The sequence below is a fragment of the Stieleria varia genome (assembly GCF_038443385.1).
Taxonomy (GTDB): Bacteria; Planctomycetota; Planctomycetia; order Pirellulales; family Pirellulaceae; genus Stieleria; species Stieleria varia.
The window spans coordinates 4,382,725-4,440,395 of sequence record NZ_CP151726.1; the positions used below are offsets into that span (position 1 = coordinate 4,382,725).

Annotated in this window: 36 protein-coding genes (2 of these 36 only partly in view); 31 read left to right on the forward strand and 5 right to left on the reverse strand. The window is 54.3% G+C overall.

All coding sequences use genetic code 11. The features are described 5' to 3' along the window. Nucleotides 1-444, reverse strand: partial view of a hypothetical protein gene (locus Pla52nx_RS14755; RefSeq protein WP_146520936.1) — the 5' portion only. 192 nt of this gene lie to the left of the window's left edge; only the first 444 of its 636 coding nucleotides appear in the window; its start codon is at nt 442-444; the stop codon falls past the left edge of the window. A gap of 409 nt (nt 445-853) precedes the next feature. Between Pla52nx_RS14755 and Pla52nx_RS14760 the strand changes: the two genes are divergently transcribed. Next, on the forward strand, nt 854-1,501 hold the full coding sequence (locus tag Pla52nx_RS14760) for a hypothetical protein (RefSeq protein WP_146520935.1): 648 nt from the start codon (nt 854-856) through the stop codon (nt 1,499-1,501). A gap of 792 nt (nt 1,502-2,293) precedes the next feature. On the opposite strand, the gene Pla52nx_RS14765 is transcribed toward Pla52nx_RS14760, so the two are convergent. From Pla52nx_RS14765 to Pla52nx_RS14775, 3 genes are all read right to left on the reverse strand, one after another. Continuing rightward, the gene (locus tag Pla52nx_RS14765; protein WP_231742081.1) at nt 2,294-3,430 is read right to left on the reverse strand and encodes a hypothetical protein; all 1,137 of its coding nucleotides are present in this window, start codon (nt 3,428-3,430) and stop codon (nt 2,294-2,296) included. Nucleotides 3,431-3,809: 379 nt separating this feature from the next. Continuing rightward, complete coding sequence (locus tag Pla52nx_RS14770) at nt 3,810-5,423, reverse strand: hypothetical protein (protein ID WP_146520934.1); 1,614 nt, start codon at nt 5,421-5,423, stop codon at nt 3,810-3,812. A gap of 630 nt (nt 5,424-6,053) precedes the next feature. Continuing rightward, on the reverse strand, nt 6,054-8,447 hold the full coding sequence (locus tag Pla52nx_RS14775; protein WP_146520933.1) for an O-antigen ligase family protein: 2,394 nt from the start codon (nt 8,445-8,447) through the stop codon (nt 6,054-6,056). Nucleotides 8,448-8,663: 216 nt separating this feature from the next. Here Pla52nx_RS14775 and Pla52nx_RS14780 point away from each other — a divergent pair, with 216 nt between their 5' ends. The 12 genes from Pla52nx_RS14780 (at nt 8,664) to Pla52nx_RS14835 (ending at nt 32,082) form a co-directional block, all read left to right on the forward strand. Beyond that, entirely contained in the window at nt 8,664-10,115 is a 1,452-nt protein-coding gene (locus tag Pla52nx_RS14780; protein ID WP_342190172.1) for an IS1380 family transposase, read from the forward strand. 1,888 nt (nt 10,116-12,003) lie between these two features. Beyond that, nucleotides 12,004-13,086, forward strand: coding sequence for an exosortase/archaeosortase family protein (locus tag Pla52nx_RS14785; RefSeq protein WP_231742192.1), 1,083 nt, complete (start codon nt 12,004-12,006; stop codon nt 13,084-13,086). Nucleotides 13,087-13,195: 109 nt separating this feature from the next. Next, a complete protein-coding gene (locus tag Pla52nx_RS14790; protein ID WP_146521702.1) occupies nt 13,196-15,493 on the forward strand; it encodes a polysaccharide biosynthesis tyrosine autokinase in 2,298 nt (765 codons plus the stop codon). A gap of 990 nt (nt 15,494-16,483) precedes the next feature. After that, nucleotides 16,484-21,259 carry a tetratricopeptide repeat protein gene (locus Pla52nx_RS14795; protein ID WP_146521705.1) on the forward strand — a complete coding sequence of 1,592 codons (4,776 nt, stop codon included), beginning with the start codon at nt 16,484-16,486 and terminating at the stop codon, nt 21,257-21,259. Between the two features lie 1,194 nt (nt 21,260-22,453). Further along, nucleotides 22,454-23,131, forward strand: a complete 678-nt coding sequence (locus tag Pla52nx_RS14800) for an exosortase-associated EpsI family protein (protein WP_146521706.1) — start codon at nt 22,454-22,456, stop codon at nt 23,129-23,131. Between the two features lie 753 nt (nt 23,132-23,884). Further along, nucleotides 23,885-24,808, forward strand: coding sequence for a sugar transferase (locus Pla52nx_RS14805; protein WP_146521707.1), 924 nt, complete (start codon nt 23,885-23,887; stop codon nt 24,806-24,808). A gap of 677 nt (nt 24,809-25,485) precedes the next feature. Then, on the forward strand, nt 25,486-26,385 hold the full coding sequence (locus Pla52nx_RS14810; RefSeq protein ID WP_231742198.1) for an XrtA system polysaccharide deacetylase: 900 nt from the start codon (nt 25,486-25,488) through the stop codon (nt 26,383-26,385). Beyond that, nucleotides 26,382-27,719, forward strand: a complete 1,338-nt coding sequence (locus Pla52nx_RS14815) for an O-antigen ligase family protein (RefSeq protein WP_146521709.1) — start codon at nt 26,382-26,384, stop codon at nt 27,717-27,719. Before Pla52nx_RS14810 ends, Pla52nx_RS14815 begins: the two co-directional genes overlap by 4 nt. Before the next feature lie 370 nt (nt 27,720-28,089). Next, on the forward strand, nt 28,090-28,974 hold the full coding sequence (locus Pla52nx_RS14820; RefSeq protein ID WP_146521710.1) for an ABC transporter permease: 885 nt from the start codon (nt 28,090-28,092) through the stop codon (nt 28,972-28,974). Nucleotides 28,975-29,053: 79 nt separating this feature from the next. Then, nucleotides 29,054-30,421, forward strand: coding sequence for an ABC transporter ATP-binding protein (locus Pla52nx_RS14825; RefSeq protein ID WP_146521711.1), 1,368 nt, complete (start codon nt 29,054-29,056; stop codon nt 30,419-30,421). Nucleotides 30,422-30,433: 12 nt separating this feature from the next. Next, nucleotides 30,434-31,162 (forward strand): FkbM family methyltransferase, encoded by a 729-nt coding sequence (locus Pla52nx_RS14830; protein WP_146521712.1) that lies wholly within the window; start codon nt 30,434-30,436, stop codon nt 31,160-31,162. Next, on the forward strand, nt 31,159-32,082 hold the full coding sequence (locus tag Pla52nx_RS14835) for a hypothetical protein (protein WP_146521713.1): 924 nt from the start codon (nt 31,159-31,161) through the stop codon (nt 32,080-32,082). The genes Pla52nx_RS14830 and Pla52nx_RS14835 overlap by 4 nt, the downstream gene beginning before the upstream one ends. 14 nt (nt 32,083-32,096) lie before the next feature. On the opposite strand, the gene Pla52nx_RS14840 is transcribed toward Pla52nx_RS14835, so the two are convergent. Continuing rightward, nucleotides 32,097-32,921 (reverse strand): IS5 family transposase, encoded by an 825-nt coding sequence (locus tag Pla52nx_RS14840; RefSeq protein WP_146521714.1) that lies wholly within the window; start codon nt 32,919-32,921, stop codon nt 32,097-32,099. A 173-nt stretch (nt 32,922-33,094) separates the two neighbouring features. Here Pla52nx_RS14840 and Pla52nx_RS14845 point away from each other — a divergent pair, with 173 nt between their 5' ends. The 18 genes from Pla52nx_RS14845 to Pla52nx_RS14930 form a co-directional block, all read left to right on the forward strand. Next, nucleotides 33,095-33,946, forward strand: coding sequence for a class I SAM-dependent methyltransferase (locus Pla52nx_RS14845; RefSeq protein WP_146521715.1), 852 nt, complete (start codon nt 33,095-33,097; stop codon nt 33,944-33,946). Continuing rightward, complete coding sequence (locus tag Pla52nx_RS14850; RefSeq protein ID WP_197454840.1) at nt 33,930-35,012, forward strand: glycosyltransferase family 4 protein; 1,083 nt, start codon at nt 33,930-33,932, stop codon at nt 35,010-35,012. The genes Pla52nx_RS14845 and Pla52nx_RS14850 overlap by 17 nt, the downstream gene beginning before the upstream one ends. A gap of 179 nt (nt 35,013-35,191) precedes the next feature. Beyond that, the gene (locus Pla52nx_RS14855; RefSeq protein ID WP_146521717.1) at nt 35,192-36,265 is read left to right on the forward strand and encodes a glycosyltransferase family 2 protein; all 1,074 of its coding nucleotides are present in this window, start codon (nt 35,192-35,194) and stop codon (nt 36,263-36,265) included. Further along, nucleotides 36,262-37,497, forward strand: a complete 1,236-nt coding sequence (locus Pla52nx_RS14860; protein WP_146521718.1) for a glycosyltransferase family 4 protein — start codon at nt 36,262-36,264, stop codon at nt 37,495-37,497. Before Pla52nx_RS14855 ends, Pla52nx_RS14860 begins: the two co-directional genes overlap by 4 nt. Nucleotides 37,498-37,590: 93 nt before the next feature. Continuing rightward, the gene (locus tag Pla52nx_RS14865) at nt 37,591-38,538 is read left to right on the forward strand and encodes a glycosyltransferase family 2 protein (protein ID WP_146521719.1); all 948 of its coding nucleotides are present in this window, start codon (nt 37,591-37,593) and stop codon (nt 38,536-38,538) included. Nucleotides 38,539-38,792: 254 nt separating this feature from the next. Next, on the forward strand, nt 38,793-39,590 hold the full coding sequence (locus Pla52nx_RS14870) for a sulfotransferase (protein ID WP_342190408.1): 798 nt from the start codon (nt 38,793-38,795) through the stop codon (nt 39,588-39,590). Then, nucleotides 39,574-40,860 (forward strand): glycosyltransferase family 4 protein, encoded by a 1,287-nt coding sequence (locus tag Pla52nx_RS14875; protein ID WP_390620400.1) that lies wholly within the window; start codon nt 39,574-39,576, stop codon nt 40,858-40,860. Before Pla52nx_RS14870 ends, Pla52nx_RS14875 begins: the two co-directional genes overlap by 17 nt. Further along, nucleotides 40,857-41,807, forward strand: coding sequence for a sulfotransferase family protein (locus Pla52nx_RS14880; RefSeq protein WP_197454842.1), 951 nt, complete (start codon nt 40,857-40,859; stop codon nt 41,805-41,807). Before Pla52nx_RS14875 ends, Pla52nx_RS14880 begins: the two co-directional genes overlap by 4 nt. 50 nt (nt 41,808-41,857) lie before the next feature. Further along, nucleotides 41,858-44,260 (forward strand): glycosyltransferase, encoded by a 2,403-nt coding sequence (locus Pla52nx_RS14885; protein WP_146521723.1) that lies wholly within the window; start codon nt 41,858-41,860, stop codon nt 44,258-44,260. Between the two features lie 10 nt (nt 44,261-44,270). Further along, entirely contained in the window at nt 44,271-45,257 is a 987-nt protein-coding gene (locus Pla52nx_RS14890) for a glycosyltransferase (RefSeq protein WP_146521724.1), read from the forward strand. A 128-nt stretch (nt 45,258-45,385) separates the two neighbouring features. Beyond that, nucleotides 45,386-46,366 carry a hypothetical protein gene (locus tag Pla52nx_RS14895; protein ID WP_146521725.1) on the forward strand — a complete coding sequence of 327 codons (981 nt, stop codon included), beginning with the start codon at nt 45,386-45,388 and terminating at the stop codon, nt 46,364-46,366. Further along, nucleotides 46,363-48,246: a carbamoyltransferase family protein gene (locus Pla52nx_RS14900; protein WP_146521726.1), complete on the forward strand. Its 1,884-nt coding sequence runs from the start codon at nt 46,363-46,365 to the stop codon at nt 48,244-48,246. The genes Pla52nx_RS14895 and Pla52nx_RS14900 overlap by 4 nt, the downstream gene beginning before the upstream one ends. A gap of 228 nt (nt 48,247-48,474) precedes the next feature. After that, the gene (locus Pla52nx_RS14905; RefSeq protein ID WP_146521727.1) at nt 48,475-51,150 is read left to right on the forward strand and encodes a hypothetical protein; all 2,676 of its coding nucleotides are present in this window, start codon (nt 48,475-48,477) and stop codon (nt 51,148-51,150) included. A gap of 6 nt (nt 51,151-51,156) precedes the next feature. Then, a complete protein-coding gene (locus Pla52nx_RS14910) occupies nt 51,157-52,299 on the forward strand; it encodes a glycosyltransferase (RefSeq protein WP_146521728.1) in 1,143 nt (380 codons plus the stop codon). Then, nucleotides 52,296-53,471 (forward strand): glycosyltransferase family 4 protein, encoded by a 1,176-nt coding sequence (locus Pla52nx_RS14915; protein ID WP_146521729.1) that lies wholly within the window; start codon nt 52,296-52,298, stop codon nt 53,469-53,471. The genes Pla52nx_RS14910 and Pla52nx_RS14915 overlap by 4 nt, the downstream gene beginning before the upstream one ends. Beyond that, nucleotides 53,468-54,169, forward strand: coding sequence for an acyltransferase (locus Pla52nx_RS14920; protein WP_146521730.1), 702 nt, complete (start codon nt 53,468-53,470; stop codon nt 54,167-54,169). The genes Pla52nx_RS14915 and Pla52nx_RS14920 overlap by 4 nt, the downstream gene beginning before the upstream one ends. A 6-nt stretch (nt 54,170-54,175) precedes the next feature. Then, nucleotides 54,176-56,068, forward strand: coding sequence for an asparagine synthase (glutamine-hydrolyzing) (gene asnB / locus Pla52nx_RS14925; protein ID WP_146521731.1), 1,893 nt, complete (start codon nt 54,176-54,178; stop codon nt 56,066-56,068). A gap of 994 nt (nt 56,069-57,062) precedes the next feature. Then, nucleotides 57,063-57,671, forward strand: the 5' portion of a protein-coding gene (locus Pla52nx_RS14930; protein WP_197454844.1) for a YdcF family protein. 234 nt of this gene lie beyond the right edge of the window; 609 of the gene's 843 nt are visible here — the first part of the coding sequence; the start codon lies at nt 57,063-57,065; the stop codon falls past the right edge of the window.

Below are 57,671 nucleotides of genomic sequence, written 5' to 3' on the forward strand. Positions count from 1 at the left end.
CATCTCGGCGGGGATGCCGACGAACTTGCGAAAAAGCCAACCGCACACGAATCCCGCAACCGGAACACTGATCGCCATCGGAGAAAACGACTGGCCTCCGAACCAAATCATCAACGCGGCAATCGCTCCGCCTACACCTCCAAGCCAATCGGCTCGGATCGTCTCCACCCATGACGGAGGAGCCTGTATCGGTGCAGACGATAAGTTCTCGCCCTTTCGAGGTAGCGGTCGACCACGGGCCGCAACCTCAACAGCATCCGGCTCGACAGGTCGAACAAGGACTTGTTCCATGTTTCCGCCAATGATCTCCACTTCCGAGTTGCTGTCGATCCACTCACCTTGCGACCTTGCTGCGAAGCATAATTCGCCCACGCGAATCTGCCCGCCCGGCTTCAATGGGCCGCGGGTCATCGCTCGATCGCCAATCATCAAATCTATGGACATCTTCGCTTTCTCTCACTCTGCGAGGCAGCATCCGACTTCGTACAGACTCCCCTCCAACAGAAGCGTAACGGAGACGGATGCATGACGCCAAATGCCGTCGGGACGCGTCAGATCCTGATTTCGTCAACGGCTAACCTTTTTCGCGAAATGATATCCCGCTTTAGGGATCTAGTGGTCTGGGACAATTTGTCTTTAGGGTAGTGGATCTTGTTAAAGATCCCACCGCTACTGGATCTTTAACAAGATCCACTACGGCAGACCCTCACTTCTAGCTGTCCCAGACCACGAGTGAACACGCTGCGTACGACCACTTAGCGGTAACAAACCTTGGCCAGCGGTAGAACGCAGCGATCACCGCCGGTCAATTCTCAAAATACAGTCGATTCTCAAAATACACTGGACAAATCGCTTGACGCCATCTCAGCCGATTCCTCTTTGGATCAAGATCGCTTACACAGCATTCGTCGCGATCCTGACCCCGTACTACTGGCGAGAATACGGGCCGACCAATTTTCTCTATTTTTGCGATGTCGCGTTGTTTCTGGCTCTGATTGCGATCTGGACTCAACGCCCGATCTTCGCATCAATGGCTGCGGTCGGAATCACCATCCCGCAGATTCTTTGGCAAGTCGACTTCCTCGGTCAACTTGTCGGCCTGCCGGTTACGGGGATGACCAACTACATGTTTGATCCCGCGATCTCCCTGTTCGCTCGAGGATTGTCCTTCTTTCACTTCTGGCTACCGCTGCTGCTGATCTACATCGTGGTGAGACTCGGCTACGATCGCCGTGCATTCGCCGCATGGACTCTCGTGGCATGGGCTTTGATCTTGATCTGTTTCTTCGTCCTGCCCCCGGCAGGCGCCGCCGTCGAATTCACGAACCAGCCACGAAATGTCAACTATGTGTTCGGCATGGATGACACGCAGCCTCAAGACTGGATGCCTCAGTGGGCATGGTTGTCGACGCTGCTCGTTGGCCTGCCAGCTCTCGTCTACTACCCGACCCATCTGTGCCTGAAAACATTTGTCCCTTCGCGTGAACCCAGAACCGTTTGATCCGTAGCCGAAGGCGTAGGCAGATGCGGCGTTTGACTCTGCGGGGTAATCCGGTTGGTGGTGGCGATAGTCGTTCGACTCTCCGAGTCGAAAACGAACGCCACCGTACGGCCAAACACAAACCATACGCCCTCCAGAACCGTTTGACCCGTAGCCGAAGGCGGAGGCGGAAGCGGCGATTGGCTCTGCGGGGTAATCCGGTCGGTGGCGGCGATAGTCGTTCGACTCTCCGAGTCGAAAACGAACGCCACCGTACGGCCAAACACAAACCATACGCCCTCCAGAACCGTTTGACCCGTAGCCGAAGGCGAAGGCGGATGCGGCGTTTGACTCTGCGGTGCAATCCGGTCGGTGGCGGCGATAGTCGTTCGACTCTCCGAGTCGAAAACGAACGCCACCGTACGGCCAAACACAAACCATACGCCCTCCAGAACCGTTTGACCCGTAGCCGAAGGCGGAAGCGGCGATTGGCTCTGCGGTGCAATCCGGTTGGTGGTGGCGATGACGCCTGCGGCTAGTCGTTAAACGCGCACTGTCACCTCCCTCAAGGAACTTGGGGGAGGTCGAGCAGAGCCCTTTAGGCGAACGCGAGGGAGGGGGCGTCTGCGCACGAAAACGTTCGAGCATGGTAAAACGTTTTCCGGGGCACGCTATCGACTTGGAAAGTCGAGCGACGATGTCAGCCTTTCTAGGCTGACATACCCTGCGTTTGGGTCAGTCTGGAAAGACTGACGTACTCGAGAAACGGAATTCTGGCGAATCCCATTACGGGGTTGCTGGGTGATTGGGTTGTCAATTCGACAAACCAGCTTCAACGGTATTGGGGGTTGCCATTGCAGGAGGAACGATTGGAGTTCCCCCGTCATCGCTGTCATTCGCAGCGGCTGCTAACGCGGCAGTTCCCGCGATCGCCGCCAGGCCAGCAGCACCACCACCGCCGCCGCCTGAACCGCTGCCGCTGCCTCCTCCCCCAGTTCCGCCTCCGCCTGTTCCACCTCCGCCAGTCATCCCGCCGGTTTCGGCGATGGGTGTTCCATCGTCCACCGGTGTTTCGTCGCTACGCTCATTCAAGTCTGCTTCAACTTCTTGTTGAACAGATGAAAGGATTTGGCGTGGCATCAACAAGATTTCCAGAGGAGCTTCTGTCGCTTGAGCCGACGTCGTCAGCGTGGTCGAAACCAAACTCTCACCGGGGCCACTGTTCGCTGACACTTCAAAGGAGAACGCCGAATAGCCAAGCCAACTGGTTGCAGTGACGTAGTAAACCCCCGGCTTCAGGCTCGGTACTTTGAACCAACCGTTGGCCTCTGGTGATACACGCTGAATCTGCTTCCCTGCCTGATAGATCACGACATCCGTCCGATTGCGATCCAAGTTCTGTTTTTGACCGGCTATCGCGTAGACCCGACCTCTCAGCACGCCGTCTTGACTGAGTTGAGTTCGGTAAAAGTGTTTGGGGCGAGTCGTCGTGTTTTCAAAGTCCACGTAATCGTGGTAGTCGTAATGCGGCTGCTCATAGGGCATGTAACTTGTGTACGCGCGAATCTGGGTATCATTGCTGACCGGGATCACCGGCAACTGATAGGGCGTCACTGCTTCTTCATTGGCAGCTTTCTCGGAAACGTACACTCCAACGGCGGCGTAGATCCCCGGTCCAGTGACCACAATCCCATGAGGCCCCGATTCGACGTGTCCAAGACGCACGAGCCCGTCGCGAGCGACCGATGCAACTTTGTTCGTGCCATCCTTTGAAAACAAACGGACACGGACTCGATCGAGTTGCTGCTGTGGCAGCCCTTCCAAATAGACGATTTGAATCCGCAACTGACCTTCGTCTGTCAGCGCATAAAAGTCTTGAGGAACCGTGTTGTCCATCGCTACGAGATTCGCATCAATGTTTGCGAATTCTTCACGCGGTTGTTGCGCCATCGCGGGGACACAGCACGAAACTGCGACAACGGCAGACACAACCATCAAACATTTCGACAACCGGTACATAAGCACCTCTCAAGGTTAGACGCACTACTGAGCGTCGGTGAATTCGTTGGGTCCAGCATCTCCCCTCGGCGCGGGGAGTAGAGGAACACACCTCCTAGAGTACCCAGACCGTACGCCGGGAGCAATCCCCTCGCATTTGACGAGGTTCGCAGCCACCCTAGTGCATCATCCGGTCTTGATTTTGGGGTTAGCCGTTCTGGCGTTAGCCACGGTTGTGTCACGAAAACCGTGGCTAACGCCAAAACGGCTCATCTACCGAACCCACGTTCTAAGACTGGACGATGCACTAGCCTCCGCTGGTGTTCCGGCTTCACTCGGAATCCCCAGGCTCCGCTCTCGCGACCGACGTCACCACCAGCAGGCACCCCAGGATCAGCCCCGAGACCGCCCCCATTGCTCCTCCGATGGCCAAGTGAGGTGACAGGGCGGGGTCAGACTGCTCGCCGGGCATCGCATCTTGCAAGATTTCGACGCGAGTCTCGGCAACCGGGGCAACCACCGGGATACTTTCCAGCCTCGCCAAGATTTGATCGCGGAGAGCCTCTTCTGTCGCGATCTCCTTGCGAATCCGCTGAGCTTCCTCCAAGACCCGCTGTTGCACTGCCACCGTCGCAGCGGCTTGTTCCGCCGCCAAGCGGACTGCTTTGAGCTCGTCGTCGACCTGTCGTTGCTCAGACCGCAAGGCACTCAGAACGACAGAGACATCTTGATCGGGTCCTTTTGACTCGCCCTCCCCCGGATCGGATTGGCGAAATGGAGAGGCAGCCGCGGGCTCAGCGACCCCGGGCTCTGGACCCAACGGCGGCAACAGGTCCAATTTCATCCGCACGTCGCTCATCCGCAAATCGACCGCCTTGACCTGCGGATGCTGTGCACCGAACTGCTTCAACAAACGATCCTTTTCCACCTGCAGCGGGACCAGGTTTCTGCGCACCTCGTCGGCGACCTTTTGTCGCTCGGCAACTTTTTCCTGATACGCTTTTTTCGCCTTCGCTAATTCAGCATCGCGTGTCCCCTGCTGTGGATCTCTCGCGTCTCTCCGATGTGAAACTTGCCCCAGTGCCGTCAAGACGATTTCGGCACTCGCACCTTGATTGATCAGCGACTCCACCCCACGCGACTTCGAACGCATGTCACCTTGTTCGGACACCAAGCTCTCAACGCGTGGCCTCAATTGACGCAGTTGTTCCGCAGCAACGGACATAACCTCACCGTCCACAAGACTTGCGTCAGTGGGCACATCGAGCTCCGCCAACTGCTCTCTCAAGTCGACCAATCGTTCACTCGGATACTGCAGCAGCTCACGCATGACATCAATGGATTGCTGCCAATCGGTCTGCGTCCCCTCTGTTGTAACGAACTTCTGAAATCCAACCGCGATCGCATTGGCCATCTGCTGACTGGAGGACGGCGTGTCGGCAAAACAATGCACGACGTAAACATTGCCCATCGAATTGGCGACGGGCGCGTCGATCCGCACCCGACCACTCTGGGATAAGACCGCTGCCAAGCTAGCCGACGTTTTCTGGGAGACTTGCTGCGCCTCCCGAATTTCGGAAAGCTTGCTTAACTCGCCGGCACTCACCGCCAAATCCACTACCCCTTGGCTCAAAAACAGCAACCGATCATCGCCAACTCCTTCTTCGCCAGCCCCTTCCGCTGAACCCTCCAGCCCCACCACAGTCGCTGCCGCTTCGGTCGACGCTTGCTGCTGGCTGGATCCCGCAGCCACAGAGTCGTCGGTCGGTCGCGTCACATCGGATGAGCCACCAGGCCGAGAAACCTGAATGGTCGTCGAAGCATGAAAGCGAGGCTTCTTTTTGACGAACGCAAAGTAGCCGCCGCCGAGACCAACAACGCCGCCCAATACGCCCCACGCAACAATGGAAAGCAGGCTGGATAGGAAAGTCTTGGGCGCGCTCACACGATTACCAAAATAAAGGAAAAACAGATTCAATCGTTTAACGCCAAGCCGCAGGCGACATCGCCCCGTCATCCGTGCGCCGATGGGCTAGCCACGGGCATTGCAAGGGATGTCTGCCGATCGATGTACGTGGAAGTAGCAACTTGATTTACGTTGGAAATGAGGACGCTGCCGTTTGGTACATCAGCCGCGACGCGATCGAGAATGTCCGGCCTAGAACGACGTCACAGAACATGGCTCCCCTCTCCCCGCAAAGTAAGGCAAGTGCTGCTTGCCTTACTTTGTGGGGAGAGGGGCTGGGGGTGAGGGGCTGAAACCGATCGAAACTGATGATCTGATTCACTATGAAATTGTCTGCGTGGTATCTCAAACCTACTCTTCGGCAAGCATACTTGCCAGTACACGTTGCCCCCTCACCCCCAGCCCCTCTCCCCCAAATCCTGGCTCGCTTAGGCTCGCCAGCATTTGAGGGAGAGGGGAGCCATCATTTTTTTTGAACGCACCTCTAGTCGCTCACTTGCGCGACGAGCTGGTAGTTTGTCGACGATTCGTCGACCTAAGCCGGAGGGGCTCGATAGCGTCCGGTTCACCCGGCGAAATCTCAGGCCCGCGGCTGCCGTCCGATCACTCTCATTTCTCCGACTCCAGCCGACGGCGAACGTCTTGAATCCATTGTATCGTGTCTCCGCCGGGATAGACAGCGGCGAGCCGTTCCAGCTGACGCAGTGTCTCGGCATTGCGGCACCGTAGCGTTGCTGCTTGCTCCAGCAACACTTGACTGGACGCACTGGCTTGCGGATGCACCATGTCCAACTCCAGCAACATGATTCGCGCTCGATCGTCCAGCGGACACAGCATCAACGCCGCCATCGCATGCTCCCTCGCCTGCAACCAAACGTTCACATCCTGCGTCGGCAAGATCAAGCTTTCGATGGCAACTCCTGTCGGTTGACCGAACCGGTGGTACGCGCGTCGGACATTCCTGGGAGAAACCCACCGCGTCGCGTCCTTTGCCGCAACCTGCTCGGTTTCGATCAAATAAATCGCGCCCAGACGACGCTGCTGTGCAATCATCAACTGCGCCAACACCAAGTGAGCTTCCGAGTGACGCGGAGACCGCCTCAAAACCGTCTGCACATCCTCGATCGCTACCTCAAAATCCGGTAAATCGCTCGCGTTGTACTTCAAGTATCGATCGTGCATCAAACTCGCTCGCTGAACGACCGCGCTGTCACGCAAGTCCAACGCAGCCCAGTAGAGACCGACCGACAGCACCACCAACGCTGCGGCGCCAACCAACCAAGAAGCACCCCGTAATGGGATTCGCCAGAATTCCCGCCCCTCCCGTAGCCGGATTCGCCTGAATCCCCCTCGCACCGACTCAGCTGCATCATTCCCCGTCCCCATTTCCAACGCGTCATCATCTCCAGCTTCGCTCCTCGCTTCACTGATTCTTCCTCCAACCTCACCGTCGATTCCCACCAGCGCACCGCACAACACTGCAACGGTCAACAGCAGCGGCGGCTGCAGGATCCCAAAGTCAAAACTTTGGGTCACCAAAGTCGCAGGCAAAATGAATGTCATCGTCGTCGTCAGTGCGGCGACATCGGTCGCGCGCGAAGGCGACACAAACGCGTTTGGCAACATCTGTCGGCGAAGTACTCGGATGAATGAGACGAGGCCGGTCACCAGCAAAGCCCAAAGCCAAACGCCGCCTTCGACCAACCATTCGACGTGCATCCCATCGGCATTGACAAACCAAGGATGACCGCTGCTTTGCTGATACGGCAGATAAGCAAATCGGTAGCTCCCCAGCCCCGATCCCATCCAAAGGTAATGCCATGCCGCACGCAATCCGTCCTGCCAGTGACGCAGTCGTGGATCGTTCAGTGCGTTGCCATCGGTCAACGTTTGCAGACGCTGCTCCGTACGGTCTTGGATCCCCAGCCCGCTGAGTAAAAACCAAGCAACGGCGACGACGACGGTCCCCAGCAGGATTTGATTGACAATGGCCCCCCGCTTCAACTTGGTCAGCCCCAGCACCCCAAATCCGGCCAACATCCCCAACGCACCGCCTCGCGACTGACTGCCCAGCACCCCAGCAGCCAGCAAAGTGACCAATAGCACGACCGCGACCGCTCGCCAATCATTGATCCACTGAATCAAGTGCCGTCGTTTTCTGCCAGCGCTCGACCAACCGGTGCGACCAGCGATCATGGCCAACCCACCCAAGGCACATCCCAGGGAGAGGTTGAGGTAACCCGCGCCGGTGTTGTTGTTGACGAAGGGACCGAACGGATCGTGCGCACCGACCGGAGAAATGATCAACCTTTGCCGCAACTCGACCTCGGAGTCCCTCGCCAGCCTCAAGGAATCGGCTAGTCCAAAGAACGAAAAAACTCCTCCCGCCAGAGCAGTCCCCAAGATCACCAGCCTCACGCACCGCGGTCGCGACACACACATCGCCCCCAACCAACATGCGATTCCAAAGAATGCGGGAACGGACAGGGCGTTGCGAGTGAATGTCGGCGCAACACTGATCGATGCCCCGCTGCGTTGAGCCAAGTTGCCAGCGACATCCAACTTCGCCGCTCCTGCTTCCATGACCAACGTCTCAGGTATGCCCCTCCACGCCTCTGCGGAGCCCGCCGACATCAGATCCAACGCCCACCAAGGCAGCGAACAGCACTGAAAAAGTGCAAACAGCCAAACCAGCATCGCCAACGTGACCGGCAATGGAATGCGCAAGCCGCGTCGGGAACGCTGCCCTGACTTAGAAAAACTGCCTGCCCCCGAGAAATCGTCGGTTGCCGCTTGTTCGTTTCGACGCCCCCACCACGACAATAACCCGACAGGCACTAGTCCCAACAGCGCAAACGCGACAACGGCCTGTGTGATCAAGTACCCGCCGCCGTCATCCCACGCAGACCAAATCGCTATCGAAGTCAGCCCCAATGCCACCAGCCAACAAAACGCATTCGCCACACGGCCCCAGACGCTCGCCGATCCAGCGAGTCGCGACACGTCAGCGGGCCTTTGACCGGACTGCTCAAAGATTAGTGTTGACACTGCTATTTTTATCAATGTTTTTGTTCCACCTATCGCAATCAAAGTGAGCCTCAGGCACTAGCCCGGATATTGCATCCGAAAATTTGTTTCCCCCTATAGCGCAAGAGCCTTAGTCCTGGTATGCATTGGAGTTACAACACTTCACACATCCCAAGCCCAAGGCTCTCGGCAATGACAAAGCGTAATCGAAAACGAGCTGCACTGAAACGCCTCCGTCGCCAAGCTGTCGAGTTTGATTTTGATGGCGGAACGCTCACGTCCGACGCCGGATTGCTACTGCTTCGCGAAGTCGATCAACGACTCGGCCTGATCCGCCGAGTCGACGCTTGTATTGCCGATCCACGCGATCCTATCTACACCGCACATCCGCAGGCCGAGATCCTGACCAGTCGTATCTTTGGAATTGCGGCAGGCTACGAGGACGGCAACGATCACGCCCACTTGCGGCATGATGCAGCCTTTCAAGTCGCTGCCGGACGCACGCCTGCACAGAATGACTATGACAGCGACGAACACGTTCCTTTGGCCAGTCCGTCAACGCATTCACGTTTCGAAAATCGTGTCGATCGCAAAGCGATGCTGGCTATCCACGAAGAAATCGTAAACACCTTTCTGGACAGCTACGAGAAACCGCCCGAAGAAATCACCTTGGACTATGATGCCACAGATGATCCGACGCACGGCAATCAAGACAAAAACTACTTCAATGGATTCTACGACGGCCACTGTTTTCTGCCGCTGTACGTGTTCTGTGGCTATCAGTTGCTCGTCGCCTACCTACGTCCCAGCAGTTTTGGCGCAGCCCATCACGCTCGCGCGGTGACCAAACTGCTGGTTCAAAAGATTCGTTCGCGATGGCCGGAGACGAAAATCATTTTACGTGGCGATGGCGGATATTCTGATGAAAGACTCATGCGTTGGTGCGATAAAAACGACGTCTACTATGTCTTCGGATTGCCCAAGAACAACGTCTTGATCCGCAATATTGCCTGCGAAATGACCCGTGCTCGACTTGAGCATTTGAAATTTAAATCCACGCGAACGCTTTTCAAATGGTTCCGTTATCGCACTCAGGAAACATGGGACCGTCATCGCTGGGTTCTCGGCAAGGCGGAGCACGGCGACAAGGGAGCCAACCCGCGTTTCGTCGTGACAAACCTGCCCAGTGCCCAAGGGATCGTCGAGCCGACTTATCATCGCCCTCGCGTGGACGGCAAACAGGTTCGACAAATCCTCGATCCTGGAACGATCTGCAGTGTTGCTTGGAACCCGAAGGATTTCTATCGAGAACGTTATTGTCAGCGTTGTGAAATGGAGAATCGGATCAAGGAACAACAGATGTGTTTGTTTGCCGATCGAACCAGCTGCACAGACTTCATGGCCAATCAGTTTCGTTTGATTCTGTCGTCGTTGGCGTATGTGTTGGTCGACGGAATCCGCCGGTTGGCACTTCAGGGCACTACACATGCTCGGATGCGTGTGGATACGATCCGCTTGCGTCTGTTCAAGATTGCCGCGCGAGTGCGCGTGACTTGTCGGCGAGTGATTTTTCACCTTCCGACTCACTGCCCTAGCGCGAGTCTCTTTAACGAAGTCATGGCGCGTCTTTGCCGAAGCGACTAAGGGCGGCAACCCTCGAGGAAAACGCAACCACGAAGCGAATCATTCGCTTGGGGGAGGGGGGGCCTTCTGCGCGGCGCTGCGAAAGCCCCCATCAAAATCAAATCATTTCCCAAAAGCGGACGTATCGAACTCGCAACCCCGCGTCAATAACCGATGGATGCAATATCCGGGCTAGCCGTGGGCCGGCACCACTGTCGCAATTAAAGTGAGCCTCAGGCGCTAGCCGTGGGCCGGCACCACTGTCGCAATTAAAGTGAGCCTCAGGCGCTAGCCGTGGGCCGGCACTGTCGCAATCAAAGTGAGCCTCAGGCGCTAGCCGTGGGCCGGCACCACAATACGCCTCAAGCACTAGTGCATCGTCCAGTCTTAGAACGTGGGTTCGGTAGATGAGCCGTTTTGGCGTTAGCCACGGTTTTCGTGACACAACCGTGGCTAACGCCAAAACGGCTAACCCCAAAATCAAGACCGGATGATGCACTAGCCCGAATTATTTATGCGGATGTTTGATTTTAGCGCAAGCAGATTCTCGACAATGAGTTACGTCACCGCCAGGAAATGCAGTGTTTTTCACAACCCGACGCGTAAGCGAGGGATTCACCGAGTATAGGCAGAAATCCCATGTGAAAGGAATTCTGGCGAATCCCACTACCAAGCAGCAGACAAATCCGTACCTGTCGTAGTGGACGAGGTCACGAGTCCCCGCAACTGACATCGTCAGAAATCCCATACGAAGGGAATTCTGGCAAATTTCACTACGGCGATTTTCCAAACAACCCAATGTCCAGGCATCCAGAAAAAACAAAGACGCGGGCTTCATCGCCTCCTCAGACCACCCCGACACCCCCTACCCTGCTTCAGGGCTGTGTACTCACCGCATCAAAAATAAAGCAGGGTGCGCCTGTGCACTAGGCTTCTGTGCCCCACCGCTCACTGCCGGACCTTGCGGGGGGTATAGGGTTGTGAATTTGCCCCTTCAACGCCTTTTAGGTGCCGGCGAGATGGTTCAAGAGCAGCCTCGTGACGGCCAGGTCTTGTCATCGTTAGCTATCAGATGCTGCACACCCCAAGAGCTTATCTTTCGCTTTTTCCCCTCAAATCATTGACGATTCCATTGCCTCTGCATAGATTAGCTCGACCTCGTGCGTTTTACAGACTCGATCAGAATGTGTTCGTGTCACCCTGCCGAGTTCGATAATAGAAGCACCCCCCGATTGTTCACGATTCTAAGAATTTGAACATTTTTTTGGGTACAGGCAAGGTGTTTGCGGAATAACCGTTCTGATCCCTAAATGTGGTTGCCGTCTCAATATGAGACGTCACCCAGATGGACGAAGTCTGCGCAAACCGAGGGCCAGTGAAGATAGATAGGTCAGGTAGGTTGGCTTTCCATTCCCGCGCCTGACGGATGAGCAGCGATGAACGACGCTAGTGCATCGTCCAGTCTTAGAACGTGGGTTCGGTAGATGAGCCGTTTTGGCGTTAGCCACGGTTTTCGTGACACAACCGTGGCTAACGCCAAACGGCTAACCCCAAAATCAAGTAGATGAGCCGTTTTGGCGTTAGCCACGGTTTTCGTGACACAACCGTGGCTAACGCCAAACGGCTAACCCCAAAATCAAGACCGGATGATGCACTAGAAATACTCTTGCACAGGCTCATGATCATCCACGTCAGAAAACGCCCGCATGAGGCGAAACCCTCCAAGTACGTCAGTCTTTCCAGACTGACCCGCCCCCCAAGTACGTCAGTCTTTCCAGGCTGACCCGCCCCTCAAGTACGTCAGTCTTTCCAGACTGACTCACCCCCCTGAAATGTCAGCCAAGAAGGGCTGACGTACAAAGCACTCCCCGCTCGGCAAAAACACAAGACTCACTGGTGATCCGTCACATTGGCTAATCGAAAGAAACGCAAGAAACCGCCGGCGGTAGGTCGGGAGGCTCTGGAGTCCGCGAAAGCAAGAAGCGGTTCCGGCGCGACTTCAGGTCACTCCAGTAGCAACGCGGCTGTCAAATCGGCGGCGAAACGCGTCGGTCGACCTGACACGGCTCGCCCGAAATCTGGACCCGCGAGATTGATGCCCATCAGCGAGCTCAATCTCGGGACGTCATTCTGGGTCGCCGTTGCGGCGATTGTGATTGCAACACTGTTTTCCTTTTGGCCGACATTGCGTTGGCTGGAGCAACAGTGGCGAACGGAGCCGGATTACTCGCACGGCTACCTGATGATCCCGTTGGCATTGATCGTTCTCAAGATGCGGTGGGAATGGTTTCCTGGGGTACGATCCAAAGTCGACTGGCGAGGACTGTCGTTGATCGGATTGGCGATCCTGATGCGAGTGGTTGGTCGATTGGCTTACATGGATTTCATGGACGGCTGGGCATTGGTCCCAATGATCGCCGGGATCGTTTGGCTTCTGTTCGGTTGGCCAGCATTGCGATGGGCGGCGCCGGCGATCGCCCTGCTGATCATGTTGGTCCCGCTGCCCTATCGAGCCGAAAGCCTGCTGAGTTGGAAATTGCAGGGCGTCGCAACCTCACTCAGCACCATCATGCTGCGGATTCTTGGGCAGCCGGCGATCGCGGAAGGACACACGATCTGGATCGGCGAGACCCGCATGATGGTCGAGGACGCGTGCTCGGGGATGCGGATCTTTGTGGGCATGTTCGCCCTGGCATTCTTTTGGTGTGCCACGGTGCGACGCAGTTGGATGGATCGTGTCGTCATCCTGATCGCAGCTCTACCGGCTGCCGTGTTGGTCAACTCGCTCCGAATCACTGCCACAAGTATTTTGTACGGATACTTTCCATCGTCCAGTGCTCGTCACATGATTCACGACATCAGTGGTTATCTGATGATCGTCGTCGGTGCCGTGTTATTATGGGGCGTCAAGGCCTACTGGGAAAACCTGTACCGACCGTTGGTTGTCGTCAACCCGGCGGAACGCTTGAGTCAGCCGACGGCGGCAAACTGAATTTGGGAAATGGGAATCGGATGCTGAGGTTTTCACTCAACAGCCGATTCGGCCGGGATGGCCAACGAGATCGATATCATCTGGTATGAGTATTACTTAGGAATCAAACGTGGAATCAAATACTTCTACGATGCACCCCAACTCGACAATGAATCCGGGCAGCGGGCCGCGTTCCAATGGAGTCAGGACCTATGAAGGTTTGCGACGTCCTGACGAGAAGCCCAACAGCGGATACGAGTTTGACCCGAGACTGATCTGGGTCACGATTCGCCGCTGCTGGTTGTGGGCGACGCCCATCGGCCTGGCTCTCGCCGCGCTCGCCGCCTACGGGGTGTATGCCACCTTTGTACCGATCTATCAAGCAACCCACTTGATGGAAGCCAACCAAGACTTCGTGGTCTTCCGTGGCGTCATGCCCACGTCATCAAACCTTGCCGCGACGGAAAAGCAACTCATCACGACCGACTTGGTTTTGGACAATGTGCTGACCGACCCAGAAATCCAGGCAACCGGTCACTTCGTGAACATGGATGACGCCAAGCATTCGCTGAGAAAGAACCTCGGCATAGGAAACGCGGGTACCAATTCGCTTCTGTCCATCAGCTTCAAACACCCCGATCCCCAGACGGCGGCTCTGGTCTGCAACAAGGTCACCGAGGCCTACCTGACGCAACGTGATCGGCTGGACAGCGAACGTGTGTCGAATCTCGAAAGTTGGCTTGCACCATCCATCGACCTCTGGAAAAGCGAAGTCCAATCGCATGAAAAGCGTGTTCGAGAACTGAGCAAAACGGCACTCGGATTCGATCCGACGCAGCGTGTAGAAGGCCTCGAGAACGACCTTTCGATCCTTGGAAGTCTTCGCCGCGACCTGGCAAATTTTATCGTGGAAGAATCCGTTCTTGAAGCCAAAGTTGCGATGCACAACGCCGGCATTCCCGACAAGACTGATATCGATGTCAAACTGCCAGAGTTGATTATCCCTGAACCGACGTCGGCCGAAATCGAAAGATTTGTTTCAAACGACTCCACTGTGAAACGGCATGCAGCTCGTATCGCACAACAGGAAGCAATCGTCCGCTCCATCGAAGATCGCGACATGGTTCGCATCAGCCGTGACTATTACAACGATTTGAAATCAAAGATCGCTGACACGCAGAAGGAACTTGACAAGGCCAAGGAAGTCGCCCGAGCAAAGGCAGCAGACGAAATCAAATCGCTTGCTACTGAAGTGGCACAGCGTGAACGCGCTGCCCAAATCGCACAGATGCAGTTTTCGACGAAGGCCAACATGGAGTCCAACCGCAAATCAGAACAAGAACAACTGGCGGCCCTGAAAGCCAAACGTGCGATTATCCAGCAAGAGTATGACGAGGAAAAGGCTCGCCTTGAGCAACATGGTGGTGACGCTGCCGATTTGCACTTTGCCCAAGAAGACCGTGAAATCGCCGTGGGCATTTTGGGGCAACTCAATCAACGCTTGGCCGCGATTCGCACCGAGCGTCGGCGTGGCAGCGGGGTTCACACACTGGCGGCAGCAACCGTTCCGACTCGCCCTATCGAGCCCATGCCGACCAAGAACATGGCGGTGGCCGGTGCCGGCGCATTCGCAATCCCGTTCCTGCTGGGACTGCTCTGGGAATTCCGATCTCAGCGAATCTGTGATGCCGCAGCCCTGGGCTCCAAAGACCTGGCGCCGGTGATCGGAGAAGTCGCTCGAATCCCCACCAAAGTCGGCGTCGGCAAACGACAACGAGTCTTTGAGGAAAGCATCGATACGCTACGTGCGAACCTGATGCTCTCCAAAGACACCCAAGGTGTCCGCACGATCGCGATCGCCAGCAGCATGTCCGGTGAAGGAAAAAGCAGTGTGGCGTCGCAACTCGCGATCTCGCTCGCCAAAGCCTGTGGCAAGACCGTCCTGTTGATCGATGCTGACCTGCGCAGCCCCGACCAACACGATATCTTTGGTTTGGAGATGGGCCCCGGATTGGCCAAGGTCCTGTCGGGTGAAGCCACATTCGATGAGGCGGTGGACCGCACACTGGGTGACCTGGTCCACGTGATGCCGGCCGGACACATGAACATGAGTCCCCACCGATTGCTCAACGCATCCGCATTGCGAGAATTGCTCGATGACGCGTTGGCACAATACAGCTACGTGGTCGTTGACACCGCTCCCGTTCTGGCGGCCGGAGAAACACTGGCGGTGGCTGCCGAAACAGACGCCACTCTGGTTTGCGTGATGCGAGATGTTAGTCGAACCGACACCGTGGTCCGCAGCAGCCGACGGTTGGAAGCAGCCGGTGCCAACGTCGTCGGCACAGTCTTCAGCGGTGTGCCATACAGCAACTATGCGTATCGCTACGGCGACTACCGCTACCTCTCCCCCAAGCCCCGCGCCTAGCCCGGAATATTCATCAGTCGGCACGCGATAGCGTCCGGCTCCCCACCTCAGAAGTACGTCAGGCTTTCCAGCCTGACACACACTGGACTGCTCAAAGTTTGGTGTTGACATTGTTTTTCCAGTCCCTGTTTTTGTTCCATGCATCGCAATCAAAGTGAGCCTCAGGCGTTAGCCGTGGGCCGGCACCACAATCCGCCTCAGGCCCACGGCTAGCGCCTGAGGCTCACTGGGGGCCACCAGCTGCGTTGGCAGTAGGGACTTAAACTTGCGCAAACCCCAAAAAAAAACTACACCAAACTTTGAGCAGTCCAGCGATAGCCCCCGGTTCCCAACGAGCCTCAATCTAACAAGCCACGTAGCCGCGTCTCTCCGAGACGCGAATCGCGAGTCTGAGACAGACTCGCCTACGTGCCCCCCAAGTACGTCAGGCACTGTACGTCAGGCACTGTACGTCAGGCACTGTACGTCAGGCACTGTACGTCAGGCCCCCCCAAGTACGTCAGGCACTGTACGTCAGGCTTTCTAGCCTGACACCCACCCCCACATTCGACTTCCTAAGTCGAAAGCGCCCCAACCAAAATGGCTCCCCTCTCCCCCGGTTCCTAAGGAGCCTCAAGCGAGTTAGGAACCGGGGGAGAGGGGCTGGGGGTGAGGGGGCAAACTCGCTGCAAAGCAAATCGCAAATCGCACGCACAACGCAAACAGACACCCACCACAATCCGCAGTGAGCCGCGACGCGTAAGCGGCCGGGCCTACCGCATTGCCACTTGCCCTACGGCCCACGGCTCACCCTTGAGCTCCCAACACGGACTGAACCGGCAGCCCGTGGCAAACGCCGAAATTCACTCGCTCGCGCATCGTGCTGGTATCAAAGGGCAGGATTTCATCCTGCCAACCACCACCTAACCAAGACAAGTTAAAAACCTATCCCACATCGCTTCCCCCACCACTCATCTCTCTCTACACGACTTCGACTTGAACTCCATTCAAATGACTGACCAACAACGCGTCATGGGCGAGAAACGCGCCCAGCGTAGCGTTCGTTGGGAACTGAATCTTCCATGGCTGTTCTGGTCGCTGGCCATTGCCCTGCTGGTTTTTTTGGTCGCGATTGGATTGTACTGGTTCCAATCTCAACAGATCACCAGTTCGATCTTGGCCAAAGCGGACCAAGCACGCGAGAACGAAGACTGGGAAAAACAACTCCTGTGGCTGAGTCGCTATCGATTGCTGGATCCGACAAACACGGACGCCTTGGTTGCCTACGCAAAGGCGGCCAATCTGGCTGCGGATGCCCCACCGGCCAATCGGCTCGATCAAGTGGAACGGTCGCGAAAGTCGCTTCGCGACGCACTCGCGAGCTTGGCCGACCAAGACTCCACGCCAGAAATCGTAGCTCAGCAAGCCGAATTGCGGCGACTGCTGATCAAGCGGTTGATGCAGTACGGTCCACGTTACGCCGACGAAGCCGAACGACAGATCGTCCTGTTGGCCGCACCCAACGACGACGTGCAGATGCTGCGTGCAATGGCGTTCGCCCGCATCGGACAATCGGCGTCGGAACAAGCCGATAAGCGTGAGCCGGACAAGTTCTTTCAGGACAGCGATTTTTGGCTTTGGCTTTCTCAACAACCTCTGGGTGTTGTGACGTCCATGGCTTGGCAAGCCAACCCAACCGACATCGGCTTGGCGACATCACTGATCGATCAGTGCATCGGATCACCAGAGCTTTTTGGATCGACCGAAACGGGCGACGCGATTGATCCGACGCAAATGGCCAAACGAGTCATTGAGCAATTGCAAACACAGACGCAAAACGGTCAAGCCCAATGGGTCATCTACCGTTATCTGCAACAAACCCAACCCAAGTCCGCGGGCGACCATCTCCAGAAATTGGTGCCCCCTGCACTGAAGCGGCTCCAGGATCATGTCGCCCAACTCTCGGCAGTGGAAACGGCGGCTCTCACCACGACCGAATCCGCAAATGAGTCTTCGCCTGCGATCCCAGCACCGATTCTGTCGACGGCATCGGCGGTGGATCTCTACGAGCCACGTTGGGACTACGACTTGGTATTGGAATCGACGCAGCCAGCCCTGCAGTCCGCCGCCACCCAGGAAATACAAGTCACAGCGGGGGATCGCCTGGACGCATTGATGGCGATGCCCGACATGGCGGTCCCGAGTCCGATGGTCGAATCGGCGTACGTCAGTCGCGGTCGTTTGTACTGGAACACGGATGAAACGGAACAAGCGATTTCGATCTGGAAAGACGGAATCGAGCGACTCGGCGACAACTCACTCAACCTGCAATTGATTTACACGGGGGCGGTTGCTGAAAAGGGCACGGTTGCCGAGGCCAGTGAGTCAGCCGATCGCTTGGCGGACTTGGTTCGTCGCCAATCCTTGGCGTTGATGGGACCAGAGGGCGCTCGTTATTCGCAGTCGGAGCGTACCACGTTTCGCAAACAGTTGGACACCGCGACGTGGATGACCCAGTTGATACGCGGTCAGATCGCCTTGCGAGAAGGTCATTTGTCGGTCGCAATCGATCAACTCCAAACCGCCTTGGATTCACAATTCCCGATCAGTGACTCCGAACGTGTTCGTGCCGCGATCCTGCTGGCACAAGCGTTCGAGAAACGCGAGACCTGGGATCTGGCGGCGACCGCGTACGAACGAGCCATCAGCCTTTCCCCAGCGGACAACCAGTTCCGGGTCAACGCCGCTCGCGCATGGGCGCTCGCCGGCGACAGCAATCGTTCGCGACAACAATGGCAAGCGATCGATGGAGCGTCGATCCCCCTGCTGATCGCCCGAGCACAGGCCTTGCTCAGCGTGCAAATGTCGCTGCCTCCCGCCAAACGCGACTTCGTCGCCATCAACCGCAGCCTCGAAACGATTCGTGAGCAGTTGCGCAGCGTGCCCGATGACCAAGAAAAAGCTCGCAGTGAACTGCAGGCCCAATTGGAACTGCTGACCCTGGCGATCCCCGACTCCGACGACGGCCAACAACGCGAGCAGGCAATCGAGCGTTTGGAGTCACTGTCGGATCGATTCCCACAAAGTGCTCAAATGCAATCGGTCGCCGCACTGACGCTTGCATCGGCCGGCCGCCCCGAACGCTCCGAAGCCGCACTCAACCGGCTACTGAAAATCGTCGGCACAGAGTCGTATCAGTACCAGCAAACACTCGCCCGCACGCTTGTCGCACGCGGAATGCATGACGAAGCGGTCCGTGGTTTGGTCGAGCATGCCAAAGCGGTTGTGACCGATGCCGACGTCAGCTTGACCCTGGCTGCCGACATCGCACAAGTTCGCCAGCAGAATCAGTTGGCTTACCAATTGCTACAACAGATCCCCGAAACTCAACTCACCGCCGACACCCTATTCCGTCTGTTTTCGCTTTCGCTAACCCAAGGTGCGAAACCCACCGCGAATGAAGCGGATGGCGACCGCATCAAGGACGCGATGCAGTGGGAGAACAAGCTCAAGAAATTCGAGGGCGACGACGGCGCATGGTGGCGACTCGCTCGCGCCTCCCGCCTGATGTACCAGTGGGATCGGATGAACGAAAATGATCCCAAACGCTACGATCTGATCAAACAAGCCAGTGAGTTGCAAACCTTTATCCGCAACGCGAGACCACGTTGGGGAATGGGACTTGCCCTGGAAGGCTACATTGCCGCGCGACAGGGGGAACCCATTCGCGCGATCGATGCACTGCGTCGGGGCATCGACAGCGGTGACCGCCGCGTCTCCAGTATCCTGCTGTTGATCGATCAGTTGAACAAAGCCAATCGGGTTGCCGAAGCGGACGCGGAATTGATGCGTTTCGAAAGCATCATGGATACCGATTCCAACCTGACAGCACTGGCCGTCGCAATCGCGGCAAAGAAAGGGGACTACACCCAAGGATTGGAGCTGGCACGAGCCGGAGCCAACAGCAATCCGCACGATACGAGTGTGTGGTTGATCCTGGGTCAAACCGCCGCTCGTGCAGCACAAGCGACCGAGCAGCCTGACGCACGAAAGAAGTTGGTCGGCGAAGCCAAGAATGCTTACGACCGAGCGCTCAGCGAATCCAACGACAGCAGCTTGGCCGCCTACCAACTGCGTGTCCGACTGCAGGCGACGTTTTACGGCAACAAAGAAGTCCGATTGGAGTTGCAACAGGCGTTGAAAAGCAACGTCAGCGAACCGATGCGGTCCCTGTTCGTCGGACTCGCCTACTCGGAGCTCAAGGACTTTGAAACAGCCCTCCCGATCTTACAGCGGGCAGTCAAAATCGCACCCAACGATCCAGATGTCTTCATCGCATTGGCTGAGTTTTACCGGCTGGGACGCGATGACGCCAAGTCGATTGAGATGTTGGAGAAAGCCTACTCGCTCGCTCCGACTCGAACGGACGTCCGCAACAAACTGGCATTGGCCGTCGCACTGAGAGATGGTGCTGAGGTCCCCTGGCAACGACTGGATCAGTTGCTGCGTGGTGAGTCGGGCGGAACCGATCAGAACGAGTTGCTGCACGCGTTGATCCTGATCAATCGAGGTGATGAAAAACGCCAAGAACAAGCCGCACAGATCCTGAACGAATTGATTCGCGTCGGAGGCCCGGTCAGTGATGACGCGATGCGCATGCTGGCTGCTTTGGAACGCAGACGATGGCTCAGTGGCGAACCGGAATCGGACGAGTCGCGCAGGGCGTTTGCAGAAGCACGCCGGCTGTACACCGCGTTGACGCGACGTCCCAATCCCGCACCGATGGACCTGTATCGTTTCGCCGATCTCTTGCTGCGTGCCGATCAAACCACCGAAGTCGAAGGGTTGGCGGACAAGCTCGATGCGATCACCGGCGGCTCTCCCATTGGTTTGGACATCCGTCTCCGACTGGCCAAGAAATTAGGACAAGAAGAGAAGGCGGCTGAGCTGGCCAAGCAATGGGCACAACAAGCCGTGGAGTCGGGAACGATGTTGCAAGCCGGTGCCTGGGAAACCACCGGCCGCACACTTTCTAACCTCGGATATCACGACCAAGCCCTGGAGTGGCTGGAAAGGGCGTACGATGAAAACCCGGACACCTTCCGCGTCTTTGTCATTGCCCTGTCGCGAGCACGCAAGTTTGATCGCGCCATCGAGATTTGCAAAACGAACTACAAATCCAAAGGCCAGCCGGACGCCGTCGCTTTGCTGGCAGACGTCATGATCATCAGCGGTGACTTCATGACGGTACCGGAGGAGATCGAAGCGATCTTTACTGATGCGTTGGCGAAACACGAATCCGTCCCCAGATTGGTTGAATCCATCGGTTCACTCCGGCTGGCTCAAGAACGGTATCCGGAGTCGGTCGCGTTGTACGAGCGAGCGATCGAGTTGGCGCCGGACAACGGCCGCATCTTGAACAATCTGGCCATGGCGCTGTCGGAGATCCCAGGTCGTGAGCCGATGGCGTTGCCACGAATTCGCAAAGCGATCGACCTGTACGGACGCAGCCCAGAGTTGTTGGACACACAAGGCCTGGTGTTGTTACGAAACGACAAGGTGGACGAAGCCACCAAGGTGTTACGAGAAGCGATGGCGAGTTCGGATGACCCACGCTATCGATTCCACCTGCTGATGGCGTTGATGCGATCGGGCGACAAAGTGCAATCGCGAGCCGTCTGGGCGCAACTGGACGTCACCGCACTCAAAACAGCCGTCTTAACCCCCGCCGAGCGCCGAGACTTCGCCCTCATGCAAGAACAATTCGGCGCCCGCCGAACCCCATGACCACGTAGCCGCGTCTCTCCGAGACGTGAACCCATAGTCGTTCGACTTTCCAAGTCGAAAACGCAGCACAAGAAAATGGCTCCCCTCTCCACCAGACACCTCCCCCAAGGGACTTGGGGGAGGTCGAGCAAAGCCGCTGAGGCGAAAGCGAGGGAGGGGGCCGTCAGCCCAACAAAACGCCCGCAATCACCAATCGCCCTGAGCCGCGACGCGTAAGCGGCCGGGTACCTCACTACCCAATCAAGAAAATGGCTCCCCTCTCCCCCAGTTCCTAGTGAGCCTTAAGCGAGCTAGGAACTGGGGGAGAGGGGCAGGGGGTGAGGGGGCAATACCGCCCCAAACCAATTCACACCACCGAAAAGCCCCCACCACCAACCACGCTAAACCGCGACAACCTTCAGACACCTCCCTCAAGGAACTTGGGGGAGGTCGAGCAAAGCCGCTGAGGCGAATGCGAGGGAGGGGGCCGTCCACCCAACACAACGCCCGCCACCACCAAACGCCCTGAGCCGCGACGCGTAAGCGGCCGGGTCTTGCAACAACCATCACTACCACCCCGGCGCAATACCCGTGGCCTCGACGGCCAGCGGCTCAAAGCAACACGCCACCACCAACCACCCTGAGCCGCGACATTCCCAGACACCTCCCCCAAGTTCCTTGGGGGAGGTCGAGCTAAGCCGTCCAGGCGAAAGCGAGGGAGGGGGCCGTCAGCCCAACTAAACGCCCGGCCATTGCCAAACGCATGACGCCCCGGCGCAATACCCGTGGCCTCGACGGCCAGCGGCTCAAAGCAACAAGCCACCACCAACCGCCCTGAGCCGCGACGCGTAAGCGGCCGGGTCTTTGCAAAACGCCCATCAGCCGCAGGGCGATAGTCCCCGGTTCCCAGCCCAGATCATTCACAACCCGACGCGTAAGCGAGGGATACCTCCCAGCCCAGATGATTCATAACCCGACGCGTAAGCGAGGGATACTCGGCAAATCCCTCGCTTACGCGTCGGGTTATGAAAACCAATCATCCGCATGAATAATCCGAGCGAGCGATCCTGACGCACCAAACCACGTAGCCGCGTCTCTCCGAGACGCGAACCGCGAGTCTGAGACAGACTCGCCCACGAACCCACCGTCGCTCGCCTTTTCAAGTCGAAAACGCACCACCAACCCAGTCAGCCCAGAAAAACTGACGTACACCCGATGACCGAAACCACATCCAGCCCGCGAACCCGCTCCAGACGCTTCGGCAAACGAACCCGCGGCGTCACGATATGCGTCGCCGCCATTCTGTTGTCGGGGATTTTGCACGGCTACCTCGACGGACGTTGGGTGGACAAACCCAATCTACAGCGGATCGGCGCGCAGCTCGCCGAGTTGCCCAGCAAATGCGGCGACTGGGAACTGGCAGACGAAGGAGAACTCGATGAGCGGGCGGCTGAAATGCTGCAATGCCATGGATCCCTGGTCCGCGAATACTGGAATCCTGCAAGCGGTCAACGGGTCAACGTGGCGGTCTTGTTCGGCCCCCGCGGCCCGATCGCGGTCCACGTTCCCGAGATCTGTTACAGCAGCCGTGGAACCGAGCCCGCTGGACCGACAACCGTACTGACCTTGAAAACGGACGATCAGCTCGACCAACTTTGGCGAGTCGAGTTCCAACGTGAGGGCAGCGAAGAGCCGCACCTGGAAGTCTGTTATGGATGGAGCGACGGCGGCCGTTGGCAAGCGGCCAAGTACCCCAGGGTATGGCTCACCGACCAGCTTTACAAAGTGCAAGTAGCGGGACCACCAGGAACAGACGGCCAGCCATCACCCGTCCAAGATTTCCTAAAGTCGTTTCTACCAGCCCTCAACCACCAGATCTCCCAAAACACTTAACCCCCATGTACGTCAGGCTTTCCAGCCTGACCTACCCCCAAGTACCAGCACGAAGCGCAAGCGAGTGAACAAAACCTCGTGACTCACTCACCCGCGCGTCATCCTGGTATCAAAGCCAAACTCGCGAAATGTCAGCCAAGAAAGGCTGACGTACATCCCACCTCAAGTACGTCAGGCTTTCCAGCCTGACCTTCCCCATTGTCGTTCGACTTTCCAAGTCGAAAACGCCAATCCAAAAACAGTTCCTCGAAGCTTCCAAACCACGCGAACTGCGAGTCTGAGACAGACTCGCCTACGTGCCCAAGTACGTCAGGCTTTCTAGCCTGACCTACCACCCAAGTACGTCAGACACCGTACGCCAACCTTTCCAGCCTGACACACCCTCATTGTCGTTCGACTTTCCAAGTCGAAAACGCCAATCCAAAAACAGTTCCTCGAAGCTTCCAAACCACGCGAACCGCGAGTCTGAGACAGACTCGCCTACGTGGAGCCAAGTACGCCAACCTTTCCAGCCTGACCTACCTCCAAAATCCCCACCCAGCTGGCGTCAGCAACACCATTAGCGGCACCTACCGGCGCCCCAGCAAACCGACAACAGTTTTTCTACCGACGTCCCCTGCCTGTCATCCCCGTCAGACATCAAAACGTCACCCAGCAACATTCGCTTTGGCGGAAAGCATTCGTTGTTGTCACTCGTTATCGCCCCTAGTAGCTGCAACATAGATTTCACGGAAAAGGACGAGAGGACTCAGGATGCCAACGCTTGATGAATTGCTACCCGAGTATCGCTTTGCAACCAAACGCGACGAAACTCCGCTACCAACGCTGCCGCAGACCCATCGTCGCTATCGATACTTTGCCCGCAAAGATCGAGTCGAGCGAGCGATGGGTGCGTGCTTGTTGGTACCCGCATTGCCGGTGATCGCAGTGTGCTGGGTCGCCATCCGTCTGACCTCCAAAGGCCCCGGCCTGTTTCGACAAACCCGAGTCGGACGCGGCGGGCGAACGTTCGAAGTGTTGAAGCTGCGGACGATGCGACAAGACGCGGAAGCCGGTGGACCGCAGTGGTCCTCCAAAGGTGACCCACGGATCACACGATTGGGTCGCATCTTACGTTCACTGCATTTGGACGAGTTGCCTCAACTGGTCAACGTCGTCCGTGGAGAAATGGTGATCGTCGGACCGCGCCCTGAACGACCCGAGTTTGTCGAGCTGTTGACAGAAGAAATCCCAGGGTATCAGCGACGACTGATCGTCAAGCCGGGCATCACCGGACTATCGCAAATCAATCTGCCACCGGACACCGATCTCCGTAGCGTGCAGCGCAAACAAGTCCTGGATCTGCATCACATCGACAACGCCCATCTATGGTTTGACGCCCGGATGGTGATGTTGACCACATTGCGAGTCCTGTGCATCAGCAATGAAACTTTGACACGACTGATGGGTCTGGACCGCAAGCACTTGCTGGCTGAGTTACCGCCCACCAACGACCATCGTCACTCCGTGAGCTTGCAAGAGTTACTGGCACAAGCAAGGTTGCGGAAAGAGCTAGCGGAAATCGACATCGACGACGACATCGAAGACGCCGCGCAGGTCGACGGCCCAGGCGATTCCTGGAAAACCGACAGCGACAGCTATGACGACGACGCCACCCTAGCCCGCTCCCCCCGCTAATCCCCCCAAGTACGTCAGGCACCGTACGTCAGGCTTTCCAGCCTGACTTTACCCCCCCATCATTCGACATCCCAAGTCGAAAACGCAACCAAACAAAAACCACCACAATCCGCCCATCAGCCGCAGGGCGTTAGCCCCCGGTTCCCCACCTCACAAGTACGTCAGGCTTTCCAGCCTGACTTTCCCCCCCCATCATTCGACTCCCAAGTCGAAAACGCAAGAAAACAAAACCACCACAATCCGCCCATCAGCCGCAGGGCGTTAGCCCCCGGTTCCCCACCTTTCAAGTACGTCAGGCTTTCCAGCCTGACACACCCACCCCACATTCGACTTCCCCAGTCGAAAACGCAAGAAAACAAAACCACCACAATCCGCCCATCAGCCGCAGGGCGTTAGCCCCCGGTTCCCCACCTCACAAGTACGTCAGACTTTCCAGCCTGACTTTCCACTCCCCATCATTCGACTTCCCAAGTCGAAAACGCAACCAAACAAAACCACCGCAAAACTCCCATCAGCCGCAGGGCGTTAGCCCCCGGTTCCCCACCTCTCAAGTACGTCAGGCTTTCCAGCCTGACACTCCCCCCATCATTCGACTCCCAAGTCGAAAACGCAACCACTCCACCCCGGGTCACGCCATCGACCCGGAGGTTCGAGCGACAAAACCTCCTCCCCCGCTCTTGTCCACCCTCCCCAACATCCTCACCGTCGACGTCGAAGACTACTTCCAAGTCTCGGCGTTCGAGCACCGTATCTCTCGGGACCAGTGGAACAGCATCCCGTGCCGGGTCGAAGCGAGCACGGACAGGCTGCTGCAGCTCTTCGCCGACTGCAACGTCCACGGCACCTTCTTCGTGCTCGGCTGGGTCGCCAAGCATTACCCAACACTCGTTCGCCGAATCGCCGACGCCGGGCACGAACTAGCGTCGCACGGTTTCTGGCACCAATTGGTCTACAACCTGACCCCGGACGAATTCCGCCAAGACATCCGCGACAGCAAAGCAGCAATCGGCGACGCCACGGGCGTCGGCGTCACCGCCTACCGAGCCCCCAGTTTTTCGATCACCAACAAATCCATGTGGGCCTTGGACGTGCTCGTCGAAGAAGGCTTCACCGTCGACAGCAGCATCTTCCCCATCCGTCACGCACGCGGCGGCATGCCGGGCGCGAGACCCGACATCCACACCATCCAAACCCAGCACGGCCCGATCACCGAAATCCCCCCATCGGTCGGCCGTGTGGGCAAGCTAAAAGTCCCGATCGGCGGCGGCTACTTTCGCCTCTTCCCGCTGTCATTGACCCGGCAAGCGATACGCTCGATCCAAGCCCAAAACCGCCCCGCGATGCTGTACATCCACCCGTGGGAAATCGACCCCGAGCAACCGCGGGTCAGTGGCATCGGACGGAAAAGCCGTGCAAGACACTATGTGGGCTTGGGCCGAACTGAAAATCGCATGAGAAAGCTCTTCGCAACTGAGATATTTACGCCTTTGAGCGAGACATTGCGTAAAAACGCTACAGTCCCGGAAACTGAATTCACCTATTGCGAAACGGTCCAAGGGGAGGAACACGATAATTGATCAGCACGATCGTTATCTACGGAATCTTCGTCGCAATTTGTTTTGCTGCGTTAATACGCCCTTGGACAGGGGTGTTAGGATTCTATTTCTTTGCTGTTCTGGACCCTGGTTGGAATTGGCGGTGGGCGGTCGATCGCTATTTTCCGTTTCAAAAGTATATCTTCGCGTTTCTTGTGATTGGCTGGTTAATCAATGGGATGCCAGGGCTCAGGTACAACAGGCGGGACGCTGCACCAATTATAAGTCTCTTGTGTTTTCTTGCACTTGCTTACGCATCAAGTTCTTTCTCGATCGATGCATCACTGTCAAGCTGGTATCTTGACAAGTTGTGGAAAGTGGTGCTAGTTGCTATTGCAGCAGCGATCACTATTGATACACCTAAGAAATTGGTCGCATTGTTGTTCACTGTTGTGATTGCACAGTCGTGGAACGCATATCAAATCAATCTACAATATTTCCAAGACGGCTACTCTCTCTACGCCAGGATAACACAGTGGGGTACAAAGGGAGACAATAACGGCTACTCCATCCTGACCTTGCCTGTCATTGCGATGAGCATTTCGTTGGCAGCCTCTGACTTCCGGACGCAATGGCGATTGCTGGCGTTGGGGATTGCTGTTTTGCAAATCCACCAAATCATGTTGCTTGAGTCACGAGGAACCATGATCGGAGGTCTCGTCATGGCTGTAATGTTCTTCGTGTTTATGCAAAAAACAGGGCTGAACATTGCGGTAGTCGCAATGCTGCTCTTCGCAGGATTTCTACTTGCAGGTCCGTCGGTAGTGCGGGAGTTCACTTCTGCGTTCGAAGACGCTGGCAACAGAGACTCTTCTGCCGAGAGTCGTTTTCATCTATGGAAAGCTGGCTGGGAGATCACAAAGGATTACCCATTGCTCGGAGTTGGACCCTGGTGCGGCGCTTTGAAAGTGCCAGAATACTACGAAGGCGAGAGTTTGAGAGTAAAAAGAAAAGAATTGCATAACATCTTTTTTGAGCTAAGTACGGGAACAGGACTTCCCGCAACTGCTTTCTACCTCGGCTTCAGTGCGTTGCCTTGGTGGGCATGCTTCATGCATTGGTGGCGATCCCGAAGGATGCAAAACAGTATCCCAAACCACGCCGATTCAGTTTCGATCAACGCCGTATCGCTTGCAGTGCTTTGCGGACTTCCAGGCTATTTTGTGGCAAGCATGTTCAGTAGCGGAGTCCTACTGGAGACAAGTTACATCCTAGCATCTTGTGGATGCGTTGCATCTGCTCTATTCCGCAGGACGAACACTAACAGCGAAGAGTTATTGAGATCATTAGGACGCGATATACCACGGGTGAGTTAAGCAAAATCTTCGACTAGAAAGCAGCACAACTTACTCAACTGAGGGTCGCACGACCTGCAGTCGTATTTTAAACATACACCATATCGCGGCACTAGTGCCGAAATCGCGAGTTGAGGCTTGATACTAGCACGACGCGCAAGCGAATGAACCACCGTGTGTCATCCACTCGTTTGCGCTTCGTGCTGGTATTTGTATCGTTTCCAAACAAGGTCAATTGACGATCGCAGCACTAGGCAGATTACGCAAGTTAGCTAGCAGCGGCAGCCGTTGTGGGACTGGCCGTCGCATAGGATGGTCGCGTCGCTATGCTGCACTCCTAGCCAGCAGCCTGACGCTCTGACGAACAATGGCGAGATCGCCATAACAATCCATGAACGAAATAATCACACAAGAATCAATCGTCGAGCATGCCTCTGACCCAGAGCATTGGGACCTCGTTATCGAGCCACACGCCTCACTATTCTCCCTAAATCTAGGAGACGTCTGGCGATACCGCGACCTACTTTACCTATTCACTCGGCGTGACATTGTTTCATTCTATAAACAAACGATCCTGGGGCCGATATGGTTTTTCATCCAGCCAATCTTTACAACACTCGTCTACGTCTTGGTTTTTGGTAAAATTGCGAAACTTTCAACAGACGGAGCCCCCCAGGTCCTGTTCTACCTTTGTGGTGTAACCTTCTGGAACTATTTTTCCGAGTGCTTCAACAAAACGGCAACGGTCTTCAGGGACAACGCAGGCCTTTTTGGAAAGGTGTATTTCCCGCGAGTCATCACTCCTCTGTCAATTGTCGCATCGAACCTCGTTCGCTTCACCATTCAGTTCGCGCTGTTTCTCCTGTTCTTAAGCTGGTACGCGTACCGGGGACAAGCGTTCCCTAACCCCGTCGCCTTCTTGCTCCCGTTAACGGTCTTGATAATGGCAATGATGGGATTGTCATTCGGGATGCTATTCTCGGCACTTACGACCAAGTATCGCGACATGGTGTTTCTGCTGCAGTTCGGTGTGCAATTGCTGATGTATGCGACGCCTGTGATATACCCAGTCTCCCAGATGCCGCCAAACATAGGCGCTGTGCTTGCCTGGAATCCGTTAGCCCCGTTGTTTGAGGCGACTCGATACGGATTCCTTGGCGCAGGTGAATTTTCGGTGTCGGGAATCGTGTACGCCGCAACTTTCGCTGCCGTTTCCCTGCTGTGTGCTACGATCGTTTTCAACCGTGTCGAGCGCACGTTCATGGACACTGTTTGAAGGATGAGATCATCCAACACGATTCCGCGAGCGGCTCGGCGGGACTGTCTGGGCACTCGATCATCAATTTATTGAATTCATGACCACCGCAATCAAATTCGAAAACGTCTCCAAGCAGTACCGCCTGGGGGAAGTCGGCAGCGGCGCTCTTGCTGATGACCTGCATCGGATGTGGGCCAAGTTACGTGGCAAACCAGATCCAATGGCAAAAGTCGGGCAGATCAATGACCGGGCGGCTCGAAGTGACATGTCGCCAAAACGCCGCAAAGGATTTCGTTCGCGCTTCTTAGCCGGAGCTGACTCGGCAGCGGGATCAGAGTATGTTTGGGCTCTGCAGGACATCGACTTCGGAGTCAAACAAGGAGAGATCCTAGGGATCATCGGCCGCAACGGCGCGGGCAAGTCAACGCTACTCAAACTGCTCTCGCGTGTAACCGCTCCAACAGCAGGAGCGATCAGAGCAGTTGGGCGAATTGCAAGCCTGCTTGAGGTAGGAACTGGTTTTCATCCGGAACTAACCGGTCGCGAGAACATCTATCTTAACGGTGCGATTCTGGGAATGCGGCGACACGAGATTACTAAACAGCTGGATGAAATCATCGATTTCAGCGGCTGCGGAAAGTATATTGACACACCGGTGAAACGCTACAGTAGTGGCATGACAGTTAGACTCGGATTTGCAGTCGCAGCCCACTTGGAATGCGAAATACTTGTGGTTGATGAAGTATTGGCGGTTGGCGACGCAGAGTTTCAAAGGAAATGCATTGGCAAGATGCAAACGGTTTCCGTTAAATCCGGCAAAACTGTGCTTTTTGTCAGCCACAATATGGCTTCAGTCGAGCGACTTTGCCAACGCGGTATCCTGCTTGAACGTGGCGGCGTTTCATTTGTTGGGGATGTGTACGAAACGGTTAATCATTATCTTTCAAATAACGACTCAGCTCAGAGCCCTAGGAGACTGAGTTCAGATGAAGAACGGTCGGGCAATGGGGATGCTAAATTTCGAGAAATTTCTATTTACAGTGGGCAATACGAGAAGGCGTGCTCGATCCGATGTGGTGATTCGGTGAGACTGAGATTCAGCATTGAGAACACATCAAACCGAATGATTTCAGATGTAAGTGTCGGCTACTCCATTTCGACTCCACGCGGGGAGTCACTCGTGGTCGCGTACAGCGATTACGAAGACATTCGATTTAAATTGGTGCCCGGCTACAACACCATTGAGGTCACAACCGGTAGCCTTCCTTTAAATATCGGCACCTATCAGATTGGTTGTCGGCTTCTCGCAAACTCAATTGAGATTGACTGGCCCAAATATCCGGTTGCGGATTTGATCGTGGAAGGCGGTGAAATTGGAGGCATCGCCCGGCCTCCTCATAGTGGTCGAGGGCTAATCATGACCGACAACCAATGGACGTCAATACTCTCAGAGAATCTCTCATAAGATACCCATACTGTGTTATATCGACTTAAACAACATTTGAACCGCCGATTAAAAAGATCAACCGAAGCAGAGCCGAAATTGCGAGGTCGTATTTCTTACTCACAGGAAGGAGAAGATGTGCTTGTTTGGCGAATGATGGATCCCGATCACTCGCCATCGGTATACGTTGATGTCGGATGCAACCACCCTTATCACATGTCGAACAGTGCTTTTTTTTATGAACGTGGGTGGACAGGAATCGCTATTGATCCGAATCCCAGCTTTAAAGACGATTTCGAGCGTCTACGTCCCCTTGATCATTTCGTTAATTGCGGGGTCGGTGAGGAGGAAGCAACCCTAGAGTATTTCTACTTTGAGGAACCCCTTTACAACACGTTTGACAGCGCAAAAGCTGCAACTATTAATGGGATTCATTCTAAGCTTCTTCAGACTCAAGCGGTACCAATTCGACGGCTCGATTCAATATTGATTGAATACTGGCCCGAAGGTAAGCAAATACGATGGATGTCAATTGATGCAGAGGGCATGGACTTACAAATCGTCAAGTCGCATGACTTTGATTTGTTTCCCGTAGAGTTCATCTGCGTGGAAGTAAATTCGCTGGATTTGGAACGTGCATGCTCAGACGAAGTTGTTTGTGAACTAAGGTTTCGTGGATTCATTCCGATAGCTAAGCTTTGCAAATCAGCAATCCTAATAAATTCAACATTTGCCGATAGATGGGGACTTATTCGCAGATGACGCCTCCTATCTTATTTCTCATCTTCAATCGACCGGACTTGGTGGAGATCTCTTTTCGGGAAATTCGAAAAGCGAAGCCTAGTCAGTTGTTCGTCGCAGCTGATGGGCCGCGAGCGATCAAAGAAGGAGAAGCGGAATTGTGTGAACAAGCCCGGCGAATCGTTGATCACGTAGATTGGGAGTGCGAGATTCACACGCTGTTTCGCGACGAGAATCTCGGCTGCCGGAAAGCGGTCAGCAGTGCTATCTCATGGTTTTTCGATCACGTCGAGGACGGAATCATCCTCGAAGACGACTGTGTGCCAGAACATTCGTTTTTTCGCTTCTGTGGTGATATGTTGGCACGCTATCGCAACGACGAGCGAGTGATGTGCGTCACCGGAGACAACTTTCAAGATGGGATCGCCCGTGGCCGTGCGAGCTACTACTTTTCGATCTACAACCATTGCTGGGGATGGGCGACGTGGCGACGCGCATGGAATCATTTTGATCATGATTTGAAAAATTGGGAGCGACTACGCGAGACGCGTTTTCTTCAGAAGCTGATGCCACGCAAATCCGCCGACTATTGGACTCGAGCGTTCGACTCAGTATTAACCAATAAAGTTGATAGTTGGGCCTATATTTGGACTTTCTCTTGTTGGTCGCAAAATGGTGTTACCGCCACACCCAATCAGAACTTAGTTTCCAATATCGGGTTCGACACTCGCGCGACTCACACGGCAGATGCGACTTCAGCGTCTTCTAGGCTTCAGTCGCACCAAATCGCATTCCCGCTGTCTCATCCCAGTCGTGTTCGACGAAATCGTAAAGCGGATAGATACGTGGAAAAGAACAGCTTTGGCATCCAATTGCCCGACAGCTATTCTGATAGGGTTCAACGAAAGCTCAAAAAGCTTGTGTCAGGAACGAAAACCTAAACCAATCTTAGAACCTATCCGAAAACCCCGAGCCTGCTATAGACGAAGTAGGCGAAAGCGAGGTGAAGTCCGGCGATATGGTTTTGGGCTTTCTTATCCCATCGGATTAGAATTGATTGAAAGCGATTGAGCCAGCCATGAGTTCGTTCAGCAACCCACCGCCTTGGACGCTCCCCTGATTGCCGATCAAGCTCACGTTTTTCCTCACCTCGGCTACGAACGTGAGCGGTGTAGCCGTAGACCGATTCGATGAGCTCACGAATCGCGGCGGAGTCATAGGCTTTATCCAGGCACATGTTCTCCCAACCTTGAACTTCAGTCGCTGCGCGGTCGATGCAGTCTTCAATCGTTTCTTGTAAAAGCTTGGTATCGTGAACGTTCGCTCCGCCGACGGCCAAGCCAATTGGGATTCCGGTCGCGTCGGTTTGCACAGATCGTTTTGTGCTCAGTTTTCCTCGGTCAGTCGGGTATGTACCTGTCTTCTCGCCTCCTCGCGGTGCTTTGGTCACCGCTCCATCAACGCTTTGCCATTGCCAATCCAACCCGTTCAATTGGTCGCAGGTCTCGATCGCTATATTCGAAAGCTGACCAAAAATCCCTAGTTCAGCCCACTGCTGAAAGTAATCGTGAGCCGTACTACCGGGCGCAAATTCTGGAGGGATTGCGTTCCATTGGCATCCGGTTCGCAGTCGATAAAAGATGGCGTCAGCGACATCACGAAGGTATGCGCGTGGTCGGCCACCCTTCGGACTGACCGGATACTCTGGAAGAGATTCCATCATTTGCTCCCACATTTCGTCTGGCTTGCGATAATCATAAAAACTCCGTTGCCCATCCATGGCGGGCCCTCCTTGGGTTTGAGTAAGTACAAGTTACCAACTCAAGGACGGTCCGCTTGTTTCATGCCAAATGGGTTTTCGGATAGATTCTTAATCGCCTCATGAGTTGGGCTTGAAGTTGTACGAGCTAGCATCATCAATCTCATTGGTTTGAATACGAAACATTTAACGTCATGATCAGTAAAATTTCAGGCGGTCCAACCAACCTTCTTTTCACAACAAAAGTGCTCGGTAAGTATCATGTTGAGTATTTTGTCTGTAATGAGACGGGGTTCATTCAGACTGAGGATCCGTATTGGCTCGACGAGGCATATTCAGATGCGATCACAGCGCTTGACCTTGGATTAGTATCAAGGAATTTCGAGAAAGCGTCTTTGACGTCGAAAGTAGTAGAGAAATCGTTTCCCTACGCTTCGAAGTTTATTGATTACGGCGGAGGTTATGGAATGTTTACGCGGCTAATGCGTGATCGCGGTTTTGATTTCCTGCATTACGACACTCACTGTCAGAACTTATTTGCAAAAGGATTTGAGATCGAGGAGCTTTTGGCTCGTGAACGATATCGGTTCGATTTGCTTTCTGCTTGGGAGGTCTTTGAACACCTGGCGGATCCCCTTGCGTCACTTGATGAGATGCTGAACGTTGCAGACGCCGTGTTGTTCTCGACGGAGCTTGTGCCGAATTCAGCGATTCAATCGCCAAAAGATTGGTGGTACTTCACTCCGGAAACCGGACAACATATTAGTTTCTATACCACTGCTGCACTGGAGTACATGGCGGAAAAGTTCTCCTTAAATCTTTATTCTGATGGATTATCCAACCATATGTTGAGCAAGCAGAAAGCAGTTTCTGATCCTTTTCGAGAGAAGGTTCACCCGTCTGTTTCCTCTCGCGTTCGGAATCGGTTTATACGAAAATCGAAGAAACTAAAAGCACATAGAGCAAGTCTCCTGCAAGAGGATTTTCAACGCGCCTTGCGTCAACTCAACGTAGACATTGGTGCAAGTGATGCATGTTCTAATTGATGGACTGGTTTTTGAAAATAACTATCAGATTGGCATCTGGCGACTATTCTTCGAGATAATGTCGCGAACTTCACGCGATGTTCGCTACACATTATTGCTCGCCAAAAAGCCAGAGCAACCAATTCCCGAAGGAGTCGAAGTCGCGACTGCTTTTCATCGCAAAAGCATCAAGAAACATCAGGTTGCGGCACGCTGCAAGAGAAAGATTGATAAACGATTGGCGTCAAAGCGATTTCCGGACGCTATTTGGCATTCCACCTTCTTCAGTTCCGATCCTAGAACCAATGGGAAAAGCATTGTTACCTTATACGACATGATTGCAGAGCGATGTTTTCTCATGGGCGGAGAATGGTGTGAACAGCAACGCGTGGCAAAGTTGAATGCATTAAAGGCGTCCAGTGAAGTTTTGTCTATTTCTCATTCAACAGCGAATGAACTCAGACGGTTCTATCCCGAATTGGGGAGGCGTACCTCGGTGATTCCGATGGGATTCGAGCACATTCGAATTGATAAGTCGACAGAGACAGAGAGTTCCGCTGATCAGTATGCTCTTTTTGTTGGATCACGAGACTCATATAAGAACTTTGAAATTGTGCTGGAAGCGATTTCATCACCCGATTGGCCGAATGAACTTTCGTTGCGAGTGGTAGGAGCGCCAGTCTCGGAGTTGGAGAAATCGCTGATTGATTACTACTCGGTCTCTGGCTTAGTTAAGAATGACGGTCGTGTTGAGGATAAGGAACTAGCCAAGCTCTACCGAGGTGCGCATTGCTTTATCTTTCCCAGTCTGTGTGAGGGGTTTGGAATCCCGGTTCTAGAAGCTCAGGCTAATTCTTGCTTACCTGTATTGAGCGATACTGAGATATTCCGAGAAGTTGCTGGAGATGGGGCGATTTTCTTTAATCCACGTGATTCGAGAACGCTTGTTGAGGCGGTCCGGAGATCGCTCGACACCTTGCATCGGTCGTCTGTTATTGATGCCGCTGAGTCTAATCTGCGACGGTTTTCGTGGGATGATGCCGCTGCAAAGGTACTGGAAGCCTATGTCCGAGTCTCTGAAGAATAGGTTTGTATCCCGTTTCAGTAATGACGATTGATCTTAAACTTATCGAGTGGGATTCCAGGTATTTCATGCCGAGTAAAGGAGCAAACTTGGGTGAGTGTTTCTTTAAGATTGATCAATTCCTCGACATTAACAAGCTTGGTTAATTCAGTGAATCTAAGCTCAAGTGTTGTAAGAATGCGATGAACTCCCCACGTGTATCAATCTGTCTTCCAAATCTAAATAACCGTGCATTTTTACCTGATCGCATGGAGTCAATCTATTCGCAGACTTTGAGAGATTGGGAGCTGATTATTGTTGATGACTTTTCCTCAGACGGCGCTTGGGAATTCTTTCAGAAATGCCAAAAATCGGACAGCCGGATTAGTTTGTTTCGTGGCCCTAGAAAAGGCTTGTATCCTGGCTGGAATGATGCGATTAGGCGAGCAAGAGGGGAGTTTATCTATATTGCTACGAGCGACGATACAATGTCGGCGGACTTTCTAGAGAAGACAGTGGATGCACTATCAGTGCATCGTGATTGCGAGCTTGCGCATGCAGTGATTCGGCCGATTGATGCGGAGGGAAACGACATCAATCTCCATTATTATCACTCAGGTGCTTTCATGGCGAGTAGTGGAGACCTATGCAAGTTTCCGCATGTGCGTGTTGCACCGTTTGATGGTCTTATGCACTTGCTCGGACACACAGTGTATTTATCAATCACACAGCTGCTGATGCGAAGATCCCTGTTTCAGCATGTTGGCTATTTTTCTGATCGTTGGGGACCAATCGGGGACTTTCATTGGGCCATGAGAGCGACGTTGGTATCGAACACGATTCATGTTCCCGATACTTGGGGAAGTTGGCGCATTCACTCTTCGCAAGCGACGACAGAACGCAAATCGGATGATCACCAAAAACGTATTCAGATGATGATCGATGACGCGATTCAAGTTTCTCGAGGCAAACTACCAGGAGATCTTAACACATGCATCGATCGCTGGGCGGACTACTTTTTGGTTAAGCATGGATGGTGGAACACAGGTGAAGGCAGGTTAGCAAGGCTAAGGTTGATTGTTCATGACTTTCTTTCGGGGAGCCTCGCGGCTCGTCACTACGTCGCGCACAAGCTTGGATTCGGCCGCATGTGGGAAATGAACGATATCGATTTGATTCGGTCGATCTGCGCAAGCGTTGGAATTAAAGAAACCCTCATCAAGTGCCCCAAGGGAAACCGGGATCAGAGCCAGGACTTCATAGCAGAACGTCGATGAGACCAAGCATCCTTTTCGTCAGCCACCAACAGCCTTGGCCGCTAAGCAGCGGCACCCCCGTACGGATTTACCATATTCTAAACGCTCTGCTGGAGGACTATAGCGTAACCCTTGTGACCGCAACGTCCAAGAATGCGGGCGATTTAGAGGAAGAGTGTTGTCCGCTGTATGCGAAGTGTGAACGTGTCATTAAGATTCCAGCCTTTGAATTTCGGCACGCGCTTGACCGGTCTTTTGAATATTTTGCGTCAGGCCGTGAGCGTTTGTCATCCTTGATTTCGTCGTCGCGGCCCAGCATTATTCGACGATGGGACTCAACCGAGTGCGTGAACGTTCTCCAGCGTTTGAACGCTGAAGAGCAGTTTAGTTTCGTTTGGTGTGAGCGATCTTATATGGCGCAGCTTGCTTTCGATGCAGGATTGCAGAACATTGTTGTTGACTTGGACGACGTTGAGAGTTTAGCTATGCGGCGACGTCTAGCTGTGTCCAAATGGTCTTGGTCCAAGTGGGTAGATCACATAGAACTGTACAAACTGACCCGTTACGAACAGCGATTGCCCACCCTTTATCGACGCGTCGCGGTTTGCAAGAGCGACGATGTTCAGCATTTTCCTCGAAGCAGAGACCGCGTAGTCGTTATCCCGAACGGAGCGACCGCGTGTGCGGAAGCGATTCGCTCGCACGAACAAGATGGCAATCTGCTGTTTGTAGGATTGATGTGTTACGAACCAAACTGTGACGCAGTAAAATTCTTCAGCGATGAGATTGCGCAACACCTAATCAGAGAAGGATCGAGATTTAGCCTTAATATTGTTGGACGAGACCCGAGTGCTGAGGTTCAAGGGTTGCATGACGGCGAGCGATACATCGTCCATGGTGGGGTACCTGACTTGAGCGATTACTACAACCGAGCGTCAGTCGTCATTGCGCCGATTCGACTAGGTAGCGGTACCTGCCTGAAGGTTCTGGAGGCATTGATGCAAGGCAAGGCAGTTGTTGCAACAACGGAGGCATGCGCAGGACTGGAGCTTCGCCCTGGCATTGACGTATTTATCGCTGATTCACCACAAGAGTTTGCGACTGCTTGCCTTGAGTTGCTGAATGATCCGGTTGCAAGGGAAAGGATCGGACGCTCGGGTCGAGCCCGTGTTCTCGATCAATTCGACTGGTGCAAGATCGAGGCAGGCGTCAAAGAGATTGCTGAGAATCTCATGCATGAAGATGAGTCTTAGTCAGCAATTGATTCGCACCGTTGATGTATTGTGTTCGAGTAGGCATGCTTGTGTAGAGTTTGGCGCAAGCTCGTATTTTTCCGTATCTAGCTTATGACTACTCTCGAGTACTGTGTCGTAATTCCTGCTTATAATCGTGAGAGTCAAATTGGCCGCACACTGGAAGCTATCTTAAAACAGCGAATCCCTCCCGTCGAGATTTGTGTCGTAGATGATGGGTCTATCGACGGCACGGCAGATGTAGCGGCGAGTTTCGGGCCTTCAGTTCGCGTAGTATCGGTATCGAATGGTGGCCCAGCAAGTGCTAGAAGAATAGGCATAGCTGAAACCTCCGCAGAATGGGTCCTACCCTGTGACAGTGACGACGTTTGGCACGCGCACTTCATTGACGATTTGATTGGATTGCATCAAGAGTTTCCAAATGCTGGTCTGCTCTTTGTAAATTTTCGGATATTGGGTCCAAACAACGAAGTGTTGCTCGCAGATAAACTCGCGACTGCTCCAGAGGAATGGCTTAAATATACGGAGAATAATTCTCAGCATTTTGATCTTGGCAAAGAGGCCTATGTGCCTTTGCTTCGGTTTAGTCCAATCTTCCAGTCTTGTGTTGCCTTTCGCCGATCTCTGTATGATGAGATCGGCGGAATTGATCCTGTCGTCGCAAGAATGCCAGCGGAGGACGCTCATTTAACGAAAAGGCTTGTGGCACACACTCAAACGGTTGGAAGCAGGCGTGTAGGTGTGGATATCCACCGTGAAGGAGATAATTTTTCGAGCGACTTTCCGCGAATCGCGTACGGAAGTTGGTGGATTTTGCGAGACCTTTGCCAGCGCCAATTGGTTCCCTCGCGTTTCATCGAGGCAACGCGACAAGAGATTGAGCGACGAGCGCCGGGCGTTGGCCACCTACTTTTCGCGATTCGAGACTATGACTCAATGAATGATGTTCTGAAAAGCGTTCCATTGTTCCAGCGAGATTGGAAGCTCCAATTGAAAGCAGCGATCGCAAAAGCTGCTCTCCTGTTCGGAAATGGCAAATAACGTTGATAGGCCAACTCGTTCGCAAAATGGTTCTCGCAATCGGTCGGCGCTGTCTCCAAGATCGCGAGTTCCGAGATGAAATTCGTCAAGAGCTGGACTTCCTTGCTCGAAAACCACCTGTCTCGATGGGAACGCGTCGTCAGAGTCCTTACGTCATAACCCAACTTGACCGACGCGAGCAACGGGGCGATCTAGGGTTCTCGCCTCTATTCATCAGCAGCCGTTTTCGTAGCGGGTCCACACTGCTGTGGTCCATGTTACGCACCATGCCAAAATGGACGGCATTCTATGAGCCACTTAATCCACGCTGCTGGTTTGATCCCGCTCGAAGAGGAGACTGGGTCGACTCGACACATCGTCGAATTCCAGATTACTGGGCGGAGTACGAAGACTTGGACATTGATCGCATGCGCTCGCTTTGGAGCAGCTCGTGGGATCGGGTTGATCTTCTGCTGCAGAGCGATTCTTACGAACCGGATTTGCACGCATATCTGTCCGCAATCATTTCACATTCCGACCAATGTGTTTGCTTGCAATTCAATCGTGTGGACTTTCGTCTGACATGGTTGCGTGAGAGTTTTCCTGGATCACGAATCGTTCATTTGATTCGCAACCCTCGTGATCAATGGTGTTCAACGTATCAACAAACTGATCCACCCAATCACTCTGCCAATTTGCTCGATCTTGAAAGATCGGATGAATTTTATCTTCGGATTTGGGCAGAGGATCTACAGCGGACTTTTCCTGCTCTTCAATTGTGGCCAAATGCGCATCCTTACCAATTGTCGTATGCGATATGGCAGTTGTCATACAGCTACGGATTTTCCAATCGTGATTTTGAGATTCGTTACGAGGACCTTGTGCAACAACCAAGGTCTGTTGTCGAAAGCATGATGATTGCGACCGGTCACCAAGTAGCTGAGCAGTGGCAGCCACCGGCGGTTGACGATCGATCAGTGGGGCGATGGATGCGATATGCGGACGATAATTGGTTTTGTGAACGCGAGCAAGAAGTTGACGAATTTCTCGATCGCTATGTATTTGAGAACTGACTTTGTGCAGAGACATCGGAAAGCCGGACGACAGAGACGAGCCTTGCTTCGCGGCAAGGTTGATGTGGTGAATTTCAAAGATAACTCTGTTCGTATCACGCTTCTCAGTGAAATCTTTCCGCCAATTCACGGTGGCAGTGGAAGATGGTTTGCAGAAATGTACCCTCGTCTCACCAACGCGGATGTCACATACATCGTAGGGAACCACCCTGATGCAAAGACACTCGATATCGAAAAGGGCTGGAAAACTCATCGCTGGGATTTCGGTTGGCACTTCAACGGTATCGAAGATGTTTCACAAATGGGCAAGCACCTGAAAGGGGCTTGGCGTCTGCGACGTTTTTTGCAACGTCACCCAACCGATCAACTCCATGCCGGACGTCCGCTCAGCGAGGGATTCGTTGCCGCAATGGCGTGCCCCAAGCACACCCCCTTGGTTTGCTTTGTCCACGGCGAGGATGTTTCCGTCGCCAAGACAAGTCGGCAGCTCACATTGGTCACGCGTTGGACTTTGTCACGCTGCAGTCGTCTGATCGCGAATTCGAAAAACACACAGTCCATGCTGCAAAACGAATGGAATATCCCCGAGGACAAAATTCTGCTCATCCACCCCGGCGTCAATTGCGGCCAATACACCACTGCTGTGGACCGAGATTCTTTGCGAGAGAGCTTGGGCTGGGAGGGACGACTTGTTGTCCTAACCGTCGGACGATTGCAGCGTCGCAAAGGGCAGGATACTGCCCTCCACTGTGTTGTGAAGCTCAGGGAGCGTTTTCCAAATCTGCTTTGGGTCATTGCGGGTAGCGGTCAAGACGCAGAATATCTTCGTGAGTTAGCTCAGCGACTTGATGTCCAAGCAAACGTTCGTTTTCATGACTCACTCAATGACCGGCAACTGCAAGAGATGTATCGAGCTGCTGATATCTTTGTTCTGCCCAATCGAACCGTCGGCCGAGATATCGAGGGATTTGGGATCGTATTGCTGGAAGCACAAGCCAGCGGCTTGCCTGTGATCGCTGGTGATTCCGGAGGCACGATCGATGCTGTTTCTGATGGCGTGACGGGGCACGTCGTGGATTGCTCAGATATTGAGAATCCACGTGATTTGGCAGAGAAACTGACCAGACTTCTTGAATCAGAAACACAGCGGATTCGTTTCGGCCAAGCTGGCGTCCAATGGGCGACAAGTTTTGATTGGGAGAGGGTCGCCAATCGAGCCTGGCAAGAGTTTGAGACTCTCGATCGGCAAACTCAAAGGAAGCGATCGTGACAGAGAGCGAGATTTCCGTTCATGTCAGTCAGCCAACTCCTGTTTTCGTCCTTGGCTGTCCAAGGTCAGGAACGACATTGGTGGGAGGATTGCTGGGCGAAACACAATGGGGCGCTGCGGTTGAAACGCAGTTCATCCTCAAGTATTTCACGATCGCAAGCAAAATGAACCTGAACGACAGGAGCGACTTTCAACGCTTGGTAAAGTCGATCGTTGCAGAGCGAGCCGTGAAGCAATGGGGAATTCAATGGGACATTGAGCAGTTATTCGAATCGACAGAGCATCGCAACTACGCGGGCTTAGTCAACCGTATTTGCCAAACGCGTTCCGACCAGATGGGAGTGACCAGTTGGGCAGATAAGACGCCGCATTACTGCCTCAGTCTTTCACGGATCGTGTCGTTGCGGGAGATGTTTCCGCTCGCGAAATTTGTCTTTGTGATCCGAGATGGTCGAGACGTTGCCAATTCATTGCTGCAGAAGCCGTGGGGACCGAACAACGTTTATCAATGCGCTGAGTACTGGCGTGCATGCTGTGAATCTCTGATGGAGGCGATGAGGTTGTGTCCAGATGATTGTCGCCTCATTCGGTACGAACAATTGCTTCAGCATCCTGAAAGCAGCTTGAGAGAATTGTTTAAGTTCTTGGACGTTCCCGATCCTGATTCCATGGCAGCAAAAAGCGCTCCGCTGATGGATGGTAGCAAAGTCGGGCAATGGAAACGCCGGATGAGCGCTCGTCAGGTAGCTGTCTTTGAGAAGACTGCCGGAAACTTGCTCGCCGCCAACGGCTATGAAACTTTACACAAACAAAAACCGATCGGTTACGGATCTCAGATGGCCTATCGAATACACGACAGGTGTAAATGGCTGGCGTTCATGTTTCGCCAAAACGTTGTCGACACCATCAAGATTCGCTTCTTTGGTAAGCAACCGTTCGCTGAGTAGCGCCGGATTCAAACTCTCTGTTGGGCTGCCACTCGCGTCCAGCGTTTGACATGAAAGTATTTCTTTTTGTCTGCATCGTCTTGGTTGCATGGCCATATCTGGGTTATCCCGTATGGCTGTGGCTTTTGAGTCGAATTTTAGGAGAGAAGAACGAAGCTATTAACGCATCGGAAAATCTTCCTACCGTAACACTGATTATCAGCGCGTTTAATGAGGGACCGGTTATCCGACAGAAACTTGAGAACCTGTTGGAGCTGGATTATCCGACTCATCTCTTGGATGTCATGGTGATTTCAGATGCCTCCGACGATGGCACCGACGACATTGTCAGAGAGTTTTCCAATCTTGGTGTCTCACTTTATCGTCAGCAGGCTCGGCAAGGGAAATCGGCAGGGCTTTCCGCGTTTGCGCCGTTGGCGAAAGGAGATTACTTGCTCTTCAGCGATGCCAACGCAATCTTTGATCCGTCGGCAGTTTCCAAATTAATACGCCATTTCTCGGATTCTAATATTGGCTACGTCGTTGGTCAGCAAAAGTACGTGACGGAGGATGGAAACGACGTCGGAGAGTCAGAGGGCCTTTATTGGCGGTACGAAACTTGGATCAAGCGACATGAATCTCTGGTAGATTCAGTAGTCGGTGGCGATGGTGCAATCTACGCAATCCGGAAGGAGCTATTTTCCCCGCTACGATATGACGACATCAACGATTTTGTAAATCCGTTGCAGATCATCTCCAAAGGATACCGCGGCGTCTACGAGCCGGACGCAGTTTGCTACGAGCGGGCGGCGGGATCATACGAAGGCGAGTACCGAAGAAAGGTCCGGATCGTCAATCGCAGTATTCGGGCGTTGTGGCGAGTTCCGGTCGTCATGAATCCTTTTCGACACGGACTGTTCTCGTTTCACGTCATCAGCCATAAGCTGCTTCGTTGGTTTGCTGTCTTCTTTATGCTTGGGGCTTTTGCCTGCAATCTGTTGTTGGTGGTGCAGTCTCCGGAAGTTTTCGTCCGCATCCTGATGGCTAGTCAAGTCCTGATTTACACATTGGCGGCAGTAGGACTCATACCCGCTATGCGTAAGTGGAGAGTTGTGTCGGTACCGTTCTACTTCTGCTTAGCGAATCTAGCAGCAGGCTGCGGCGTGCTTGCCTATTTCATCGGTAAGCGATATGTGACGTGGACGCCTGATCGCGGCGAGGCAGTGTCGCGACCAAGTTTGCGTTCGGGATGGCTGTTGTGGCTCAGTTACGCGGTTGTCATGTGCATGCTGGCAAGTGTTTTTTTTCGCCCCCTGGAATGCATCGTTTCCAGCGGGGCCATTTTGTTTTTTGCCTACGTGATCTATCCGCTCCTGATGTGGTGCTGGCCCAAACGAGTTCGAGACACTCTTCATCAAGAGTTGCCCACGCTTGCAGTTTTGATCCCCGCCCACAATGAAATCGACTCGATCGATACAAAGATCGAGAACACACTAGCTCTGAATTATCCCACCGAGCTGCTTTCCATCTATGTCGTCGACGATGCCAGCGACGACGGCACAACTACCGCCCTGCATCGATGGCAAGATCGAGTCCATACTTTGAGTTCGGCTGCGCGTTCTGGCAAATCAGCTGCGATAGCGCGGGCGGTCAAACAAATCGACTCGGAGGTCATCTTGTTAACAGATGCCAACGTGCTTGTAGATGAGCACGCTGCGAAACGACTGGTGCAGGTGCTTTCTCAGCAGGGTGTCGGCTGCGCGACTGGGAATGTCGTCTTGCACAGCGAATTCGATGCCATGAAGAGTGAAGGTCGGTATCAGTCTGTTGAGGTTCGGCTGCAGGCATTGGAATCCGGCGCAGGTTCAGCGGTTTCTGTTGACGGAGGCTTGTACGCGATCAGACGAGAGAGCCTTGTGTGTCCTCCGGCAAACACAATCTTGGATGACTTTGCCATTTCCGCGCACCTAATCAACCGAGGTGCGGCCATCGCAGTAGTTACCGACGCGTTTGCACATGAAGCTTCTTGCTCAAATCTGAGTCAGGATTTCAAGCGTCGCATTCGACTTGGAGAAGGAATCAGCCAGACCCTAAGACTCGGAGTATTTCCGTCGCCAAAGTTTCCCATGATTTTTTTTCAGTTTATGTCGCACAAATGGCTGCGATGGATGTCGCCGTTCGTGATCTTGGCAATCGTGCTTTCGTTGTTGCAGATGGCGATCGATTACCAAATGACAAGTGAATTTGCATTAGGAGTAGCGGCATTGCTCGCTGTTGCGGTTGCAGGCGCCATGCTGCCAGGAGTGCGCAAGTTTGCGCCGTTCAGCATTTTCAGCTACTTACTGGTCGTTATTTTGGGGATGGCATTGGGTATGCTCAAAGGGATCGTTCTCAAACCATCGCCGACGTGGCAACACGCCCATCGGTCGACGATGGCCGACCCTGCCAAGCTCAACGCGTCCCAGAGCCTGTAGTCGAGCTGCAATGAGAGTTTCTGTTGTCATTCCGACGCTGAATGAAGCTGAATATCTTCCTCAGTGCCTGCGATCGCTCAGCGAGCACGGTGGCGACGCGGTGACGGAGATCTTTGTGGTCGATGCTGGTTCGTCGGATGATACGGTTGCTATCGCCGAAGCAGCCAACGCAACCGTGCTGAAAAAGGAAAAAGACACCATTGCGGGACAAAGGAACCTCGGAGCCGCGATAGCGACAGGGGATTTGCTCGCATTCCTAGACGCAGATTGCACGATCAATCCAGGATGGGCGGAGAATGCGGTCCGCCATTTTGCGGACCCCCACGTCGTTTCCGCCGGAGCTCCTCCAGACATTCCAGATAACAATACGACTTGGGTTCAGCAAGCGTGGAGTTTCTTAAAGCGAAAATCTCAGCCGCGTCAAATGGACGTGAGTTGGTTGGCCTCTGCCAATGTCTGGGTTCGCAAATCAAGCTTCGATCAAATTGGCGGATTTGACGCGAATCTTGAAACCTGCGAGGACGCTGATCTTGGCTTTCGTTTGAACCGTTTGGGACGCACGATTTCCGATCCGGGCATTTCCGTGCAGCATCATCGTGAGCCGCGAACACTCACGCATTTCTATAAGAAGGAAGTTTGGCACGGAAAACACAGCTACGACGGTTTGCTAAAAGGCAGGTTGACTCTTGCGGAAATCCCAAGCCTGGTAACACCGTTTTTGTTTGTGGGATCCTTCGTATTGATGGTTGTCGGGATTTTGACAACTGGCCCTTGGGGTCATTGGATCTTGCTCACTGGCATCGCGGGACTTTTTGCTGCGCCAGTTGCGTACACATTGCGCGCGGTCCTCAAGAAGGGACAGTGGTTGAGATCGCCACAATATTTGCTTGTCTATTTTGTCTATTTTGCTGCGCGTGCCGATGCACTTGTACGAGCCTGCTGGCGATTGATAGTCTCGCCGTTTCAGTCAAAAACCGCAAAGAATCACGCAACATAGCGTTCGCCGACTGATCGTTGCCTTTAGAGCTTTGTGCAATTCAGCAGATCGCTAGCGAGCGAGTTGGCGACTGAGAATACCTCACAAGTTTCTCCAGCACAGAATATCAACAGATTTCGGGTAATTCATTGAGATTTGTCGTCACAATCGACACGGAAGAAGAGTGGGATTGGCAGGGCGGGTTTCCCGTGCGGGAGTACTCGGTCGAGAACATTGCGCGTCTGGATCGCTTTCACGATCTGTGCCAGCGATTCGGTGTGGCAACGACTTACTTTACGAATCACGCCGTGTTGGACAACTCCGCCGCCGCGTCGGTGATCAAGGGTTTTTCGCAGACAAACAAAACGGAAATTGGGATGCATGTGCATCCATGGCTCACGCCTCCCCTGGGTGACTCAGGCCCGAACGACTACAACACGCGCGAGATGTCCTTTCTGGAAAACCTGCCTGGGACAGTCGCTCGAAAAAAGCTGGAAACCACGTACCAGCGGCATCTGGATCACGGTTTTTTGCCAACGAGTTTCCGCGGCGGTCGCTATTCTACGGGGCGTGTCACTCAGGAGTTCCTGCTTAAGCATCGCTTTTTGGTGGACGCGTCCATATGCCCCTTCAGCACTTGGGAAGATCGCGGAGCCCCAGACTATCGTTATCAAACCGAACAACCAACTCGGATTGGTGACAGTAACGACGCGAACGCGACTCCACTGTGGAGTCTTCCGCTGACGCGTGTCTACTCCCGACGGCCCTTTTTATTTTGGAATTCGATCTTCACGGGAATTGAACATTCCTGGATTTCCAAGCTGCGCCTCATAGGAATCCTGGAGGCAACACGGATTGCACGTCGTATTTGGTTGAATTTTGAAACCGAAAGCGCCGAGCGGATGCTCTGGTTGATCCAAAATGCCGCCCGATTGCAACTTCCCTATTTATGTTTCACCGTTCACAGTTCATCCTTGTCCGTCGGACCGAGTCCCTACGCTCGTTCGCAGGATCAGGTGGATCGCATCTTCGATGGGATCGAGCGTACGTTTCAACTGCTGAACCGTCTTCCTGAATTTGAACCATCGACGATTTCTGAAATCGCGATCGCATTGGAAAAACAAGCATGAGAGTTTTAGGAATTAGTCCTTTGGACAAGGACGCGACCGCTTCATTCGTCGAAGACGGAAAGATCTTGTTTGCCTGCGGGGAGGAACGCCTCTCCCGCACCAAGCTGCAGGACGGCTTTCCGTTTCGGGCGATCGAACTGGGGCTCCAGCAGACGCAGTGGTCATTGGACTCCATCGACGTCGTGGCTTACTCCTTTTTTGACGGAGACACAGAAACCAATCTGATGCGACAGGCCATGCAGCAGGACGAACAGTTCCATGGTGCCTCGGATACTCAAGCCTCCTTGGACGAATTGGCCAAGCTGCGTAAGTCAGGCTATCACCCAGATTTTTCGATTCCAATCCCTGGCCTGCAACCGTCTGAGGAGATCCTGGCACCCAAGGCGTGGCACAAACGCAAGCTGTACAGCCTATCGGGCTACTCACCGAAGATGGACGCGAGACTGCACCGACGCAACTTTCGTCATTGGGTACGAGACGCATCGGCGGACCATCACTTGCGGACCCAACAGTTGACCGAAGGACTGACCAAGCTTGGGTTGTTGTCCAAGTTGCAGCGATTCAACCACCACCTCTGTCATGCTGCCAATGCTTTCTACTGCTCTGGATACCGCGATGCGTTGGTGATGTCGTTTGATGGATACGGTAGCGGCAACTGCGGTGCCGTCTATCGGGGCAGCGCGGATGGTCTGGAAAAGCTGCACGAGTTCTCCTTTCCCAATTCGCTCGGTCAGTATTACGAGTACGTCACGTCCGCGTTGGGCTATCGACCGGGACGCCACGAGGGCAAGATCGTGGGACTCGCCGCGTACGGTAATCCCGAAATCTTGGGACCGGTGCTTCGTGAACGATTCACCGGAATGGACCAAGGGGACATCCGAATCCGAGCCGCGACCAATTTTTACTTCACACGGTTGCTGGCACAATCGTTCTCCAAACGTGACATGGCGGCTGCCTACCAAACCGTGTTGGAGGAGGTTGTCAAACAGGTCGCTGGCTTCTGGGTGGATAAGACCGGTCTTTCCAATGTCTGTTTGTCAGGGGGCGTGAATGCCAACGTCAAGCTGAATCAGCGGATCCACGAATGCGATGGCGTTGAGTCGGTTTTCGTTTACCCCAACATGGGCGATGGTGGATGTGGAACCGGGGCGGCGATGCTGGCTCTGGATCCGTCTCAGCGGCCGACAACGGTTTTAGAAAACGCTTACTTGGGACCTGAGTACAGTGACGACGAAATTCAGGCCGCGTTGACTGCGTCTTGTCTGGCATTCACCAAACATGAGAACATCGAAGATGTGATCGCGGAACACTTGGCAAAGAATCACATCGTGGCGCGTTTTCATGGACGAATGGAGTATGGCCCTCGGGCACTGGGAAACCGCTCGATTTTGTACCCCGCCCAGGATCCAGAGGTGAACCTATGGCTGAATCATCAGTTGGGCCGGACGGAGTTCATGCCGTTTGCGCCCGCCGCATTGGCCGAGGAAGCCCCGCGATTGTTCAAGAACCTGGAGGGATGCGAAAAGACGGCGGAGTTCATGACCGTCACGTTTGACTGCACCGACCAAATGAAATCGCAATGTCCGGCTGCCGTCCATGTCGACGGGACCGCGCGTCCTCAATTGGTCAGCGAACGAACGAACCCCAGTTTCTACAAGTTGTTGAAGGCGTATCACGCGTTGACGGGCGTCGCCTCGGTAATCAACACGAGTTTCAACATGCACGAAGAACCGATCGTCTGCTCGCCGGATGACGCCATTCGTGCGTTTCTTGATGGCAGAATCGATATCCTAGGAATCGGTTCATTCTTAGTGCCCCACCCAAAGATCGACGAGATCGAAAAAGAACGCCGGGCCGAAGCCCTGACGGCGTCGTCTTAGCGAGTGTATTGAGACAGGTTGTCGAGCAAAGTTGACTCGTTTAACGCCAAGCCGCAGGCGACAACGTTCCGGCTTGCACAAAATGATTATGTGCAAACACAGCCTATTAAAAACACAGTCGCCTACGGCTTGTCGTTAAACGATTGAATTGCATTGCCGCCAACCCGGGGCAGGCGATTGTGTCTGGGCAACACTCCAACTCATGCTAATCTCACACCCACTGGCCAAATGATCGCCGCTAAGCAGCACGGAAGCTTTTGTCTTCGAGAGGTTGCTGGAATCGACCGATTCCAGCAACCAGTTTCGGTCGGAATCCCATTTTCCGACGAGAACTGCACGCTTCCGACACATATCATCGATGAGGCAGGCAAGCACACCGCGTGTCAGTGCTCGGTGCTATCCAAGTGGGCGTCTGGGCGTCCGCGTTGGGTGCTGATCACCGCATGCGTAGACATTCTGTCACATTCGGCCTCTGAATTCTGGTTGTCAGATGACCATCCCGTCAGTGCGAGTTCCACTCACACGCACGAATTGGTTGCCAAAACGTCAGCGTCGAGTCTGCCATCCTTGTTGTCTGTTGATCGCGATGCATTTGCGTCAATCGGTACTGAGCTGTCGGTCGTTCGACAGAACGGCGAATCAATGGTGTTGCAGATTCAGCATAGTGACCAAGTCGCCGACGGTCCGGTTTATCGAACACTCAGTGTGACGGGGAACCTGGGGGCACGGCGTCCGATTCGATTCATCATCCGTGCGACACACTACAAGCCGGCTGGTTTGTTCAAGGTAGAGCTGACGCTGCACAATCCCAGACGAGCTGAACACCAAGGAGGGTTCTGGGACTTGGGTGATCCACAATCGGAGCATGTCGAATCAGCAGTCCTCTCGTTCTCGTCAGACTTTGCTGCCGACCGAACGCTCCATTGGAAAGAACAGCAGGACTCTCAGTGGATGCATAGCGACCTGAAAAACTGGTCACTTAGTCAACTCAACAGTGGCGGGCAACGATGGCAAAGCCGCGTGCATGTTGACGCCCAAGGCAATGTTCTGTCGGGATCGCCTGGTTACGAAGTCACGTTGGATGGAAAAGTGACGCGAGGAACACGTGCCGCACCAACGGTGCAGCTCCAGGATCACCGGAGTTGCCTTGCCGCAACGATGGTCGATTTCTGGCAAAAATTTCCAAGCGCGATGGAGATTGACGGTTCGTCAATCAAGACACACCTGTATCCCAAACACGCGTGCGGTGCCATGGAGCTACAGCCGGGCGAACAAACCACGAGAACCGTTTGGCTGAGTATCGCTCGTCCAGATTCGCGGCCTGATGAACTGGACTGGGTGCATTGCCCACTGGTGGCTGTTCCGACCGAAACCAGAATGCGAGAAACGGACGGACTGGAATGGGTTGCCTCCATTCCCATTGGACATTTCGGTAACAGCTCCATTGTGGGGCATAACGTTGAATCTCTGGCAAGTACAGCTGGTGCAAGCGAGCGCGTCGACGCGAAAACACCGCGACAGTCGATCGCGACGGACGCGGATTTGTTGGAAGAGATGCTGTCGGGCGATCGCAACTTTTTCTGGAAGCGAGAACAGATCGACGAATACGGATGGCGAAACTACGGTGATTCCTGGGCCGATCACGAGGAAGCTTATTCAGAAGACCCCAAGCCGGTGATCTCCCACTACAACAATCAGTACGATTTGCTGCAGGGCTTGCTGCGTCAATATTTAAGAACTTATGATCCGCGCTGGTGGGCGTTGGCTCGGCCACTGGCGGAACATGTGATGGACATCGACATCTATCACACGGAGAAAGACAAGGCCGCGTATAACGGGGGCCTTTTCTGGCACACGTCGCACTACCGTGATGCAGGCTTGGCGACGCACCGTACGTACTCTCGTCTGATGACGGGGGACAAGCACCATGTCAATGGTGGCGGCCCCAGCAATGAGCACAACTACACGTCGGGGCTCTTGCTGTACCATCATTTGACAGGCTGTCCTCGCGCTAAAGAGGCGGTCTTGTCACTCGCAAATTGGGTGATTGCGATGGACGATGGCTGCCAAAGCGTTCTCGCTCCAGTCAGCTCGCTGCCCACCGGGAACGCGAGTTCGACATCCGACCCCGGCTACCACGGACCGGGGCGCGGGGTGGGCAACTCAATCAATGCATTGATCGATGGCTGGCAACTGACCCGTGAGCCACGCTATTTGCACAAATGTGGTGAATTGATTCGCCGTGCGATCCATCCAGAGGATGACATCGCTGAGTTGAATCTGCTGGACGCCGAATTGCGTTGGTCCTACACGGTGGGACTGCAGGCGGCAGCTCGCTACGAGGCAGTCGTCGGCGACACAGATCCCGAGTTGTGCGAGTACATTCGTGCCAGCTTGATTCGCTTTGGTCGTTGGATGCAACAGAATGAAAGTCTTTATTTGAGCGAACCAAAGGTTCTAGAGTTCCCTACCGAGACTTGGGCGGCTCAAGACATGAGAAAAGGCGTGACGATGATGATGATTTCCCGCTACCTGCCGAATTCGGAACGCCGAGCGATGCACGATGCGGGAGTCGAGTTCTTTGCCAGCGCACTGCAGCAACTTCGAGAATTCCCCACACGCAACGGCACGCGACCGTCAGCGATCGCGTTGCAACAGTTTCCGCTAGCCGATCATTTCCAAGCAGATGCCGATCAATCACGAAAAGTTGAAACCACACGGAGCGATCGGCAATGGCCCGACAGGTTGCCACTGAGGACGCAAAAGCAAGATCTGAAATCTTCGCTACGATCTCCATTGGGTCTCTTGAAATTGGCAGTCCGGGGCTTGCGTCCTTCACCATGGATGAAGACGATTCCTGAAACGCCAATCGGACGTCAGTGGCGAAATTGGATTTCACAATAGCCGCACATGTCAAATGATCTCCCAACGATTTGCCAAGTCCTGCATTCGCTGACGGTAGGCGGCGCTGAGGTTCTGGCGCGCGAGTATGCGGTCAACGCCGCTGGAAAGTTCAACACTGTCTTTGCGTGCCTGGACGAAATCGGCACGATCGGAAACGAGCTACTGGATTGCGGATACGTTGTTGAAAAGCTTGATCGGCGATCGGGATTCGATCACGCCGTGGCGAGGCGACTGAGGCGGTTCTGCTTGGATCACGATGTCGATGTGATACACGCACATCAATACACGCCGTTTTTCTATGCGTCGCTCTGCCGATTTCCGGGACGCCGCCCTCCAATTCTGTTCACGGAACACGGCCGACATTTCCCCGACACGCGACGCCCAAAACGGGTGTTTGCGAATCGCTTTTTGCTGGGCCGTCGTGATCACATCACGGCCGTCGGTAACCATGTTCGCACAGCATTGATTCAGAACGAAGGTTTTTCTGCGGATCGTATTCAGGTGATCCACAATGGCATCGATGTCGACGCGTTTCGATCGTCAGAGGCTGATAGGGCGACAGTGCGTGGGGAGCTAGGAATCATGGAGGGTCAAGTCGCCGTGTTTCATGTTGCTCGATTGAACCCGCTGAAGGATCACGCTACGGCGCTGCGTGCTTGGCAACGTCTGCGCGACGCCCCGCACATTCGACTGTTCTTAGTGGGGGATGGTGAGGAACGGCAAAGTATCGAAGCGTTCATTGGCGAGCACCGTTTGCATTCAACGGTTTCTCTGCTGGGACTGCGCGATGACGTCCGACGTTTGCTGCCAGCGGCCGATGTGTTTTTGCTGTCCAGCGTATCCGAAGGCATCCCGTTGACATTGATCGAAGCGATGGCAACCTCGTTGCCATGCGTTAGCACTTCAGTGGGCGGCATTCCTGAGGTGGTTGTGAATGGCGAAACAGGTCTGTTGTCGTCAGCGGGTGATGACATCAGCATCGCCGATCATATCCGCACGCTGGCCGACGATCCTGGCATGAGAAATCGGCTTGGAGATCACGGTCGACGACGCGCCGAGCAGATGTTCAGCAATGTGGACATGCACTCGCGCTACCACCACATCTATTCGCAGTTGTGTGCAGGTCAATCGATCAGGTGTCCACGATGAGCACTGCGACACTCGATTCCGCTAGTCCAGGAGCGACAGGTAGTGAACTGCCGTTCGTGTTGCACACACGCATCGTCAACGGTGTGGGAGGTGGTCCCGAAAAGACCATCTTGAACTCGCCACGTTACCTGCGTGCACTGGGGTATGACTCAGCGTGTCTGTACTTGCATCCTAGCGACGATCCAGGCATCCATCAGTTGTCGGAAAAGGCAATGGACGCGGGTGCGGAAATCATTGCTTGGCCGGACGGGGCTCCGATCGACTTTGACTTGGTGCGTCGCCTCGCGAAACTTTGCCGTGAACGCAAGGTGTCGATTTGGCACGCCCATGACTACAAGACAAACGTATTGGGACTGCAAGTGCGTCGTCACTGGCCAATGAAACTCGTGACGACGACACACGGTTGGGGCGTTGCCGGATTCAAGAACCAGCTCTATTCCAGTGTCGGAAAAGCATGTTTACCGTTCTACGATGCTGTGATTGCGGTGTCCGATGATCTGCAACGCAGCGCCCGACGTTGGCTTGTCCCTGCAAGTCGTGTGCACTTGATTCAAAACGCCATTGATACGGAGGCTTACAAACGACAGATTCCACGGTCGGATGCAAAGTCACGTCTCGGGATGTCGCCGGAATCTGGTTTGCTGCTGGTCGGCCTGGGACGTCTTTCGGCGGAAAAGGGGTTTGATCATTTGATCGATGTGGTATCGCAGGTGCGGTCACAGGGCCACCGCGTTACGCTTTGGATCGGCGGCGAAGGAAATTGCCGTGAGCCGCTGGAGCAACAAATCAAGAGTCTTCAGTTACAGGACTGTGTCAGATTGTTGGGGCATGTGGCCGATCCAAAGATGCTGTTACAAGCAGCCGACATTTTTGTGCTGAGCAGCACCAACGAGGGTCTCCCCAATGTCGTGCTCGAAGCGATGGCGATGGAAACACCGGTGATCGCAACAAGAGTCGCCGGAGTCCCGAAGTTGATTCGTGACGGTCAGGATGGTTTGTTGGTTGATATCGGCAACCGCCAACAGATGACCGATGCGATCACTCAGTTGTTGCTAGATCCGCTGTCACGAGATCGTTTGGCCAACCAGGCTCGCCAGCACATCGTGCAATCCTACGCCTTTGATCGACGGATGGATCATGTTGCCGCTGTCTACGATCGGTTGTTTCAATGAACGCACACGATTCGGACAATGGCGGAGGCACCGCACGCTCCGCCGATGTCAGGCGGACTGTTGCTCCAACCGCAAATGTGGGCATCAAGCGATCGGTACAATTCGCTTTTCTGATTCTCGCTTTGCCTCGATTGCTCTGTTATGGCATCACGAAACGTGTGATCGGTTCTCGAGCCCTTACGTCTTCATCGGAATCCATCGCGCGGGTTCCTGGATTGCGCGGTGTTTACCTGCGACAGGCTTTCTATCGCCAGGTTCTGTCGCAGTGCGGTCGTGATGTCTATCTTGGCTGGGGAAGCGTGTTTTCGATGCAGGAAGCAAGAGTGGGAGAACGTGCCTACATTGGTCGCAATTGCAGCATCGGGTATGCCGATATCGGCCAGGAAGTGATGCTTGCTGATGGCGTGCAAATCCTCAGCGGCGGACGAGAACACGATAGCACCGACTCTCAGCGATCGATGCATGATCAAGGCCAGACGTACCAGCAAGTACGAATCGGCGATGGTGCTTGGATTGGTGCCGGTGCCATTCTGATGGCCGATATCGGCGAACACGCAATCGTTGGCGCTGGCGCCGTGGTGAATCGTCCGATCCCCGCATTCTCAATCGCAGTTGGTGTCCCAGCCCGCGTGGTCAAAACGCGATTTCTAGACCCAGATTCTCATTCTGATGCCGCATCCCCAAATCAATCTACGTAACGCTCCATGTGTGGAATAACCGGCGCCACATGGATGGCGGATTGTCGTCCCGTCGACTCAAGCGATTTCGATCGCATGACCGACGCTCTGTCCCATCGGGGGCCAGATGGACGGGGCGTGCATCGCGAGGACTATCCTGATGGCTCCGGTATTTTGCTGGGCCACCGGCGTTTGTCGATCATTGACCTCGCCGGCGGTGCACAGCCGATGGCCAACGAAGACGACACGGTTTGGGTTTCGTTCAACGGGGAAATCTATAACTACCGAGAATTACGACCGGGATTGGAACAGCAAGGGCATCGATTCCGAACTCACTCGGACGGCGAAACAATCGTTCATCTGTACGAACAATACGGTGATGACTTCGTTTTGCATTTGCGAGGAATGTTTGCGATCGCTATTTGGGATCGCAAACGCAGACGCTTGGTCTTGGTGAGAGATCGTCTCGGTCAAAAACCGTTGGTTTACTGCCATCAAGACAACCGCTTGCTCTTTGCCAGTGAAATCAAGGCGATCTTGGCGATACCCGACGCGTCTCGTCAGATCCGCCATCAAGCCATTGATGAGTATTTGACGTATGGCTACGTCCCGCATCCAGGCACGATCTATCAGGGAATCAACAAATTGCCGCCAGCGCACTTGGCGGTCTACGAACACGGGCAGCTTTCCACTCGATGCTATTGGAATCCGGAACTGACACCCGACCCGACAGCCTCAAGTGATGATTTGCAGCAGAACCTGCGACAAGTCGTCGACGAATCGGTCCGCTTGCGTATGCGCAGCGATGTCCCCTTGGGCGCGTTTTTGTCCGGTGGGATTGATTCGACGATCATCACCGGTGTGATGCAGGAACATGCGGCGCAGCCGACCCATACCTTCACCATCGGTTTTCCAGTTGATGGATTTGACGAGTCTCAGTTCGCTCAAACGGCTGCTGATCATCTGAAAACCGAACACACGTTGATGGAGGTACAGCCCGATTCGCTGTCCCTGCTGGACAAACTTGTTTGGCTGTTTGATGAACCGTTCGCGGATAGCAGCGCTGTACCAACGTATTACCTATCCCAAATGACACAGCAACATGTCAAAGTTGCTCTGACAGGCGATGGCGGAGACGAACTGTTTGCCGGATACGACCGCTACCGGACCGTTGATCGTTTGGGAAATTTTGATCGTTTGCCGTCGCCGCTTCGAGCAGCGATCACGGGGCCGTGGCGGCATGTCATTCCGAGTGGTCCAGAAGTATCATTGAGGCGACGCCTCAAGCATCGGTTGGCAATCCTGCGCGAGCCCTTAGAAAAGCGGTACGTCAGTTGGGTGACTGGATTTTCGCAATCACGACGGCATTCGATGTATCAACCAGATGTGCAGCGGCAAATGTCATCGGAATCATCGCTTCAGTTCCTGGAGTCACTGCTCCGGCAAACCACTGGGATGCGGCCGGGCTTACGTGCGATGCGAACGGATCTGCGGTCTTATCTGCCCTGTGATCTGTTAGCCAAAGTCGACATCACCAGCATGGCCCACGGTCTGGAATGCCGGAGCCCTTTCTTGGACCACCACGTTGTCGAAGCGGCGGGTCGGTTTTCTTTTGCGGACTTGGATCGTCCCGGTCAGATCAAGCCGGTACTGACACAAACCTTCCAAAAGTATTTGCCCAAGAGTTTGCGTGAGCGACCCAAAATGGGCTTTTCCGTGCCATTGGATCGATGGTTCCGAAACGATTTGCAATCCTTCGCTCGCGACACGCTATTGTCCCACCAAGCTTTTTGCCACAACTACTTTCAGCCATCTGCGATCGAACAGATGTTGAATGAACATCAATCGAAAACATGGCGGCATGGAGACAGGATTTGGAGTTTGTTGTTTTTGGAGCTGTGGGGCCAGCAACAGGGTTAACGCGGATTATGTGAATGCGAGGGTCGGGGCGTGTCTGCGGACGTCACCAATTGGAACTGGCAAAATGTATGGCGGGGTACGCTATCGACTTGGAAAGTCGAGCGACGATAGTCGTTCGACTCTCCGAGTCGAAAACGAACACGATCACACGCCCAACCCCAAACCATACGTCCTCCAGAACCGTTTGACCCGTAGCCGAAGGCGTAGGAGGATGCGACGATAGTCGTTCGACTCTCCGAGTCGAAAACGAACACGATCATACGCCTAACCCCAAACCATACGTCCTCTAGAGCCGTTTGACCCGTAGCCGACGGCGTAGGGGGATGCGGCGATAGTCGTTCGACTCTCCGAGTCGAAAACGAACACGATCATGCGCCCAACCCCTGACCATACGTCCTCCAGAACCGTTTGACCCGTAGCCGAAGGCGTAGGAGGATGCGACGATAGTCGTTCGACTCTCCGAGTCGAAAACGAACACGATCATGCGCCCAACCCCTGACCATACGTCCTCCAGAACCGTTTGACCCGTAGCCGAAGGCGTAGGAGGATGCGGCGATTGACTTTGCGGTGCAATCCGGTTGGTGGCAGCGATGACGCCTGCGGCTAGTCGTTAAACGACGTGCACTGTCACCTCCTCCAGGGAATTTGGGGGAGGTCGAGCAGAGCCCTTTGGCGAATGCGAGGGACGGGGCGTGTCTGCGGTCGTCACCGATTGGAATTGGCAATCCGTTTGGCGGGGCACGCTTTCGACTTGGAAAGTCGAGCGACGATAGTCGTGACTCTCCGAGTCGATTGGATATGATGTGTCGTGTCTTCATGCCAAGATCACGCGTTGCGATGATAGCTATGTTGACGTGGCGGCACCTGCCGTCCCTTTGTCCTTAAAAGTTTCCACCGAGTTGCTTGTGTTGAAATGGTGGCGAATCGCGTCACCAGAACCCTTTTAGACTGCCATCTCCACCTCCAACACGTTGATCAAAGCCCACCTTTGCCAATGTCCCAAACACTACGAACGAGGATCAGCGTCGTGGTGTTCGCGACGATCTGGATTGGGATACCGGTCTACTCAGGGATCCGGTTCGGAACCAGTGGAGTCGAGAAAGTGTTGACGGCATTCGCCATGCCCGTCGGTCTCCTTTGGACTGCGATCAGCGTGACCGCGTTGGTGCAATTCGCGAGAGGAAAATCGCGAGACTGGATTGGGTATCTCCTCTTCTCCGCATTGCTCTGGCTAGCGGGGAATGTCGTGTTGGCCGGCAAGCTGAATCGTTTGATCGATCCGCCCGGAATGGATGCCCGTCCTTCAGACGACTTGCGTTTGACGCATGTGGTGTTGCTCGGTGGCAGTACACGGCTTGCGCCCAACGGGTTGCCGGAGCTAGGCAACGATGGCCAACGTCTCCTCTTGGCAGCGCAATGGATGCACAGTAAACGTGCCCAGCACCTGATCGTGACGGGCGGTTCGACTGTTTTTGCGAGAGGAGCAACGCCGTATGCGGAGCAGTCGGAGCAACTGCTGGTATCGATTGGAGTCCCGGCTGAATCGATCACGCAATTGGGCGGTCAGAATACGCGAGAGGAGATGCGTGAGCTGATGGCCTAT

Bases quoted from the DNA above. Each gene is read 5' to 3' on its own strand.
- Pla52nx_RS14765 (WP_231742081.1), bottom strand. From the start codon at position 3,430: ATGGCGCAACAACCGCGTGAAGAATTCGCAAACATTGATGCGAATCTC.
- Pla52nx_RS14780 (WP_342190172.1), top strand. From the start codon at position 8,664: ATGACAAAGCGTAATCGAAAACGAGCTGCACTGAAACGCCTCCGTCGC.
- Pla52nx_RS14795 (WP_146521705.1), top strand. From the start codon at position 16,484: ATGACTGACCAACAACGCGTCATGGGCGAGAAACGCGCCCAGCGTAGC.
- Pla52nx_RS14800 (WP_146521706.1), top strand. From the start codon at position 22,454: ATGACCGAAACCACATCCAGCCCGCGAACCCGCTCCAGACGCTTCGGC.
- Pla52nx_RS14805 (WP_146521707.1), top strand. From the start codon at position 23,885: ATGCCAACGCTTGATGAATTGCTACCCGAGTATCGCTTTGCAACCAAA.
- Pla52nx_RS14820 (WP_146521710.1), top strand. From the start codon at position 28,090: ATGAACGAAATAATCACACAAGAATCAATCGTCGAGCATGCCTCTGAC.
- Pla52nx_RS14825 (WP_146521711.1), top strand. From the start codon at position 29,054: ATGACCACCGCAATCAAATTCGAAAACGTCTCCAAGCAGTACCGCCTG.
- Pla52nx_RS14835 (WP_146521713.1), top strand. From the start codon at position 31,159: ATGACGCCTCCTATCTTATTTCTCATCTTCAATCGACCGGACTTGGTG.
- Pla52nx_RS14840 (WP_146521714.1), bottom strand. From the start codon at position 32,921: ATGGATGGGCAACGGAGTTTTTATGATTATCGCAAGCCAGACGAAATG.
- Pla52nx_RS14845 (WP_146521715.1), top strand. From the start codon at position 33,095: ATGATCAGTAAAATTTCAGGCGGTCCAACCAACCTTCTTTTCACAACA.
- Pla52nx_RS14850 (WP_197454840.1), top strand. From the start codon at position 33,930: ATGCATGTTCTAATTGATGGACTGGTTTTTGAAAATAACTATCAGATT.
- Pla52nx_RS14855 (WP_146521717.1), top strand. From the start codon at position 35,192: ATGAACTCCCCACGTGTATCAATCTGTCTTCCAAATCTAAATAACCGT.
- Pla52nx_RS14860 (WP_146521718.1), top strand. From the start codon at position 36,262: ATGAGACCAAGCATCCTTTTCGTCAGCCACCAACAGCCTTGGCCGCTA.
- Pla52nx_RS14865 (WP_146521719.1), top strand. From the start codon at position 37,591: ATGACTACTCTCGAGTACTGTGTCGTAATTCCTGCTTATAATCGTGAG.
- Pla52nx_RS14870 (WP_342190408.1), top strand. From the start codon at position 38,793: ATGTTACGCACCATGCCAAAATGGACGGCATTCTATGAGCCACTTAAT.
- Pla52nx_RS14875 (WP_390620400.1), top strand. From the start codon at position 39,574: ATGTATTTGAGAACTGACTTTGTGCAGAGACATCGGAAAGCCGGACGA.
- Pla52nx_RS14885 (WP_146521723.1), top strand. From the start codon at position 41,858: ATGAAAGTATTTCTTTTTGTCTGCATCGTCTTGGTTGCATGGCCATAT.
- Pla52nx_RS14890 (WP_146521724.1), top strand. From the start codon at position 44,271: ATGAGAGTTTCTGTTGTCATTCCGACGCTGAATGAAGCTGAATATCTT.
- Pla52nx_RS14900 (WP_146521726.1), top strand. From the start codon at position 46,363: ATGAGAGTTTTAGGAATTAGTCCTTTGGACAAGGACGCGACCGCTTCA.
- Pla52nx_RS14905 (WP_146521727.1), top strand. From the start codon at position 48,475: ATGATCGCCGCTAAGCAGCACGGAAGCTTTTGTCTTCGAGAGGTTGCT.
- Pla52nx_RS14910 (WP_146521728.1), top strand. From the start codon at position 51,157: ATGTCAAATGATCTCCCAACGATTTGCCAAGTCCTGCATTCGCTGACG.
- Pla52nx_RS14915 (WP_146521729.1), top strand. From the start codon at position 52,296: ATGAGCACTGCGACACTCGATTCCGCTAGTCCAGGAGCGACAGGTAGT.
- Pla52nx_RS14920 (WP_146521730.1), top strand. From the start codon at position 53,468: ATGAACGCACACGATTCGGACAATGGCGGAGGCACCGCACGCTCCGCC.
- asnB (WP_146521731.1), top strand. From the start codon at position 54,176: ATGTGTGGAATAACCGGCGCCACATGGATGGCGGATTGTCGTCCCGTC.